Source organism: Robinsoniella sp. RHS (assembly GCF_001029355.1).
GTDB lineage: Bacteria > Bacillota > Clostridia > Lachnospirales > Lachnospiraceae > Robinsoniella > Robinsoniella peoriensis.
This window is the reverse complement of the sequence record NZ_JNGB01000030.1, coordinates 115343-156307: the sequence shown is the minus strand read 5'-3', so window position 1 is coordinate 156307 and position 40965 is coordinate 115343. Positions and strand designations below refer to the sequence as shown.

Below are 40965 nucleotides of genomic sequence, written 5' to 3'. Positions count from 1 at the left end.
GTTTACTGGAAGCCAAACTTGATGACCAGCATACACATGTGACGACAGAAAACTTAATTAATACCTTGAAAAATATGAATGTGACGAATATTCACGACGTCGAATATATGGCTCTCTATAATGGTAGCAAGGCACTAGATGCCCTAACCCAACTAACATCGCTAAACTTGGACAGGCTGCATTATAAACCAAAGGAACTGAATGGAACAATTAAAAAAATTTTAAAGTAACGTTTACATACAACAATTTCATAATCAGTATAAGCCGATAACCTCAGTATTTATAAGGTGTATCGGCTTTTCGTCTTCTTGCAAGTGTCGAAAACGGGATTATAACATTTATTCAGGGGGGTGGGAAGTACTAAATTAAAAGCAGCTACAACAAGCGATTCCCCGCTATGCCATAGCTGCCTTTTCATCTAAAACGTAATCTTGTGTGTAAATTCATTTAATCAGATGTAGGCTCTTGAGCGTGTTTTAAAATTCATTCCTGCCATCTGCACGCCCCACTTTGCGGCATATTTGCCCCGAATTCAGGTTGCGTAGCCCGCTACGCGCCCTTCATCCGGGACAAATCTACCACAAACTGTGACGCATGTCAGAAAGCAATTTTCAAACACGCTCTAGTACTAAGAAAGTACTTCCTCTAAAACACCCAGTCCATACTGGGCAAGCCTGTCATCTTCATCTCCGGTACCGCCGCTTACTCCAAGAGCACCTATCATGCGTCCACCTGATTTTAGCGGAACACCTCCGCCGAAGAATACCATTTTGTCTCCTTCGATATGATCCAGCCCCTGGAACGTCGCTCCTGGCTTGATTAATTCCCCCAGTTCCAATGTGGACATCTTAACTGCTGCAGCCGTATAGGCTTTTTTAATAGCCACATCAAAGCTTACCAGGAAAGCTCCATCCATTACATGTACCGCAATGGGATTGCCATCCGGACCGCAGACTGCTATTACAGCCTGCATTCCCTGGGATTTGGAGTACTCTTCTACTTTCTCAATCAGCTTTTTTGCTGCATCCAGAGATATTTTCTCCGGCTTGTTCATTCTTTTTAATACTTCCTGTATAATTGCTTCACTCGTCATATCCATCAGTTTTTCCTTATTAACCATAACTGTATTTTCCATAACCGGATCAGCTTTTGGTTCTTCCATTTTTATGGATTTTACACCTGCATCCGCTGGAGCAGACCTCACAGGCTGTTCCTGAGCGGCTATAGAAGGAGCCATAAGTTGTATCTGCGGACTGACAGGCTCTGTCATGACCGCATCTGTATAACGGGCTAATATAAACAAGTAGTCTGACAAACGGTTCAGGTATTGTTTTGCTACTTTGTCCGAGCCGTATTTAATGGTAACACCGGACAGATAGCGTTCGCATCTCCTGGTTACCGTTCTTGCTATGTCCACCTCCGCAGACACGGCATTCCCGCCAGGCAGCACCCAGCCCTGAGGCATGGTGAACTCACTTTCCATGCGTGCCATCTCTGTTTCCAGTCTTGTGACTTCAGCTTCTTTTAGTTTGTATTTCATATTGTGCGGGTCTGCGATACCTGCCATTACGGTAATAAGCGTATCCTGAACAGACGCAAGCATTTCTTTCACCTGAGACATGCATACTTTCGCCTTTACCAGTCCCAAATGGCTGGTAAGCTCATCTATGCTTCCTAACAAGTGAACACGCTCATCTGATTTTGGCACATTTTTTGTTTTTATCAGGTTGGTCATACCACCATCGCCATTTTTTGTCGAAATGCCCATACTTTCAAACCTCGCATCTATTATGCCCGATTCTTATGAATCTGGCAATTTAAAGTTATATCAACATGTCTCCGGCAGTCCTTAACACCTGAAAAGGAATCAGACTTTATCAACCACCGGATCAGTAAGCCTAACTGTTATCTTATGCCGGAATATGTACCTGCTGTGCAAAGGATGCCTTCACAATCTTACGTCCTTCTTCTAAGGAATGAATAGCTCCCATAGCTTTCAGCTGCATTACCACATTTCCGAGAACGGAACCTTCGATCGGACCTGCCACTACTTTCTTACCGGTTGCTTTCGCTGTCAGTTCACATAAAAGCTGATCCTGGATACCGCCGCCTACCATATTAATACATGGAATCGTCTCTCCTGTCAATACTTCCAGTCCTCTGATCGTTGCACCATATTCATTAGTAAGTCCATTGTAAATTGCCATAGCAATTTCTCCGAGCCCTTCCGGTGTTCCCTGTCCGTGTTCTTTACAATATGCGATAACTTCTTTCATCATGTTATATGGAGCCGTAAATTTTGGGTCATTAGGATCAATCATGAAATCCTGTCTCTTAGCTTCTCTGGAAGCTTTGATGATATCCGGGAAAGAAACGTCTCCCTCGAATTCACACCAGTTTTTACGCAGATTCTGCATAATCCATAAACCGTTGATGTTCTTCAGGTAACGGATTTTGCCTTCAACGCCGCCTTCATTTGTATAATTATATTCAAAAGATTCTTCCGTTAAAATAGGTTCATCAATTTCCATGCCAAAGAGTGACCATGTTCCGCAGCTTAAGAATGCCGCATTTTTCTCTTCAAATGGAGTTCCTGCTACTGCAGATGCCGTATCATGACTTCCAACTGCAATTACTTTTACCCCTGATAGACCTGTCTCTTCGATTACTTCCGGACATAAATCTCCGATAACTGTTCCCGGTTTTGTCAATTCTCCAAACAGCTCTTTTTTAAGACCCACTTTTTCAATCAACTCATAATCCCAGTCTCTGGTTTTGGCATCCAGAAGCTGTCCGGTACTTGCCATTGTATACTCATTGTACATTTTGCCTGTGAGGAAATATCCAAAAAGTTCCGGCATAAATAAGAGGCGAACTGCTTTATCATATATGTCCGGGCGCATTTGTTTATCTGCATAGATCTGGAACAGCGTATTAAAATTCATGAACTGGATTCCGGTTGTGGCATAAATATCCTTTAGGGGAACAATTTTGCCTACTTCTTCGATCACGCCAATCGTTCTGTCATCACGGTAGTTTACTGGATTGCCGATGAGATTTCCATCTTTATCGATTAAACCGTAATCAACACCCCAGGTATCAATTGCAAGGCTCTGGATCGGAATTTTCTTAGCTGCTGCTTTCTTCAATCCTGTTTTCAATTCATGATATAAACGGAAGGTATCCCAATAAAAATTCTTTCCTACACGAACCGGATCATTAGCGAAACGGTGTAATTCCTCTAATTCTATTTTCCCATCCTGATATTTGCTTAAAATCATTCTTCCGCTGGACGCTCCAAAGTCAAACGCCAGATTATAAATTACTTCTCCCATGTCTAGCACCTCTCATTTAAATTTTAGAATTTGTTTTTTATAATCATAGAAACCATATTATATAATTTCTAGTTTATTCATCCTCATTTGATAAAACTTTTACACCGCGCTCTGCCAGAGGCTTGCGCCATTCTTCCGGAATTTTGTCAGTAACAAGTATATCTCCGCTTTCCAGATTTAATACTTTTACAAAGAAGACTTCCCCCATCTTACTGCTGTCAGCCGCCAAAATCGTTGACTTTGCACTTTTGCGCATGGCGATTTTTACTTCTGCTTCCATTTCATGAGAGTCTGTGACTCCTTTTTCAATATCCACACCTTTACAGGAAATAACGGCTTTATCCACATAATAATGGGACAATACCTCCTGCGTTGCCTTACCAACCAGGGAAAGGGATGAGTCTCTAAGATTTCCACCGGTGGATATTACCTGGATTCCGTCATTTCCGGACAATTCAATGAGCACTTCCACAGAGTTGGTGATAACCGTGAGCTTTTTCATCCGTTTAAGCTCCTGCGCTATCATCAGGGAGGTGGAAGAGCTGTCCAGCATGATACAGTCCCCTTCTTCAATAAGCCCGGCTACTTTTTTCGCAATAACCTGCTTTTCTTTGCGGTTGGTCTTTTCCCTTATTTTCAGGGGCATGTCCATAGTGATATGCTTATTAAGCACAGCTCCGCCATATGTTTTCTTCACAAATCCTTCTTTTTCTAATTTTTCCAGATCTCTTCTGATTGTTTCTTCTGTAACATTGTATTTTTGACTGAGTTCCGCCACTAATACTCTTTGTTCTTTTTGTAAAATTGATAATATCTCATTCTTTCTCTCAATTGCCAGCATACGTGATCCCTCCAGATATTTCAATCAAATTTTCAAGCTGATTTTAAAGCTGCAGTCTTATTATACATCATATACCTTTTTAAAAGCTACTCTTTTAATTGCTCTGGCGCTATTTGCTCCCAGCGACCTGCACTGGGCAAAGCTCGGGCGGTTGACTTCAAATACGTTCTGCCCTTTATGCAGACCCCGCATCTGCATGGCTGCACGTGAACCGATGATCCCGATACCTGCTCCTAAAATAGACTCTGATGCCGCTTCGTATGCCAGTTCATCCAAATCCGCAGATTCCAGTTCCAATACTTCGTATAAAACGCCTTCTTCTTCAATACCTGCACAGATTTCCCGAAGCAGATCTCTGTCCGGCTGATTTCCACAAATTAGAATGGAAGGCTTTTTTGCAATCATTTGCTTCCTCCAAGATAGGAAAGCACCAGCCCTGTTGCAACCGCATTTCTGGGTCCCTCACAACGTCTGATATTTCCCCGTCCGCAGACAATCTTATAATTGGAAAGTTCCTCCATAAGCATCTGGGGAATCTCAAAGTCTTCTGCAGATCCGCCTACCAATACCACATTTGGAATATTTCTAAGATTATGATCAGGTGCCACCTGGGTCAGCGCTCTGACTGCATTGCGGACAAAAACCTTTTTTTTGGCCTCCCGCCTTACAGACGCAATTTTTTCCATTGGTATATCTTCCTCTATCTTTATGAGCTCTTCCGGATGGAGCAGTACCACATTTCCAAAATACCTCGGATCAATGGATTCATCAAAAAACTGCATTGCACCATTTTCCAGCCTCATATGAAACAGACTTTCCACTCTTGCAAGAGGATATCTTTTAATCTGTTCAGCTGTTGTTCTTGCGGACAGTCCAAGCTCGGTCTGAATCAGCATAGATACCAGTTCTCCCGCTCCAGCCTGATGGGTCGTTCTGACCATCCCCTTTTCATCTATCATAGCTGCATCTGTAGAACCGCCGCCAAGATCGAGAATTGCCAGAGGGAGCTGTGTTCCCGGGGTAGTACAGGCACCAAGCGTAGCCATCACAGCCTCCACTCCCGCCACCTTTGTATAAATCCCCAGTTCCTTTTTTAACTCATCTGCAATCTTTTCCATGGGCAGCTGCCTTGTTTTAACCATAGCCGCAATTCCCACTGCTTTTTCCATGCACATCTCTCCTGCGAGAGAGCCGGAAATCTGTACTGGAGCCAGGGTGTCAACAGCAAGTATATCTGTGATGCGAATATCCTGACCGGTCTCATCTGTCACTTTTTCCATGCCTTTTTTAATGCCGGAAAGCATATTTCCCACATTAGTTTCCTGTTGTCCGCTGATATCACGGATTTCTCCGGCTCCTGAAAGTGTATCCATAATTGCATCTGCACCCGCATCAATATTTACAGTTAGAGAATTTGTTCCTTCTATATAAATATCACCTGCAGGCAGAATATTTTCTTTTACGTTGCCGTGAGGTGTTTTGATCACTACGGCACTCCGCTTTCCAATCAGGCTTTTTGCAATGGGCGTCACCATTCTGGTTTCTTCGGGTCCAAGTTCAAGCAGTGTTGCGATTCCATAAGGATTAGACAGCATACTGATTCCCTGACCGGGCAGCGCAACTTCTATCGCGGCAAGCTTTCCTTCCGGTACACGCTCTATCTGACGCACTTCATCAATAATAGGAATTTCAATAGAAATTCTGTTTTCAACAAGAACCGCCTCGTCCGCCTGGAGTATCAAACCTTTGATTCCAATGCGCCCGCTGTATTTATTAATAATTCCTGCAACTTCATCATAGCCGAAACGGCTGGATGCTGTCAGTATATATGAGACATTGCTTTTTGCCGTTGCAATCTGTTCCAAAGGCAGTAAATATCCGACTGCCTGCCCCGCTCCGGCAGGTGTGGATGGATTGTGCCCGATCATAGAGGATTCTGTTATAATGGTTTCCGTTATGGTTTCCATTGCCGTATCCCCGATGACAGGTGCAGCCTCATTGATCCGGATCAGTTCTATCTCATTTACCTTCCGGTCAATACGGCCCATTGCCTCTAAAAGAGCTGCTTTTATCCCGTGAACATTTGCCACGGTGCCTTTGGTTCCCGTAGTCATGCGGGAAGCACTGGATAAAAAGCGCAGTTTGCCCTCTTCCGAAAAAGAGCCGATACATACTTCAGTTGTGGAATTGCCAATATCAACACCTGCAACTATTTTCACAGAAGAATCCCTCGTTTCTCGTACACCTCTGCAGCTTCCATAACCAGTTTTGCACAGTGTACCGCTCCATATTTCTCCAATAGTTCCTTCGCCATCTCTACCAGTTCCCGCTTCGTGGAACGGTTCGGGCGTAATTTATTATACATTTCCAGAATTACTTCATCCGGAACATCAACCAGTTCTCCGGCACGTTCAAAATTTAACGCCATAGGGTCATTGCCGGCTTCCTTGGAAACCTGTCCCTGCTTTTTTAACATTTCCTTAGAGATTTTAATGTCATCTGCTCTGATATTCCCTTTTCTCACTTGATCCAAAGTAATATCTGACAGCTTTTTTCCGGTTTTTGAAGTAATACTCTCCGCTTCATGTTGTCCTAATGGGTATCTCATCCTATGCTTCCTCCCATTCAATAATTGGTATTTCCTTGTCCACCTGTTCTGTCTCGCGAATATGCATAAGCGCTGCTTTCACCTGGAACTTCGCACGAACCATTGGATCATTAATGCTCTCAATGGGAGTCACTTTTTCTCCTTTTACATACCGTGCTGCATTTCTGCCTATTTTCCGGTAAGTTTCCAGTGTCATAAGCGGTGCCTGTGGAAATAATTCCAGATTTGACAAAGGATACAGATCCTTCTGGTGAATTACAGCCGTTCCTTTCGACTGCAGTCCGATTCCGATGCCGGAACCGCTGATCTTTGCTGCCTCCAGTCCCATAAAACAAACATCTGATGTTTTCAGTACTTTTACTACCCTTGGAACCATTCCTTCTTCTTCAATTCCGGCTTTCAGGTTCTTCAATACCTCATTCAGATCCAAGCCAACAATTGTTGCACCGATTTCTCTCTGAAAAGCAGGTCCCACACCGATTACTACTTCCTTGGGATTTGTTCCTTTTTTCGCCAGGGGAAAGCCTGAATAATCAGTTTTTACAACTGTGTGGTCTTTTGCTGCAGATGCGGCAGACGGATGATTGCCAAGCTGAGCGATAACCGCCTTTGCAATGCTTTGTATTAACTCTTCATTTAATTCCATTCTGCCACCTCCTAAAACTTATCCGGATCGATAATATGTGGAATCGCTTTAATTTCTTCCCAGCGTTTTCCATCCACACGGTATCCGGTACCAGGTCCCATATAATCATTCGGTGTATTTACACCGGACAGTACATTAAAGTTCTCGTCCAGAATCGCCGATGTCTGCATATAATCTCCAATTACCCGCTGTTTTAACATATTGAGTATACTCTGTGCCAGATCTTCAAATCCGCTGTCTGCAAGGGCTTTTACAATATCAACACCTGTAATTCCCCGTTTCATCATATCTTCTACAGACATAAGATCGGCTGCCACATCACGGGATAAAGTATCCTTGCTTCCATGTGCATATGCCACTGCTTCTACCTGCTCATCTGTGACCTCAGTGAGTCCCAGATATTTAAATACTGCCTGAACAGCTTTTCCTGCTTTCATTCTGACACGGATAACTTCTTCTTCCGTAACAGGACGAAGACCTCCGTCCACCTGCATATCACGCTGAATAACATTGTAATCATCAAAGTCTTCTGCATCAAAGTTAGAACCTGCAAATAAATTATCATAATTCGGTTCTGCCGCATAACCGGAGAAAATGAAATCCGTACCCGGCATAAACTGAAGCATGGTTCTTGCTGTTCTTCGCATATCTGAGTTGGAAAAACTCTGATCATTGGAAGAAGCACATTCCAGTCCTAAAAGTGCGGCTACCAGATTCTCACCCATAACCTCGCGGATTCCTGCCGGCACGCTGGCTGCTATACCGATACAGCTAACGGATCCATTCTGAATTCCCTGTGATCCTGCACCTTTTGTGACATAGAGACATCTGCACTCCAGATAAAGCATCGACTTTTTCTCGGTGCTTCCCATTAATACTTCGGAACCTGCCCCCGAAGTAAAACGGACTTTCAGTCCCCTGGATGCATAAGCAGAATTCAAAAATGCTTTGGAATAAGGAGTATCATCTCCGTCTACAAAGACTTTTTCCGTACCATATACGGACAAGGTCTCTGCATATGTAGTAAGTCCGCGGATACCAAGTTCTAACTCTGTAGCTTCTTCAACCGCACACTGGGTTAATACACCTTTTCTTCCTGCCTGGGAACCGATCAGAAGTGCGATTGCGTTAAACGGAGCATACCGCGCTATTCCAACCGTAGTCTCTTCTTCAGCAAATCCCCGGAGTGCACCTTCCGCCGCATCTGCTGCTATCTGTACCGGATCATCCTTCAGGTTTGTAATATGCGCCTGATTTCCCGGTGTCCTTCTGGCACGCATTTTCTGCATACCCATCATCATTTCTACCACATTCAGATAATTGATAACTTCCACCATTTTAGCCGGTGTAATCCCGGAAACAAGTTCCAATATTTCTTTTCTGGATACATGAATATCCACGATCATGCGGGCAATATCTAAAGACGGCACTGCCATAGAACGCTCTGCTCTTTCCACATTAATCGCATATTCTGCAATAAACTGGTCCAGGAAATCAAACTCCGCTTTTTTCTTTCCATCCAGTTCCGTAATGACACCATCTTCTACTTTAATAGAAGGTTTCGGGTCATATGGGCTTTTCATAGCAACAAAACCCATCTCCGGCCATTCATTGATAAATCCATCCATATTGACCGGGCGTTTGTCTAATGTTTCAATTCTTTTTGACCTCTTCATGCTTTCACCTTTTAACCGTTGTACCGGGTAATTGTCTGTAAAATACCTCTACTATAAGTTTCTAAAAATTATATAAGTATTATACTACAAAGTGATGTGGTTTTGCAAGTTTTCTTTTTGTTTTTTGTTGGTTTTATTTGTTTCCTGGGATTGTTTTTGAAAAACGGAATTAAGATTTATGTGGTTTATTGTAGGTATAAATATTTATATATACACCTTATATATATATAATTGCAAATTATAAGACTGTATAAATAATTAGACATCATAAATAGAATATGGTATACTAAATATCTGGAATAATCGTTACAGGGTGGTTACCCTCCAACTTCAGAAGAAGGGGGGTGATGTTATGAATACATATCAGGTATTAACATTATTGTTTATATTTGGAAGTTTTCTAATTTCTCTCCTTGCCTATATCGACAAGAAGAAATAAAAAAGCCTACCCTGTTCTCACCAACAAGGTAGGCATCGTCCATTAAGGACAAGTCCTTATCATGAGGATAACTACCTGACATGGGGCGGTTATTCCTTTTTGTATAAATATAATATCACCTGTGAGTCTATTTGTCAAATGCCGAACAACACTTTATAAGGTCCTTTTATTCCTCAATCTCCGGCATCCTTTTAATCCTGCCATCTGTAAAAATATCATACTCATCATAGCAATGCGTACTGAATTCACTGATGACTGCTCCTTTTTCCCCTGCCTGGAACCAGTGCCTGGTATTGGGATACAGGGTATATTGTTCCCCCTCTTTTAAGCAGATTTCATGAAACACGGTAAATCCTGGCTGATCCGGTAATATTTTTGCTTTTATATCCTCCGTGGCATCCCCTTCCACATATAGGTAGACCTCTCCTTTCCTGCATCGGAAGGTTTCTTCTTTGCCTTCATAATTCTCTCCTACCGATGGATGAAGATGCTCGGGACAGGTTTGATGAGGTAACAACACCATCTCCTTTGCACAGCAGCGGTCCGTATTTACATACACAACGCTTTCCAAACCAATTCTATAGATATCATTTAATCCGAAATCTGCCACTTCAATCTGCTCCTCCTCAACCGGGGTCAGAACAATATTGGCCTCCTTAAAATATTTTAATGCCTCTTCCTTCACTTCCTGATAAACTTTTCTATTCATATCTCTTTCCTTTCCTGCCAAAGCCCTGTTTTAATTTTTTTCTGCTGCCTGCCCATTTAAAGCCGGCGCTAACGAAGGGCAGGCTCATTGGCTGTTTTACGGTATGGCTACAAGTCCATCAGCCCAGTGGTGTGTTTGGGTGTGAACAGTAACCATTTTCTTACATACTCTGTAATTTTTACAAAATATAGGTTGACTGGCAATAGCGCTGTTTGCTATAATTAAATTAATAAATAGTTTTTATTTATATACCTGTTTACTGGTACAAAGATTTGTTGGTATCTATTTTGTAAATATATTTTACTATTTTTTGATAAATACCTTATACTAAAGGAGGGTAATATCTTGCGTAAAGGAGTTAACCACACAGATGTCAAAAATACAAACCGCGGCATTATACTGCAGCTGATCGCTTCCGGAAGAGACTATTCCAGGGCGGCTATTGCCTCTAAAATTCATTTATCTAAGATGACCGTGACAAACATTGTGAATGAACTGATTGAGGAACGCTATGTCTGTGAATCACAAATTGAAGAAAATACCAATATTGGAAGAAATCCGGTTCAGCTGGATATCGCACCGGATGCCCCTAAGGTAATTGGCATTTACCTTTCCAGGGATGCGGTTCACTGTATTCTTACTGAGATTACCGGCAAGATTTTATATCACCAGTTTACCTCTCTGTGTGAAGAGACAGCTAATTCTCTCACACAGAAAATCATAAAGCTTATTCAGGATGCAGCTTCCGTGACTACTGATACCATCCTTGGAATCGGTGTCTCCTCCATTGGACCTCTGGATGCTGAAAAAGGAGTCATTTTAAAGCCTACAAATTTCTTTCATATCTCTGACTATTCCATTAAAGCTATTCTGGAGGACTGCTTCCAGATGCCTGTATTTGTCAATAATGATATGAATGCTTCCGCACTTGCGGAAAAGCTGTTCGGTATGTGTATGGATACGAAGAACTTTGTCTACCTTGGAATCTCCAATGGCATCGGATCGGGCATCATATCGGATGGGAAGCTGTTTCAGAACAAAAGCGGCTTTGTGGGAGAAATCGGACACATGGGCATCTACTATGACGGCGCTCTGTGTTCCTGCGGAAGAAGAGGCTGCCTGGAGGCTTATATCAATATGCCGGTCATACTGGAGAAATTACGCCTTGCAAGCAATAACCCTGCTCTTACCTGCTCCGATTTTGTAACAGTGGCAAAACAGGAGTCATGCCATGCTATTTTCCAGGATATGGCTGAAAAACTTTCCTATGCAATTATCAATACTTGCAATATGATGGATCCTCAGATCATCATCCTTGGGCATGAAGGTTACTACCTGCCGGATTCTTATATAGAATACATCCAGCAGGAAGTAAATGCCAAGATACTTGCCGCAAGCCATAAGTACATTTCCATCAGAAAATCCAGCTTTGCCATGAAAACTCCCATTATTGGCAGTGCCTGCTGCCTGTTAAATGAATTTTTTGCCGGGAATTTCTTTACTTCCAATCATCCAAAGAGCAGCCGTTAAACTCGGCTGCTGCTTCTGCCATGGCCCTGACATTTTCAACAGGAGTATCGTAAAACATATAATCGCTGGCTGCCAGAATATGCTTTCTGCCCAACCTCTTTGCCGTTTCCAAAATTCTAAAACTTATTTCTTTAATCTCCCCGGGCGTCCCCAACAGTAGTTTATCCAGACCGATATTTCCTCTGGTACAGATCATATACATTCCTCTGAACAAAGCATACTGGCTTGCGCTATTCCTTAATTCGTAGTTTTAAAAACTGACTTTAATGGACCGGAATGCATATTTCGGCAGGGTTACCCTTACTTCGCATCCATCCATTTCCACTGCTGTGTCTGCACATTCGTTTTCGGTCAAAGAGATAAATCCAGCCGTTATGGGTTTTTCTAAAAATTTTAGGCTTACCGGTTCTTCTGCTTCACTGCAACTGTACAATCGGATGACTACCGCGTTGCTTCCGTCTTCCGCCGCCTTCACAGAAGAAACTTTTGCATTTCCCGTAACCTTCAGGAAACATTCCCTCTGTTTTGCTTTTCCCTCATGAACCGTACAGGACAGCGCATAAACAGGATGTGAAAATAGAATTGCTTCCCTTAAAAGCTTCTCTCTGCTGTAATCTTTTTCAAAACCGATTCCAATGTTGATGTAATGCTCTCCCAGATCCGGATATGGGTCAGGATCAAAAGAACCCCTTACCAAATCAATTAAGAGTGCCTGGTTCCCTCCCCGGTAGCCGTATTTACAATCAGACGTCAGCATCATTGCCGTATCTCCGATTTTCGGCAGCGGCGCTCCATAGTATACAGCAGGAACATCATGCCCCAGGCCTTTTCGAACAACAGAACCCGCCGGAATATCATAGAGGTAATCCTCCGCATCATAGCCAAAAGGCGTATAGAACTGAAGCTGCGGAATTTTCTTATTCTTCGCTCCCGTCTCCAGCCAATCCAGTTTGATCTTATAACGAAGCATCGTGTCATCGCCATTCAGGCTAATCTTTACTTTTAATTTGAATTTTCCATATTCCAATTCATAAGTCAGATATCGGTTCAGACCCGTTAGTTTCTTGTCAATCACTCTGACAAATGCCTGCTCATTGACATCTGTTATTCTGGAGTACCGTCCAACGATCCAGGCTGTCATCTCCTCCGTATCACTTTCTTCCACATAGCGGAAATAAGCTGAGGGATTCTCATCGTCAATCAATTCCTTACCGCCGTTTAAGCCTGCAAAGGACACCAATTTCATTGTTCTGGTATCGAATACTGCCCGAACCCTGTCGTTTTCCAGAATATATGCCCCATCCTCCATATCGTGGACTCTTGGATCCTGCCTTACCGGAAGCTTTTCTGACTGGGCCGGCGTATGCTTCACACAGTAAGATGCATAACCAAATGGTCCTACCTCAGCCATAAACAGCAGTTTGAGATAATGGTGCTGCCAGTAATGAAGCCCTTCTCCTTTTATTTCCCAGGGAACTTCCCTTCCCATCTCATCCACAACCGTAATCTCATCCACTGGGAATTCCGGATCCCAGACAGTAATTTCCACAAGCTCTTTTCTCAAGTACTGGGTAGTATTGAACAGCGTATAAACCCTGGTGTCTCCGCTTCCTCTGTGGGTACTGGAAAAACCAAAACGTCCGTCACCTTCATTTCCGTAACAATCCTCCGTCTGCCCGGTACCATAGCCCACACCTGCTCCTTCTGACATGGAGTCTTTTGTATCGTTTCCTCCAAATATACTGGTATCAATGCGCTCACTGATTGCCCGCATAGCCCGGTTTGCATTTGCCATGGAGATGGTCAGCGTCTCCTGGAAAAGTCCCATAGCATGTTCTCTGGTTTCTATAACCCCTGACCCTGGCAGGATGTCGTGGAACTGGTTAAACAGCACATTTTTCCATGCCCGATCCAAACGGTCCGTCAATCTTTGGTTGCCGGTTAACTGTGCGCCCATGGTACAGAGCGTTTCCGCATCATATAACTTATCTTCTCCGATACGGTTTGCCATCTTGATTCTGGCCTGGGTAGTATAGCATCCCGTCAGAACATAATTTAATTCTCCGGTAACTACTGGGAACCGGTCTCTGTCCTTTTCTACGGCATGAAAGAACTCATGCATGGTTCCAAAACGAATATCCGGCATCAACGGCCAGCTGCTCATATCCATAATCCGTTCAATATCTCTTCTTGTCGGTCCGCCGCCATGGTCTCCCACACCATATACTTTTAACATGGTACTGGTATGATTCTCCCTGGAAAATTCAGGAACATTAAGCATCATGTCATATTCAATGGGTCCCAGATACCAGGTTGGCTCCCGGTATACCAGTACTCTTTCCCCTGAAGGCGCTTCCCAGTTGTACAGCATATATTTATCAAAGCCTCTGCAATGGTAGTAATACTTAATTCCTCCCTGATTTAAAATTTCCGGCACACATGCGCTGTGACCGAAGGTATCTGGCTCAAAATCCAGTTCCATCGCCTCTTTTGGCAGCTCCAACAAACCTGACAAATAGTTTTTGGTATACAGAATATGCCTCGCCATACTCTCCGTACCTGTCATATTTTTGTCCGGTTCCACCCAGGTAGATGCCGTAACTTCCCATTTTCCTCTTTTAATCTGTTCTCTGATCTCCGGCAGCATGTCGGGACAATATTTTTCAATTGCCTCATAAGTAGATGCCTGAGACTGTGAAAATGTAAAATCTTCATATTCCCGCATCAGATTCAGCATGGTCTGAAAGGTATCTATTGTAACAGACACAGTTTCCTGATATCCCCACATCCAATTCATGTCAATATGGGCGTGTCCTGCACAGATCACACTTAATTTCTTGGCAGATTCTTTATAATGAAGCAGTTTATTTTCCGCAGCGGCTGCTTCCTGTTTTGTGATTGCCCCTTCTTCCTTCTCCTGCTGATAGAGATGGTCAATTACTTTTGCTGCATCTTCCGGGATTTCCCCATTTCGTAACTGTATCAGGTATCCCAGCTGGGCAAGAATACGTTCTTCCCAGTAATTTTTCCCTTTTTTCTCTTTCAGTTTCAGATACTTTTCCATTGTATTCACAAATACACCTTCTTTCTTTAACCTTTTGTTCCGCCCTGCATGCTGAATCCCTTGGACATATATCTCTGCGTCAACACGTATAAAATAATGGACGGAAGTGCATAGATAATGGAAAATGGATTCCCTTTAACTTACCTGCACCGTCAACCCAGGCTCCCATAATTGTTGCGATCGGCAAAGATGTACTTCGGCATTCATATACAAAATTATGCCGTTGTTTTTTGTAAAATTGTATAATATATTTTTTTAAACATGACTTTCATTAGCGATTATAACCACATTAAAGCATAATACAAATTAATTGTCAATGGTTTTTACTATTATAATATAAATATTTATATATTTAGAAAGAAATGCGATCATTTTCCATTTTCCATTCCAAAAATGATCAGAAATTGTTTTTCAGCTAATGATAGGCACGAAAAAAGGATAAGCCAAATTCTGGCCTATCCTTGTACTACAGCGAACAGTTTATAAATGGCTAAATGGCTTATGGCTCATGCCAGTTCTGCAGTAAGCCTTCTAAACGCCTGTCATGGTCCGCCCCTTTTCTTTACAAACACTATCTCCTGATACAAAGCGTCCCTTAATCAGCATTCATAATCCACACAAACTTTCCCGACCGTAATTGCTTTTATATACTCTTTTATCTTCACATGCTCCGGATGTCCCTGATACGCTATTTCCGACACCCTGTCCACAAACTCCGTATAGAGTGCAAAGTCAAATTCACCGCCATTATAATTAGCTCCCACTTCCGCTTTCAGAAGTCCCTTTATTTGCGGCTGCATATTTTGGAATTTCCGGTTCAGCTCTGTTACTATTTCTTCTGCATCCTGTTTTTTCTCTGGTTTTAACGCCCAGAATAAAATATGTTTTACCATAGTTCCACTTCCTCTCTTAGCATGTTTTTGATAATTGGTTTCTGTAAGATATGCGTCACGATTTCTTTTATGCTTTCTGTGAGCTTCCAAACAGACGCATTTTGCTTCCTACTTCAGCCTTTATGCCGTCTATGGTATAATTAATTAATTCCGGATAACTGATGGAAGTACAGGTGCAGCCCTTTAACTGCTGCATTACCGCTTTCACGATTCCTTCTATCAGTTCCTGGCTGTTTCCAAGATTTATCTTACGTGCTCCGCAGAGATTTTCATTAATAGTGTTGACTGCAGCTTTCGACATATCGGTAAAAATATTAACTTTACTGATTCCATTTGCCACACAGCTTCGGAAATCCTGATCCGTCAGCCCGGATCCTCCATGCAATACTAATGGAACGTCCACGGCATTTCGGATTTCCCGCAGCCGGTTTATATCCAGAACCGGTTTTATCTTATATTCTCCATGAGCTGTACCGATTGCCACAGCCAGAGCATCAATTCCCGTCCTGGCGGTAAAATCGGCTGCCTGCTCTACTTTGGTATACATTTCCTCATGCCCGTCATCACCGCCGCCTTCCGCACCGCCCACATGCCCCAGCTCTGCTTCCACTGATACGTTCAGCGCGTGGGCTACTTTCACAATTTCTTTTGTCTGACGGATATTCTCTTCATAGGTTAGTGTGGAGCCATCAAACATTACGGAGGTAAAGCCATAATGGATGGCCTTCATGATATATTCAAAGGTCATTCCGTGGTCAAAATGAATCGCAACCGGCACCACTGCTTCTCTTGCAAATTTCACCATAATCGGCGCGATGTCTTCGAGATTTGCGTAAGGAAGATGTGCTTCGGCAAAACCGATGATCACCGGGGAACGCTCTTCTTCTGCTATCCCTATAATTGCCCTTGCCATTTCAAGATTAATGGTATTAAACATTCCAACGCCATATCTCCGGTTCTTTGCATCTTTTAATATTTCTTTTAGTGTCACAATCGCCATATATACACCTTCTTATCTTTATTGAATTGGGGCATGAAACTAAATGCAGGCTCTGGCATCTGTAAATTCCAGTCCGTAAACCTCCGCTACTGCCCGGTATGTTAGCTTTCCTTTGTATATATTCAAGCCTTCCAAAAGACCCGCATCTTCTTTCAGTGCCGTCTCTGCACCCTTATCTGCAATATGGAGTCCGTAGTTTAATATGGCATTATTTAATGCATTGGTAGAAGTATTCGATACCGCTCCCGGCATATTCCCAACACAATAGCAGACCACACCTTCTGTCACATATACCGGATCATCGTGATAAGTCACGTGGCTCACTTCACTGCATCCGCCCTGGTCAATTGCCACATCCACAATCACCGCACCTTTTTTCATATTCTTTAAATACTCTCTTTTAATCAGCTTTGGTGCCGCCGCACCCGGGATTAATACCGCCCCGATCACAAGATCCGCATCTGCCAGGCATTCCTGTATATGCTGGGGTGTGGAAAAAACCGTATTAATTCTGCCCTGATAAATGTCCTCCAGGTATTCCAGCCGGTCCAGATTAATATCCAGAACCGTAACTTCTGCCCCCATTCCCGCAGCAATTTTAATTGCGCTGGTTCCTACAATTCCCGCTCCCAGGACTACCACTTTTGCCCGTTCCACACCCGGAACTCCCGCTAACAGGACACCTCTTCCGCCAAAGGGTTTTTCCAGATATTTCGCCCCCTCCTGAACGCTTAATCTTCCTGCTATCTGGCTCATGGGTTTTAAACAGGGCAATCCGCCATTTCTGCCTTTTATCGTCTCAAATGCAATTCCGATACATTTGCTCTCCAGCATGGCATCCGTCAGCGCTTTATCTGCTGCCAGGTGAAGATACGTATAGATAATCTGGTTCTCTCTGATCAGCCGGTATTCCGGTTCCAGCGGCTCTTTTACCTTTACAATCATGTCACAGGTGTCAAATACCTCCTTTGCCGTATCCTGTAGAATACATCCTGCCTGTTCATACATATCATCCTGGTAGCCAGATCCTTCCCCGGCGCCTTTCTGTATATAAACCGCATGTCCGTGATCAATAAATGCTTTTGCTGAATTTGGTGTAAGGCCTACGCGGTATTCATGTTTCTTAATTTCTGTAACGGTACCTACTTTCATTTACTTACCCCTTTCCGGCTATTCGCCGCACCCTTTTTTTGATCTCTCTTTATGATCTTACTTTATGATCTCTTACTATGATCTTCTAGCATGATCTTCTAGCATGATCTTCTATTATGATCTTCTATTATGATCTTCTATTATGATCTGCTATCATGATCTGCTATCATGAATCTTTTGCATTTCATGCCCGATTCCCAACCGTGCTATCCATTATAGATTATGGGAATCTGCAGGCAAAGGAGTAAGATCCAGTTCCACTGCCCGTTTTTCCTGATAAGACTTTAATGCCGCCGTATGCAGGGCATGGGAGATTCTGGTTTCCTCTGGTGTAAAGCAGCCGAATGCTGTCTCTTTTCCCTCTACTTCCAATATAAATGCCGCCCACATCTGTAAAATGGCATCGGTAAATCCAAATTCAAATATATCTCCGGTAATGGTAGGAATCAGTGGTTTTGTTCCGATATTGACCCTGCTCCACGCCTGATTCTTTCCTTCGGAAAACAGATAGTGAAAAGCGTTTGGGTCATCCGAATAAAATCGGACGGATGCATCCATTCCCGTCACCTCCAGATACCAGTTACTGGTAGCCCCGGGCTCCAGCCTCTTCGTCTCGATATACAAGGCAAACTCATTATCATCTTTATCGGCACACTGGCAGATCATCGTTCCGTTGTCATATGTATCACATGCTGCCATGCCGCCTTTTCCATCCGGACGTTCAGTTACGATATCACTTAGTACCGCATAAACATTTTTCGGAATCCACCCCAGCCGGAAAGGTACATGTTCCGCATGAATGCCCAAATCCCCGAGGCATCCATATTCCCCATTCATGCGAACGGTACGCTTCCAGTTAATGGGCTTATGAATATCCAGGTCGCTGGCATGGTTAAATCCTGCCTTCACTTCAATGATCCGTCCCAGTTTATCATTTTTAACCCAGCGTATTAATTCCTGGCAGGCCGGAAAATAGGGATATTCGCTGGCACACCGCACCACTACTTCCGGATTTTGTGCAATGGCCTCCAGAATTTTCTGATTGGCTTTTTGATCAATTCCAAAGGGTTTTTCCCCCAGCAGGTGCTTCTTGGCACGAATGATATCACAGTATACCTGTTCATGCAGCAGATGGGGAAGTGCACAGTATACCGCTTCTACATCTTCCCGTTTCAAAAGTTCTTTGTAATCCGTTGTTGTAAACTGAATGGTATCAAAGTTATCAGTAAACCATTTCTGAGATGCTTCATTGACATCACAGACTGCCACGATCTCCGGCCTTGCTGCCTGTACCGTCAGATGGCACCATCTTGCGGCTGCACTGGCAAATTCTTTTCCCATAAGCCCGCATCCTATAATTCCAAAACGTATTGTTTTTCCCATATCAGATTCCCCCTACTTTCCTTCTTCCATTTCATGCAGTGCAGCTTCCATATGCCAAATCAGGCAGTCAATCAGTTTGTGTGTCGCGATTAATGGCAGCTTCAATAACGCAGCCGGCGGGCAGAATGCCTTGTATACCTGAGCACTGATATCAAAATATCGTCCCGTCATCTTCTTCACAAAAGTAACCGTATCGTCCACATTTTTAAAGGTGATGGCACTTAACATCTGTTCCCCTTCCACATAGTCAATTACTTCCGGAAACTTATCTTTCAACGTTTTCACACGTGCTTCATAATACCTGCCTGTTTCGGAAACAGCACTGCCGTTTTGTTCCACAAATGCCATTGTAATCAGGTAAGACAACGATGCCAGTTCTTCCTGTCCGTTGGTAACCAGTGCACCGAACTGGTTTAGGTTGTCCATTTCGGCGGTGGTAATAATTCTGGAAGCCGGGTACTGCCCGCCCGGAAAGCCTTTTCCTACCACTGAGAAATCCGGATTCAGACCATATTGCCGGAATAAGAACATACCATCATACCACATACAGGATTGAATCTCGTCGCACATGATAGGCGTATCACCTTCATGGCAGATTTTATATACTGCTCTCAGATAATCTTCCTCCAACCGGATGCCCCCATAATTCATCAGAATAATTTCATGGGTAAAGCCAGCTGCTTTATATTTGCCCTGATTATACATTTCATATTTTTTCCGGAAATCCTCCAGGTCATTAATCGCAACCGGAACCACTTTATAGATATCATTTTCTTCATTCTTTTTATAAAATTCCGGCCACATATCCCGGAAAGTCTGGGCAATAACGGTTGTGCCATGGTAGTTTGCCATACGTCCGCCTTCATAGTCGCCCATCACAAAGAAAACAGGAATTCGTCCGCTGTATTTTGGTGCAGGGAATGTTTTGTCCAGTTTATAAAATCTGGCGAGCATCATCTTAATTCCCGCTTCACATGCAAGAGAACCGGTCTCCAGATTGATCACGCGGTTTAGTACATGGGGTTTATCACTTTTTAATATATCCTCCAGCTCCTGCTTCTGGTCTTTCCCCAGCCCATTGGCAATTCTCACTAATTCCTGTTCACACAATCTCGTTATGTAGCCTCTGGTATTATTGTGTGTTGCGTTGGAAATCCCAAGTGTTCTGGCATTATCGATCAGTTTATATCCCGGAAAGAAATGTCCCAGCGGCGTGTGGTAATGCTCACTCTTGGCAATGACATACAGCTTTCCATCCTGCCCTACCCGGTAGTATCCGAATCCGGAAATAGGACTTGCATCATGATTTGCCGCCTTGGCAAAAGCCTGTGTCGGTGCTCCTTCCATTTTACCCGTAAAAGGCACCGTCACAATTTGACCGATTCTGTCAATCATGGAATCCAGCTTTTCCACATAGGACTCCGGGAAAAATTCTACCTTTTCTGTCTTGGCAGACTCCGCCTTTTCTTCCTCTACCCCCAGCAGCGAAACTGCTGCAGCAGCAACCGCATTCACATATTCCTCCCCCAACAGATCCCCCAGAGACATAGCTAAATCATTTCTCATAATAAAATCCTCCTTTACATTATATGTGGTTTGTACATCCCTTTCTTCCACTTCATAATATAACGTTTCTTTCATTTTGTCAACTATTTTTGATTGTTTCTTTCATTTTATTGTTTTTTCGTTCAATTATTCGGGATATTCATTGACAGATCATTCTTTTTATACTATAACTAAAGATAAGAAATTCCAGAGCTAACAGGCAGTACGGAAACAGGTTCTAGCCTGACGTACTAGCCTGACGCTCTACTTGCTTCAGACAAAAATGAAAAGGAGGTTTCTTATGAGCAAACAGACACAACGAACTGAAACCATTTTAAATATACTGAAAATCAGGCAGCGCCTGACCACCATAGAAGCTATGGAACTTTTAGATGTATCCGAATCTACCGTGAGGAGGCTGTTTAGCGAACTGGAGCAGGAACAAAAAGTGATTCGCAGATATGGCGGAATACAGCTTGCCAATAAAACCCCCGGCGAATATTCTTTCGACCGCCTGATCGAAAGCCATCAGGAGGAAAAAGAGGCCATTGCCGTATGCGGACTCCGCTATATTCAGGATTCTGATATCCTTTTTTTCGATTCCGGCACCACCCTGTATTATCTGTGCCAGGCACTTGCCCAGAAGCTGGAAGCCGGAGAAATCAAGGATCTGACGGTTTTTACTAATTCCCTGGCTAACCTTCAGATTCTATCCCCGGTTTGCCGCGTGATTCTGATCGGAGGAGAATACCGCCAGAAACGCATGGACTTTGCTGGCTATGCCAGCAATAAATTTATCAGTCATTTTAATTTCACCAAATGCTTTATCGGCGCTGACGGCATTTCTCTGGAAGAGGGCCTGATGGCTACCGACTCCGATACGGCACTTATGGCAGAACTGGCAATCTCCCGCTCCGAACAGACAATTGTCATGACCGATGCCGGGAAGCTTGGAAAGCGTTCCTTTTTAAGCTATGCATCCTTAGACCAGGCTGACTGCATTATCACTGGAAGGACAGCGGATCCGGAATTTTTGGAGACGGTGCGACTGAAGGGTATTGATATCTGTACTGCCTGAAAAAAGCAGGTAAAAAGCAGGCAAGCTTTGGATTTCGATTATTTTAAAACTCCGGCTTGTCTGCTTTTTTTCATTTATAATACTGTTTCATTTCCTCTAAAAATGGAAGCTCCAATAATTCATTTAAAAATCCTTCCGCCTGATTTCTGGACTTTGTGAAAGGATCCATCATAATCAATTCTACCAGCAGCTCCCTGCTCCCTTTATCATAAGCCTCCAGCTCCATCTCTACGGACGCAATGCGGTCTCTTTTCATATGACTTTGTACCATTTTGGGAAGTGGCAGCGTGTGGATACCCTGAATCCCTCTCCCGGATACCAATGCCGGTATTTCCACTTCAAAATCTTCCGGCACTCCCTCCACATAGGTAAAGTCATTTGGTATATTCACAATGACCACCCGCTCAACATCGCACGCCAATGCTTCCATTAAGGGTATCATTGGCTCATCCGAAGGTACTTTGGAAAAAAATTCCATCATACGAATGGACTCGTCGCAGGCTGCCCTGTGTATGTCATCCACATGCTTTTGGGAAGTCTTAAAATATTCATCATAAAAAAGATCGGGATCTTCTTTCCAGGCCTCCTGTACTTCCCCGTCGGTATGATACCAGTATCCCCAACTGCCTCCGCCCGGAGTACAGGTATCCCCAATAGGCATGATTCCATATTTCTTATACAGATCAATCGCTTTCGGCCCAAAATCATCACTGTATCTGCAAGTTTTAAAATAATCCTCTGATTTTTCTTCAATCCACTGATCCAGAAGCGGATAGGCATCCCGGCCTTTATAGCAGAAGCTGTTCAGCCACACAAAATGGTTAATGCCCGGAACTTGAAAGGTAACATTTTCCCGTTCCAGCCCCAGCAGTTCGCAAAGCCGGTATACACCCCCGTAGCCATGGCACATACCTGCCAGTTTTATTCCTTTGTATTTCCGGGTCAGATAGGTCACTCCTCCCATCACCGGATTGGAAACCATAATGTACCATGAATCCGGACACACCTTCTGCATATCCTGATAAATATCTTCCATCAGCCTCAACTGATAAAAGTTTACCCAGAAGGACTCATCATGTACGATGTGAAAACTTCCTCCAAACCGGTAGCCCCATTTCTTAGCAAGCTTCCACCCCTCTTTCAGCCTTTCGTAACCTCCTGCCAGTGCTGTATTAACCACAAAGTCCGCATCCTTAAGGCACTCTAAACGATTCGTTGTTCTGGTAATCTTAAGTGCAGTGCCTGCTTCCGCTGCATACCGTACACACATCCGGTAAATGTCATCCAGCCTGCCCTCATTTATATCCATCAGGCAGATCCAACTGTCTGATAGATTTTTATTAAGGCACAAATCCTTAATCAAATTTATAGAAAAAATTCCGGAACCTGCGCCGATTAAACTGATTTTCACACTCATTTCTTATCCTCCTGAATTCATAGCCTGCTGCCCGCATAGGCCGGCTCATCTTTTTTATTTAATAGCACCTGCCGTCAGTCCTTTTGTCATATACTTCTGGAAGAGCAGATAAATGATCAGTGTGGGTATTACACTGATTAAAAGCCCCGTCATCTGAAAAGTGGGGTCAACCGAAGTCCGGTCAGCCATCAGGGATGACAGTGCAACCATAACTGTTCTTTTATCCATAGATTTTAACAAGATCATCGGAGTAAACAGATCATTCCAATAGCCGATGAAGTTTGTAATGACAGACATGGCAACCCCGGCAATTCCCATAGGGACAATTACATTCGCCACTAATCCAAAATAACCGGCACCGTCAATTTTAGCAGCTTCCATGACTTCCTTATCGATCCCCCGAAAGCAGGTAGTCATCAGCATAATCGTACTGGGAAGCCCCATCGCCAGATAGGATAATACAACTCCAGTATAGGTATCTACTAATTTAAACTTTGCAAATATAACATACATTGGAATCATGGTAACCTGTGCGGGAATAAACATGGTAGCGATAATAATTAAAAATATCACGTTTCTTCCCCGGAACCGGAGTTTGGTAAACGCATAGCTGGCAAATACGGAAAAGATGGTAATCAGAACAACGCTGGCACCCACGACGATAAAGGTATTCAGAAAATTCTTCATAATCTTGAATCTGGAAATCAGCGCCTCAAAATTATCCAGGTTTATTGACTTTGGCAGCGCAAAAGGGTCAGCCAGATACTCGGCTCCTGACTTCATGGCAGTCATTGTCATAAAAATCAGGGGATATAAAAAGGTAAGGGACATCAGGCAGAGTGCGGTAAATACCAATATTTTAGACCACTTTATTTTTTTCACTAAGCTCCCTCCTCCCTTTCTTTTTTCTGTGAAATTCCCTGTTGAACCGCCGTAAAGATCAAAATAATGATTAATAGGATGACGGACATTGCACAGGAATATCCCATTTGGCTTCCGCTTACAAAAGATTTCTGGTAAATCATATAATCAATTGTCATGGTCTCGGTTCCCGGACCTCCCCTGGTAAGGGAATAGATCAGCGGAAACAAGCTGGTAAAAGACCAGATTACCGATACCATAATGGAATATTCTATGGTTCTGCGCAGAAGCGGCAGGGTGACCAGGAATAATTTCTGCCAGTAGCCTGCACCATCCAGTCTCGCCGCTTCATAAATATCCGGTGAAACAGATGCCAGACCGCCCAGCACCAGCATTCCCTGCCATCCGATATTAATCCATACCAGGCAAAAAATAATGACACCCAACCCGCTGGAAGCCTGTCCCAGCCATTCGATTGCCAGTCCGTCCATCCCAACCGCCCGGAATAAGGTATTGATCGGTCCGTTAAATCCAAAAAAGATAGCAAACAAAAATCCAACAATCAAGGAAGATACTACCTGCGGGATATAGTAAATTGTACGGAATATCTTCCATCCCTTCACTTCTTCATATAGTAAAACAGCAACCACAACCCCGATAAAGATCTGGATTGGTATGTATATCAAAAGCACCAGATTGTTCCTGAAAAGCCCCCAAAATTCCCCGTGTCCCAAAATCTGGATATAATTTTTCAGTCCCACAAAATCAGATTTAAACATTCCGTCCCAATTTGTAAAACTTTTTATAACAGCTGCTGCCACGGGTATTCCCCTGACAGCAACTAAAATAATTAACACCGGCAATATGGAAAGCCATCCCTGAAGTGCTTCTCTATGACAGAATCTTCTTTTCTTCATGTCCCGGCTCCTCCCCGTTCACATGCCGGAGCCTCCGTTTACTGGAGCTCCTGCACTTTTTCATCCAGCTTCTGCGCCAGTTCATCCGGCGTCATTTTACCTGTAACCGCAAGCGTGCCCAGAGAGAAACATTCATTTGCAATGTCCGGCACCATACTGTTATCTGTCCAGTAGGAATAATTCTGGGCTATATCATAAAGTTTTTCCATCACACTGTCCCCTTCCCAGCCAAGCTCTTTTAACGTAATATCCTTTCTCAGCGGAAGCATCGGATAATTTTGCAGCAGCTTCAGATGGTTTTGTTTGTTGCTTAAGAAAGAACAGAATTTTACTGCCAATTCGGGATTGGGACAGTAATTTGCAACTGCCAGTACCTGTCCGGAGCCGCCAATTGCCGTATTGCTTTTCAGGACATTACCGTCATAATCCGGCAGTGTATAAAATCCAGCCTTATCATTTCCAAGGGATTCCCGCACTACCTGAAGGATACCGGTAGTCACACCCCCAAGCATCGCAGCATCTCCTTTCAGGAATCTGGATAAAGCATCCTGCGAACTGGCATAATCCTCGTTGACATATCCTTTCTGGAACATATCCTGGGTAACTCGGAAAGCATTTTTAAAGTTTTCGTCATCGGAGAATTTCTTTTCTCCCTTGCTCTCTGCCGCAATATCTTCATTACTGGTCTTTTGCACCCACCAGGTTGCCATATCCATGGTAAACAAGGAGTTTACCCCTGCCGAATCTGCAATTATCGGAAGGATTCCGGTATCTTTTACTTTCTGCAGCATTGTAAGAAATTCATCTACTGTTTTTGGCGGATTGCCTTCCAGATCCACACCTGCCTGTTTCATAATATCCGTATTATAGATAAATCCGCATATTTCCGATCCTGCTGCGGGATAGCCCAGTATCTTTCCGCCTTCTTTAAAATCTTCCGTAACCACATCCCACCCCATCAGATTTTCCTTATCTTCCGGTGGAATCATATCGGAAATATCCAGCACCACATCTTTTAAAGCAAAGATCGGCTGTCCCGACCACAGGTTAATGATATCCGGACCGCTTTTTGCCAATGCTGCGGCTTTATAAGACTGATGTGCCGCCCCCTGGTCTGGAAGCAGTGTAATCTCTACCCTGACACCCGGATTTTGCTTTTCGAACTCATTGCAAATCTCTGTAATCGGCCACTCTTCCTGAGGCTTTTTCTTATCTTCATCTGAAATATAAGTCGCCAGCCAGATACTCAAAACTGTTTCCTCTGTTTTTGCTTCTTTCTCCGTTTTCTCGGTTTCCCCGGTTTGCTCCGTTTTCTTTTCTTCCGTTTTTACCTGTTCTTCCTCCTGCCTCTTGCTTTCACTGACAGGTGCTGATGCATCCGTCTGTTTTGACGACTCCTGTGTACTCTGGCATCCCGCCATCGTCAGCCCCAGAGCCGCTGCCATTCCAAGTGCCATAAATCTGTTTCTTCTCTTCTTCATGAAAATCCCCCTTTACTGGTTTTAAGTTTCATCCGGCTTGTTCCTGTTGTACTATTATTGTAAGATTTTACTTGAAAAAAGACAATGAAACAGATTGATGCGTTCCTACAGGATCTTGACCTGCGGCATGGGATTTGCAGGGTTTTTTTTCTTTTTGTGCTGATTTATACCGCCATATTTTGTAATCAGAACAACATCTTGGAATTATCTGACACGTTCCTGCTTAGCAAACAATTACTTTACTGCTATACCCGCTTATTTATGGATCTTCTTCATATATGCGCCCGGTGTGATTCCGCAAAGCTTTTTGAAGGTTGTTATAAAATGTCCCTCGGAAGAGAAGCCCAGACATTCGCTGATCTGGGTAATCCTCATCCCTTCTTTAAGGTATTCTTTTGATAGCGAAATTTTATATTTCAGAATATATGCAATCAGATTTTCACCGGTCTTTTTCTTGAAAAGCTTACAAAGATAATCCGGATTGAGATATACCTGTTTTGCAATGCCACCCAGTGTCAGCTTCTCTCCTATATTGTTCTTTATGTACCGGATGACCTCCCCGATCAGGGTGTCTCCGCTGTTTGCACATACCGCCAGTTCATCAAAGCCTATGATCCATTCCTGCATACACCGGAACAACTCTTCACAGCTTGCGCACTCCATGATTTTGCAGAACATTTCTTTGAGCTTATTCTGTCTCTCCTGATTCGGTGCCGATAATGCAGTAAGCACCGCAATAGTCTGCTTCATGGCTTCCTTTAATTCTTTTTCCGGTATCACCGGATAATCCTGTAAAAGCATATAGAGATTTCTTACATCCTCTCCAAAGGTGTTCATATCGTCTATGAAACGGCAGCGTTCCATGGAGTTTTTGATTTTATCCTGAATTTCTCTGGTAATCAGAAGATCTTCAAAAAAGCAGAATCTGCACTGCGGCTTATAAAACCGCTGGCTGAGGGCTATATCCGCCTGTTCGTAATATTTCGGCAGGTCAAAATCATCCTTTACCACCCGGACAATTCCAAAAGAAAGATGCATGTCCAGATATTGGTACATGGTTAATTCCAGACGGTTACAGATATCTTTAAGCAGCTGCACCCCGTCCTCACGATAAGAAATCACTGCCCAAAGCTTGGTGCTGTCCGTTAAAAATACCTTGCCTCCCGCCATGGTTTCTATAATATTCTGGCAGATCGCTGCTACAGAATACTCCACCCCTTTGACGGCACTCAATATTTCAACCTTGGGAATCTCAATGCACACCAGAAAAACAGACGCATCGCAGGGATTCATAAAAGCACTTTCAAAGCGTTCCCGAACCGCCTGTTTATCCGTAATAAATCCACGGAGAACCAGATTGGCATATTCTCCCAGAACTGCATTGGCATTGACATAACGGTGTTCTTCCATATCCGTATCATCGCATACCCGTTCTGCTTTTATCTCTTCTATTACCCTGGTGACTTCTTCCATCATATTCTGAGGCTCAATTGCACTTTTTAAAATATACCCGCTGACCCCAAGCTTAATTGCCTCCTGCAGATATGACACCTCGTCCACGCAGCTTAGAATCAGAAATTTACAGTCAGGCTGTATCCGCTTCAATTCCCGGATAAAGATAAGTCCATCCATTTTCGGCATCATAATATCCGCAAGCACAATATCCGGTACAATTTCCTTTGCCAGCCCAAGGGCCTGTTCTCCGTCTTCTGCCTCCCCAACTACCTGTAAACCGTACTCTTCCCAGGGAATTATGGATCTCATCCCTATTCTGGTTAATATTTCATCATCCACAATCATTACTTTTAACATGCTCATGTTCATCCCCACCTTTGCTTATTGCCGGAAATACCATGGTTACTGCGCATCCTTTTCCGGGTTCACTGCGAATCTCTATAACGGCGCTTCCTCCATAATGCATCTGCATTCTCTGATTGATATTCCAAAGTGCAATATTTTCTTCCTCATGGGCTTTTTCCCAGTTCTCTTTTTCATCCAGAAGTGTATCTACCTGTGCCTGTTCCATTCCAACACCATCATCGGTTATTTCAAAGACATAGTTATCTTCCCATCTCCGCCCTTTGATCACAATCCGTCCGATTCCCCTTTTTGGCAGCACGCCGTGATTAATGGAATTTTCCACCACAGGCTGAAACAGCAGTTTTAAAATCATGCCCTCCATCATCTCTTTTTCCACATCAATCTCATAACTGAATTTGTTCTGGAACCGGATTTGCTGCAGATAAAGGTATTCTTCTACATATTTTAATTCTTCTTTTACTGTCACAAATATCCGGCTGTCCGAAAAATTGTAGTCCAGCATATTGGAGAAAGCAAGGATACTCCGGCTGATTCCTTCGGCTCCTTTTAGCTTCGCCATCCACCGGATACTGTTCAGGGTATTCCGGACAAAATGGGGTTTAATCTGTGCCTGCAGCATCTTCATTTCCATCTGGTGTTTATTCTGCTCCTGCTCTTTAATCTGACCGATGCTGTTTTTTAAATCCCCAGCCATTTCTGAAAATGCTTCCATCAGCCCCTCAATTTCATTTTTGTCACCTAAGGTCTGCACAGGCAGCTCTATATCCAGATTTCCCTTTCCAATCTCTTTCGTCATCTGGTTTAAAACCTTGAGCGGCTTAAAAATCTTCCTGCTGAAGAAAAACAGCAGAATCGTTATACAGATCACGCAAAGTAAGATCATAATATAATTCACCAGATTAATATACCTGAGATCACTGGTCAGATCATTCTGGGGAGAAATATTGACCATCTGCCATCCGGTATTGCACCCTTTAACTTTTACAGCATGGGTAAACAATATATACGTCTGGTTACGGTAGAGGAATGTCTGATATCCCTCTTTTCCCATATTGGAGAGCAGTTTCTCCCTTAGGTTCCCTGAAAGTTCTTCGTACCGCAGTTTACTTTCATCCCCCTGAATCAGACATTCTCCTTTTTCATCAATCAGAAAAACAGACCCGTTTTCTCCAAATAAACTTCTGGACAATAGCTTTGCAAAATAGGAAGCATCCATCCCCACAGCAATAACCCCCAGCTGTTTATCTGCTTTTAGAAGATTTGCACCACAGTAAAGCTGTGTGCCTGACTTCGATAAAATGTAATTATCATGAACATAAAATTTATTGGCAAATGTATAGGAGTGCCAAAGCCCTTTCACTGTCTCATCATTGCTAAATCCAACCCCCCGTGCATCTGACTGACCTTCCTTCAGTGCAAATGCTGATGTGAAGAATTCTCCGTTCTGGTTTACAATAATATAATGAAAAGGATATGCATTTTTTGTGGCATCCGAATTTTTCACGATTTCATAATATATCCCGGAATAACGCTGCTGAGTAGTTCCCCCCTGCTCCCCGGACACATAATTTAGAACTGCTGTATTATTTGCCGCACTTTTAACAATATCAAATTGAGCCTGCAGTGCATTGCTGACACTGTAGGAAAGGCTTTCCGCCGTCTGGTCTGATAATTTATAAATCTTACTCTCTAAAATATTCTCAAATACGGATTTATTCACCAGGTTTTGTATCAGTAACGGAAGCAGAAAAAACAACAGTAAAAAGAAAATAATTGAGTATTTCAAATGATACTTCAGATTTCTTATCTTTCGTAATCCCATAGCCTGCCCCTCTCCAGTGGACTTTTTATTATTCCCTAATTATAACACAATCCACTCTGAAGCAGGACTACTACTCCACAGTGGATTCTGGAAAATTATGTAAATTCTTTCGGATAATGCTGGCGTACCTGTTTATGGTAAAGCTGATAAACCTTTATATTTTTTACAGCGATCATACTTGCATAAGCTTCAAAGCCAATTCTTCCAAACCTTCTGGAATCGATGGGATCAGGATCCGTTACTTCGATAATCAACCGTCCGTCTATCCGTAAAAAGCAATGCCCCTTTACACTTCCCGCCTGGATATGATAGACCTTTCCGGGACAGAACTCGAACAGTGGTGTACCTACATTCAAAAGATAATCGGGTGATTTCTCTATTCCCACCTTCCCTTCCCACCAGCCCTGAACACCGGCTACATAAGCAATGCCTCTTTCCTTCTTCTTTTCATCCCAGCAGCCGTTCCACATTACATTAATATCGTGTGTTGACGGCTCCAGAACCTTTGCAAGAAAATCCACCATCACATCTCCATAAAAATCCTGTCTGGAGATTATCATCCCTGGATATTCATCCGGATTCTTCCCTGTGATCCAGCCATTTTTATAGTCCCACACGCCTGTTTTTATCTCAAAATCCCGCTCCAGAACTTCCCCTGATACTTTTTTATCATACAGTGGACAGTCCGGGTCATACCACACTTCTTTATGCAGCAGCCTCATATTTTCTCCTTTCCAAACACCCCTACTGTACAACTTCTATATCCAATAACCTGCAGACTGTTTTCACATCTTCCATCCAGTCACCATATACCATAATGATATGCTGTCCGGGCACCTTGTCCAGATACTCCTCCATGGGAATAGATGGTTCCAGCAGTACCGCCGGGAAGTCCGGTGTGGGTTCTTCCCATCCAAGTTCTGTCCATTTGGGTGCTGCTTTTGCTATTCCTTTTGAAAGAAACAGCTTAAACGCTCCACCTGTCTGATAAAACCGGGCAAAGGTAACTTCTCCGGTACGAACCTTTGATACATTGCTGATACCTGTATTGATTTCACCTAAGTTTGCAGCACGTATTTTTACTCCATTCTCGGTAAATTCTTCCGGTATAAAACCACATACCCCAACCAGTACTTCTTTTTCAAACACTTCGTAATGTTCCATAAATGCTGCCGCGTGTCCGGTAACTGCTGCCAGCAGAATACTGGTAACCAGGCCGTAGGCATCGCATTCGCAGATAACAGACAGGTCTTTTCCCGCCAGCAGGCTTTGTGCAAGGCAGGGATTCAGCCCCAGATGGTCTGTGGTTCCGTTCACACACTTAATGGAAATGGCATCTAATTCACTCCCGTCTGCTTTACTTTTCATGGCATAATAGAGTCGGGCTGCTTTTTCCAATACCTTATCTGATATCTGGTTTTCAAACTTTAGATGCTCCCGAATATCAGCCACGATCTCTGCCGCCTGCTCCCGGGTACATTGTTCCATCCGGTTCATAATCTCGTATCCGGAATAATCTTCAATATCGATCCCCAATTTTTTAAATAAAGCTGTCTTATCGTAAGCACAGGTATACAGCCCCATATCAGCATACCCGATTAAACCGATTCTGGACTCTCTGATCTTCTTAGCACAGGCTGCCAGGTGAATAAAATGGGCAGCTTCTTCTGCTGCAGGCACACTGTCCGGTTTCTGAAGAATCACTTTTACAGTAAACCCAAATTCTTTGGCGACTGGGAGAAAGCCGGTAATACCTGCTGCTGCTGCAGGTGAATGCAGTTTTCCGGTTTCATCGGTAGTTCCTCCAATTCCCCAGATTAAAAGTGGAATACGGGTATTGTTTTTTAATATGTGCATGACATAGGGTGTGATATGCCAGGAGACAAAATTTAAAATAAATAAATCCACCGGCATGCCTTCTATACTTTTTCTGCACATTCCTGCATCCTTTTCTGACATGACTTTATAACATCCCAGCAAATTACAGTCCATCCCTGCAACTGCTTCCTGCACCTTCTGAATCACATCTGCCAGATAATCCTGAGGATACATCGCTTCCCCCAGATGAAGCATAATTACATTAAGTTGTTTCGCATTTTTCACTGTTCTTACCTCCCATTGGTTCATTGATTAACTGCCTGCATAGCACAAATCTGCCTGACACACTGATTAATTTCTCATGTATCAACTTTCTGAATTCATTTTAGGGGAAAATCAGCTAAAAAACAATGTTACGCCTGGCTTCATTATTACAAAAAATTGACCAGTCACAAAAACCTATTCTCTGTTTTCCAGAAAAAGTTTCTTGAAACCGGTCAATATTTTAGAATTATGTCAATATGCTAAAATCTGGTTTACATTGTTCTCAAAATCGTATTCTATGGTTTTATAACTTTTCAAATACCGGGATCAGCGCCCGGTACAGTGCCTGGTAAAGCTGATATCCCTCCTGATAAATTTGTTCTTCCTGAAAATATCCGAGTTCATCCACATGAACAGCTTTTTCAACCGCTGCTTCCACCGAAGGGCAGATTCCTACTGCCACCGCACCCAGAATTGCCGCACCCAGAGATGTGGTTTCCTTATTGTTCATCACGCGAATAGGCTTTTGGCAGATGCCTGATTTTATTTCACACCAGAGCGGACTGGCTGCTCCGCCGCCCATAGAACGGATTTCCTGAACTTTTAGTCCCGCTTTCTCTAATGTTTCTATGATTTCTTTCAGCATATAGCCAATACCTTCCAGCACAGCCCTGGCAAAATCAGCCTTTGTAGTCGCCAGTGTCATCCCAAAAAATACGCCTTTCGCCAAATCACTGGGACAAGGTGCCGGCTTCCCCGCAAAATGGGCAAGCAGTATTAGTCCGTTACTTCCGGCAGGAGACTTTTTAGCCAGTTCATCAATCAAGTCATAAGCGGACTGTCCGTTTAAAAGGGCTTCCCTTTTCACTTCTTCAGCCAGCGTATCCCGAAACCATTTCAATACAATTCCCGCCGTATTGCAAAACGGCATATACAGATAGCCCTGTCCGTAATCTTTATAAATGGTAATCCGCTGGGGATTTGCAAAGTCCGGTGATGCCGTGGCTGCCCCCACTACCAGCGCTGTTCCTGTCGTTTCTGTCACCATACCTTCTCTGATATTTCCGGCACCAACCGCAGAAGCAACCTGATCCATGGCACCTGTCGTAACCCGGGTATGTATGGAAAGACCTGTTTTAGCCGCCGCCGCAGATGTAACATTTCCTACAATTTTCCCGCACGCACTGATTTGGGGTAACTTATCTTCATCCAGTCCTGCAGCTTTTAGCATCTCTGCCCAGTAACATTCCTCCCGGATGTCAAACCATCCCGTGGAGGATAAAAGCGCCATTTCCGTAACCGCCCGTCCGGTGAGCCGGTAGATAAAATAATCCTCCAGTAGTAAGAATTTTTCTGCCTTTTCATATATTTCAGGCTTATGTTCTTTTAGCCACATCAGCTTAGCTGCCGGCGCCGCACCGGTAAATTCACCGGCTCCCGTATGGCGGTAAATCTTTTCTTCTCCAAGGACATCCTTCAGATACCGGGCTTCCTCCTTTGCCCTGGAATCAATCCAGACAATCGCGGGATACAGCGCCTGACCGTTGGCATCAATGGGTATCAGGGTTTCTCCCTGGGTTGTAAAGGTAACTGCTGCTATCTGCTCCATGTCTATACCGGAGCTTTCCATCCTCTTTATGCTCAAACAGAAAGCCTCCCAGTATACATGAACAGGAAGTTCCACAATCCCAGCTTCAGGCGTGAGCAGATCATATTCACCGGAGTCAAAAAATACCACATCAAACAATTCATTATAAAGGGTACACTTCATAGCGGTTGTTCCTACATCAAAAGTCAATATATATTTCATGTTCCGACCTCCTCTGTTTATTCTATTCTGATCTTAAACCTCTTTACTGTTTCTGTCAATACAAAATGATTGTTTCTTTCATTTAGGGATTGTTTCAATCATACAAAAAGCGTCTTCCGGAGTCACCCGAAAAACGCTTTCAACTGTTTCAAATACAATCCGCCGCGCGGCACCTGTTTTACCCAATCAGACAGAACTCCCAGCCCATCACTTCCGCCATCATCCGCAGCGCCGTCTCACCTGCATAATAGACAATTGCACCATGATGCCCGCCGCCGGCCTTACTGTATCTGGATAAAAATTCGGAAACCGGAACATCCGGGCGAAACCATCCCCGCACTGTCTTTTCAAAATCAGGTGAAGTTTCCGTCATTTCTACCATATTTCCGGTGGCCATAATCAGCACAAACCTTCCTTCAGACAGTGGATTTAAATTGACAAAAGCCGCCCTGCCTTCTTTCATGCAGCCATAAAGTGCCGCCGGATTCCCAGCCGACGTATAGGGAAAATCCAGTTCTGTAAGCAAAGGCTTTCCAGCACCGATCCGCAGATTATATTCTCCCATATGGCTTAAAAATACCGTATTTCCTTTCCAGTCAGGGCAAAACATTTCCGCAAATGTAGTCTCTTCAAATCCCTTCATCAGTGCCGCCGTAAAGGAAGCCGTCAGGATATCCCCTTCTCCTGCATAACCGATTCCCGCCTCCATTGCCTTACAGGTCTCCATAAATGGCATCCTGGGCAGGGCAGGATTTTCATCTGTTGCCATAAAGTTTACGGTAAATGCATCCAGATTGTTTTTCCCGATCCATTTTCTCATAGCCAGATTTACTCTGGCTGATTCGGCATATACATCAAAAGTAAGATCTCTGCAGACAAACCGCTCACAGTCCATTTCCCATTCCGCTTTTATATCCGCTTCTGTTATACTCTCAAGCAGATCCACACTTTCGTTAAAATCATAATCAATGATTGTAATACCGGTCTTTTCCTGAAGCACTTCATCCGGAAGGCAAAAATCTCCCATTCCTGTAAATGGTTCCCCAACTCTTCCCACCCGGCACTGCTTCATCCGGGCAGCCATCATTGCTCCTTTTGCCGCTTCGGATACGTTTTTGATTACGTCGGATTCCAGATAGTGCCCCGCAAATACTTCATATGCCACATTATTTCTTCTTAACAGGCTGCACATATCCTGCACTCCATGAATACCGTGGTTCTGCATAATCCTGCCTGCTCCTGTGATACCGTCAAAGGAATAATCCGGTGTGGTATCCAATACCAGAATGGGAAGAGAAGTATTTTTTAGTACCTGCTCCGATTCCAGAGATGGGGAATATGCCAGATGCAGTGTAATCACCACATCTGCCCCCTGTTCTTCAAATTCTGCAATGGCTGACTGAAATTCCTCCTCCTGCCTGCAGATATCATGGCGGAACAGTTCCAGTCCTGCCTGCTCCAATTTCTGTGCAATCTGCTCCTGGAACCACTCCACATCCTTTCTGAGCCAGGCTTGTGTGTCATCGTAAAGTTTTACGTACAGACACAATAACCCTGCTTTTGGTCGTCTCATATTGTTATCCTCCTGCGTGTTTCTTTTCCATAGTTGTTTACAGACACGCTTCTGCCCGTTTATTTATCATAAGTATATTTTTCTTTAAATTGCTCTACGTTATCTTTGGTGATAATAATGGAACCGGAATCCACAACAGGCGGAAGGGGATTAATTCCCGCATCCAGATAATTCTGCGTAACTTTCAGATTTCCATTTACATAGTCATGAAGCCATTTAACGGCAATATAGCCTTCCACATATGAATTCTGAGCGAAGGATGCCGCAACTTCTCCGCTTTCAATCAATTCCAGTGTCGCGCTGTCCCTGTCTCTGCCTACAATCTTAATGCCGTCAATTCCGGCTTCCCTGACTGCAGTAGCAGCTCCTACTGCAGAAGGAGCCTGCATACCGATAATTCCCACTACATCCGGATTAGCCTGAAGTGCCGCACCAACCGCCGTTGCCGCTGTAGTCTCGTCTGCCTTATCATCTACTTCTGCAGCGATTTCAATATTCGGATGATTCTTCTCTAATTCATCCCTGCAACCTTCCATATTCGAAATTGCAGAGGGCTGTCCGCCGCTGATGAAGTTTGAAATGATTATCTTTCCTTTGTCACCGATTTCTTTTGCCATCTGCTTTGCCATTTCCACTCCGGTATTATATGGGTCACATCCCAGGAAAGAGAGGCGGTTAGATTCAATATCTGTATTCACGCAGATCACGGGAACCCCTGCTGCAATGGCATTGTCAATGGCTGCCCCGGTCTCCTGGAACTGTCCGTGAACCACGATTCCGGTCACTTTTTTCGCTACTGCCTGATCGATTGCTTCCGCCACTTTATCCGGTGCCAGATCCTGTGGTCCTGCATAGTACCATTTGGCGCCCAGACTGTGTGCCGCATCATTAACACCGGCTTTTAATGCATCAAAAAATTCCAGCTGGTTTACGGACATGATAACCGCATACTCTTCATCTGCGCCTGATGCCGCCTGAACTCCTGCTCCTTCTTCTGCTTTTGTCTCTGCCTTACCGTCTGTCTTCTCGCTGTCCCCACAGCCTGCCATTGATAATGCCAGTACTCCTGCCAATAAGATCCCCATCACTTTTTTGTACTGTTTCATACGTAAAATCCTCCTTTTTCCCTTTTATATAGTTTTTATTAAGCGGTAATTCCGGACGCCAGGCGCATCATGCCATTCTCCGTCACTTCTTTACCGCAGAGTTCCCCGGTTATCCTTCCATCATGAAATACCAGTACCCGGTCGCAGGCCGCCATAATTTCCGGCATCTCCGACGAGATCATGATAATTGCCTTTCCTTCTCCAACAAGACGCCGAAGCAGCATATGTATTTCGGCCTTCGCACCTACATCAATCCCCCTGGTAGGTTCATCAATTAAAATGATGTCTGGATTTGCCGTCATCCACATAGACAAAAGCACCTTCTGCTGGTTCCCTCCTGAAAGATTCCCCACCTTCTGTTTCACATCCGATAATTTAATCTGCATCTTCTGCTGGTATTCTTTTGCATTCTTTGTGATATGTTTATAATCCACAAGTCCTTTTTTCACAAACTTTCTTCCGTTTGCCGCACTCATATTGTCTTCGCTGCTCAATTCCAGAAACAGCCCTAACGTCTTACGCTCTTTTGTAATGTAAGCGATTCCGTTTTTCTTGGCATCAATTGGGCTGGTGATCTTAACCTGCTTCCCGCCTATTTGGATGGTTCCTCCGGTTTTCTTTCTCCAACCGAAGATCGTCTCCACCACCTCGGTACGTCCAGACCCTTCCAACCCTGCAAATCCCAGAATTTCTCCCCTTCTAAGGGCAAACGTCACATTTTTTACCTTTGATCCGCTGCATAGATTTTCAGCACGCAGAATTTCATTCTGTATCTTTGAAGTTCCCACCCCATAATCGTAAGCCACATCTCTGCCAACCATATACCGCACCAGATCATCCTTGGTCAGTCCGGGACTGTTTGGAAATGTTGCCACATGTTCACCATCTTTTAAAACCGATATTTCATCTGCCAGATGCAGCACCTCATCCAGTTTATGGGAAATATAAACAATGGAAACATCTTTCGCCTTTACCTGGTCAATCAGCTTATACAGCAGTTCTACTTCCATATCCGTCAATGCAGATGTGGGTTCATCCAAAATCATAAGTTTTACATTCATAGACAAAAGCTTTGCAATCTCCACCATCTGCTGCGCCCCCAGGCTGATGTGGTCCATACTGTCCGTTGGCCTGATATGCCCCAGGCCGAAGCGCTCCAGCAGTTTCTCCGCTTCTTTGTACATTGTCTTGTAATCAATACATCTTCCTCTCTTTGGAAAGCGTCCGATAAAAAGATTACTCGCCACATCCAGATGTGAAAAATTATTAAGTTCCTGATATACAATACCAATGCCTGCTTTTAAAGCATCCCCGGGATATGAGGGATTCAGCTCCTGTCCATCCATGACCATCAGCCCTTTATCTCTCTTATAGGCACCGGACATAATTTTCATCAGCGTAGATTTTCCCGCCCCATTTTCTCCAATAATACAGTGCACACTGTTTTTCTTAATGGACAGGCTCACATCATTCAGCGCTTTAACTCCGGGGAAAAATTTACATATATTTTGTAATTCGATTAAATTTTCCAAACTGCTTCCTCCTCCTTAAGCGCCGCCAGCCATCTGTTCTGCTTTTTCAGGCTGACGGCATTACGGTCTGTCAAACCCGTTTTTTCCCCATCACGCTGCTGCCTTTAATTTGCGCTGCTTATTCAGCTGGTCAATCGCAACTGCAATAATCAAAATAGCACCCTGGATCACCTTTGTATAACTTGCATTAATATCCAGCAATACCAGTGCGTTGCTGACAACCTGCATAATGGTTACGCCAAGAACCACTCCTATCAGGCTGCCCTCGCCGCCGTCCATGGAGACACCGCCAATCAGCAGTGCCACCACATTTCTGAATTCCAGACCGGTTCCGGAGTTCTGGGATACGCTTCCAAGCCTGGCTGCCAGCGTCATACCTGCAAATGCAGCGACTGCTCCTGTCAGGGCATAGCTGATATAAATGAATTTTTTGGTATGAATCCCCGCCAGCAGCGCGGAGTTTTTATTACTGCCGATAAAGTAAGCTTCATGGAAAAAATTAACGTACTTTAATACAAAAATACCTGCCACAATGATAATTACCATATAGATGATAGTAAACGGAACGCCCCCTGCTTCCATCCTGCCAAAGCTTTTAAATGCTGCCGGAAGATTGGAAACGGTATTCCCCCCTGCCAGCACCAGTGCAATTCCCTGATATGCCATCCAGGTTCCAAGAGTTGCAATCAGAGGCGTAATCTTGAACTGATTAATAATCACTGCATTGATTACTCCCAATACTGCTCCGGCCAGAAGCCCCACCAGAATACCGAGCCAGGCAGGAGCCCCCGCTCCCATAGCCATACAGCCGATGTAGCTGGAAAGACACAGCGTTGACCCTACGGAAAAATCAATATTACCGGCAATAAGAGAGATAGCCATTGGAATGGCAATCATCATGTCCACACTCATTCCCTGGATCAGGACTCTGATGTTGGCACTGGTTGCAAAAGTACTGGTACTGATCATCAGGAAAACCACCATAATTGCAAGTATAATTGCAATGGAAAGCTCTCTCATCTCCAGTATCTTCCACAGCGTATTTTTCCTGACTCCCGAAGCAGTATGCGCTTTTCCTTCTACTGCCTCTGATTTTACACTTCCTTCTTTCGTTTCTGTAACACCCATGTTTTCATATCCTCCTTTTTTGAAAATCATACCTTACCCCAATATTAGATATTGTTTTATCCTGTAAAAATCACTTCCCTCCTTTTCGAAACGCATCCAACGCATTTTTGTAGAAAATCTGTTCTTTTCGAATATGGTCATTTCCTATGGCATCCAGCATATTCTTAAGCTGTACATAAGCGATAAAAGTGAATCCCGCTTCTGCCTCTGCTCCTTTTTCATGCCTGTTCCATCCAAAATTTTCTCTGCAATAATTGGTGGGTGTATCCGTATGCCACTCCCGCATCCCATGCCAGGTCATAATTGGAAAATCCGTTCCGAATAAGATCTGCCTGCTGTCCAGCTGCTCCATAGCCATCTGATGAACCCCTGGATTTACCACCGCCGCCGTATCAAAATAAAACCCTTTTAAATCTTCCCCCAGCGCCGTGATTCCCTGGTTAAATATTTCCGTTGTAAAGCTCCGTCCGAAATGTGCAAGAATGATATGTATATCCGGGAATTTCTGTCTGATTTCACGCAGTTCCCGTATGTTGTCAGGAGCCGGCAGTCTTCCTTTTCTGGGAAGATGCAGCATTAAAGCCTTCTTATGCCTGTCCAGAACAGAAAGCTGACTCTCCGGCATAAAATCATATATGCTGATATCAGCCCCTTTTATGGCAGACGCCAGATAAGGATACGGCTTAAATCCCAAAAATGGATTATTCACAAGTATTTCTTCACAGTACTGTGCCGTCCACTCCGGCCTCACACTCATCAGGGCATCAATCTTTCCTGTTTTCGCCAGTCCTGATAAATATACATTATTGGCAGGTATATCCACTTCTGCCAGGGGAAATGGGAAAGCCGTCAATAAAATATCTTTACCCGGAAACATGGTCTGATAATAATGCTGAGCCGCTTCATATTCCATCTGAAGCCCGCATTCCAAAGCCCAATCCATTGAAATCCGCTCCTTGCTTACACCTTTTACATGTTCTTCCAGATTCATATGTACATGCACATCTGTTATTTTTTCAGGCAGCCTTTCTTCTAAATATTCGTTATAAAATTCAATATCCAGCTCTGTCTTATGAAACCATTTATTGATCATATTGCCACTCCCTTCTTCCCGGTACTATGATAGATTTCCCTGACTATGATCCAGTTTTTTTTGTAAGCTTCGTATTTCTTACGGTAAAATGTCTTTAACTTCACGGATACATCAGGCATACGCTCGTATGTAACCATGGTTCTTACCGCCATAGGATAATCTTTATATATTCCGTATTCTACAGCGGCAATCATTGCCGCTCCTACGCAAGCCGCATCCGTCTGGGTAACCCGGATTACCTCACAATCCAGCACTGCCTGCAGCATAAGCATCCAAACTCTGCTGTTTAAAGCACCGCCCATTACTCTCAGACTGTTAATCTGTGCCCCATTTTCCCGGTAATCCTCTAAGAGCATCGCCGTATGAAAGACAATTCCTTCCATCACAGCCACTGCCACATCCAATTTGTCGTGTTTTAATTCC

At 43.7% G+C, this 40965-nt stretch carries 36 protein-coding genes and 1 pseudogene (1 of these 37 running past the window's edge); 5 read left to right on the top strand and 32 right to left on the bottom strand.

The window, feature by feature from the left end; all coding sequences use genetic code 11:
- Positions 1 to 230 (top strand): annotated as a pseudogene (locus RHS_RS15085) (transposase); the annotation flags it as partial.
- A gap of 221 nt (positions 231 to 451) precedes the next feature.
- Here the strand turns inward: RHS_RS15085 and RHS_RS31100 are convergent.
- The gene (locus RHS_RS31100; RefSeq protein WP_395022505.1) at positions 452 to 532 is read right to left on the bottom strand and encodes a DUF6783 domain-containing protein; all 81 of its coding nucleotides are present in this window, start codon (positions 530 to 532) and stop codon (positions 452 to 454) included.
- Between RHS_RS31100 and RHS_RS31095 the strand changes: the two genes are divergently transcribed.
- Positions 497 to 649 carry a DUF6783 domain-containing protein gene (locus tag RHS_RS31095; protein WP_395022503.1) on the top strand — a complete coding sequence of 51 codons (153 nt, stop codon included), beginning with the start codon at positions 497 to 499 and terminating at the stop codon, positions 647 to 649. The genes RHS_RS31100 and RHS_RS31095 overlap by 36 nt on opposite strands.
- On the opposite strand, the gene RHS_RS15080 is transcribed toward RHS_RS31095, so the two are convergent.
- From RHS_RS15080 to RHS_RS15045, 8 genes are all read right to left on the bottom strand, one after another.
- Entirely contained in the window at positions 629 to 1768 is a 1140-nt protein-coding gene (locus RHS_RS15080; RefSeq protein WP_047833626.1) for a cob(I)yrinic acid a,c-diamide adenosyltransferase, read from the bottom strand. The genes RHS_RS31095 and RHS_RS15080 overlap by 21 nt on opposite strands.
- 142 nt (positions 1769 to 1910) lie before the next feature.
- A complete protein-coding gene (locus RHS_RS15075; protein ID WP_047833625.1) occupies positions 1911 to 3335 on the bottom strand; it encodes a rhamnulokinase family protein in 1425 nt (474 codons plus the stop codon).
- 73 nt (positions 3336 to 3408) lie between these two features.
- Positions 3409 to 4176: a DeoR/GlpR family DNA-binding transcription regulator gene (locus RHS_RS15070; protein WP_027293759.1), complete on the bottom strand. Its 768-nt coding sequence runs from the start codon at positions 4174 to 4176 to the stop codon at positions 3409 to 3411.
- 60 nt (positions 4177 to 4236) lie between these two features.
- Positions 4237 to 4581, bottom strand: a complete 345-nt coding sequence (locus tag RHS_RS15065) for a glycerol dehydratase reactivase beta/small subunit family protein (protein ID WP_027293758.1) — start codon at positions 4579 to 4581, stop codon at positions 4237 to 4239.
- Positions 4578 to 6395 (bottom strand): diol dehydratase reactivase subunit alpha, encoded by a 1818-nt coding sequence (locus RHS_RS15060; RefSeq protein WP_027293757.1) that lies wholly within the window; start codon positions 6393 to 6395, stop codon positions 4578 to 4580. Before RHS_RS15060 ends, RHS_RS15065 begins: the two co-directional genes overlap by 4 nt.
- On the bottom strand, positions 6392 to 6784 hold the full coding sequence (locus RHS_RS15055; RefSeq protein ID WP_047833624.1) for a diol dehydratase small subunit: 393 nt from the start codon (positions 6782 to 6784) through the stop codon (positions 6392 to 6394). The genes RHS_RS15060 and RHS_RS15055 overlap by 4 nt, the downstream gene beginning before the upstream one ends.
- Before the next feature lies 1 nt (position 6785).
- Positions 6786 to 7430: a propanediol/glycerol family dehydratase medium subunit gene (locus RHS_RS15050; RefSeq protein ID WP_027293755.1), complete on the bottom strand. Its 645-nt coding sequence runs from the start codon at positions 7428 to 7430 to the stop codon at positions 6786 to 6788.
- 11 nt (positions 7431 to 7441) lie between these two features.
- Positions 7442 to 9106 carry a propanediol/glycerol family dehydratase large subunit gene (locus RHS_RS15045; RefSeq protein ID WP_027293754.1) on the bottom strand — a complete coding sequence of 555 codons (1665 nt, stop codon included), beginning with the start codon at positions 9104 to 9106 and terminating at the stop codon, positions 7442 to 7444.
- A gap of 352 nt (positions 9107 to 9458) precedes the next feature.
- Here RHS_RS15045 and RHS_RS31090 point away from each other — a divergent pair, with 352 nt between their 5' ends.
- Positions 9459 to 9545 (top strand): putative holin-like toxin, encoded by an 87-nt coding sequence (locus RHS_RS31090; RefSeq protein WP_242858446.1) that lies wholly within the window; start codon positions 9459 to 9461, stop codon positions 9543 to 9545.
- Between the two features lie 166 nt (positions 9546 to 9711).
- On the opposite strand, the gene RHS_RS15040 is transcribed toward RHS_RS31090, so the two are convergent.
- Positions 9712 to 10254: a D-lyxose/D-mannose family sugar isomerase gene (locus RHS_RS15040; protein WP_047833623.1), complete on the bottom strand. Its 543-nt coding sequence runs from the start codon at positions 10252 to 10254 to the stop codon at positions 9712 to 9714.
- A gap of 345 nt (positions 10255 to 10599) precedes the next feature.
- Between RHS_RS15040 and RHS_RS15035 the strand changes: the two genes are divergently transcribed.
- Positions 10600 to 11784, top strand: a complete 1185-nt coding sequence (locus RHS_RS15035; RefSeq protein WP_395022495.1) for an ROK family protein — start codon at positions 10600 to 10602, stop codon at positions 11782 to 11784.
- Here RHS_RS15035 and RHS_RS15030 read toward each other — a convergent pair.
- The 7 genes from RHS_RS15030 to RHS_RS15000 all read right to left on the bottom strand — a co-directional run bounded on the left by RHS_RS15030 (position 11753) and on the right by RHS_RS15000 (position 20842).
- A complete protein-coding gene (locus RHS_RS15030; protein ID WP_047833622.1) occupies positions 11753 to 11980 on the bottom strand; it encodes a uroporphyrinogen decarboxylase family protein in 228 nt (75 codons plus the stop codon). The two genes, RHS_RS15035 and RHS_RS15030, sit on opposite strands and share 32 nt — an antisense overlap.
- A 54-nt stretch (positions 11981 to 12034) precedes the next feature.
- The gene (locus tag RHS_RS15025; RefSeq protein WP_395022501.1) at positions 12035 to 14848 is read right to left on the bottom strand and encodes a glycoside hydrolase family 38 C-terminal domain-containing protein; all 2814 of its coding nucleotides are present in this window, start codon (positions 14846 to 14848) and stop codon (positions 12035 to 12037) included.
- Between the two features lie 599 nt (positions 14849 to 15447).
- Positions 15448 to 15741 (bottom strand): Dabb family protein, encoded by a 294-nt coding sequence (locus RHS_RS15020; RefSeq protein WP_047833620.1) that lies wholly within the window; start codon positions 15739 to 15741, stop codon positions 15448 to 15450.
- A gap of 67 nt (positions 15742 to 15808) precedes the next feature.
- Entirely contained in the window at positions 15809 to 16741 is a 933-nt protein-coding gene (locus RHS_RS15015) for a class II fructose-bisphosphate aldolase (protein WP_027293749.1), read from the bottom strand.
- A gap of 39 nt (positions 16742 to 16780) precedes the next feature.
- Positions 16781 to 17893, bottom strand: coding sequence for an alanine dehydrogenase (ald, locus tag RHS_RS15010; protein WP_047833619.1), 1113 nt, complete (start codon positions 17891 to 17893; stop codon positions 16781 to 16783).
- Positions 17894 to 18106: 213 nt separating this feature from the next.
- Positions 18107 to 19276, bottom strand: a complete 1170-nt coding sequence (locus RHS_RS15005; protein WP_044292936.1) for a Gfo/Idh/MocA family protein — start codon at positions 19274 to 19276, stop codon at positions 18107 to 18109.
- A 12-nt stretch (positions 19277 to 19288) separates the two neighbouring features.
- Positions 19289 to 20842, bottom strand: a complete 1554-nt coding sequence (locus tag RHS_RS15000) for an aminotransferase class III-fold pyridoxal phosphate-dependent enzyme (RefSeq protein WP_047833618.1) — start codon at positions 20840 to 20842, stop codon at positions 19289 to 19291.
- 280 nt (positions 20843 to 21122) lie between these two features.
- Here RHS_RS15000 and RHS_RS14995 point away from each other — a divergent pair, with 280 nt between their 5' ends.
- Positions 21123 to 21899 (top strand): DeoR/GlpR family DNA-binding transcription regulator, encoded by a 777-nt coding sequence (locus RHS_RS14995; RefSeq protein WP_047833617.1) that lies wholly within the window; start codon positions 21123 to 21125, stop codon positions 21897 to 21899.
- A gap of 70 nt (positions 21900 to 21969) precedes the next feature.
- Here the strand turns inward: RHS_RS14995 and RHS_RS14990 are convergent, their stop codons facing one another.
- From RHS_RS14990 to RHS_RS14920, 15 genes are all read right to left on the bottom strand, one after another.
- Entirely contained in the window at positions 21970 to 23316 is a 1347-nt protein-coding gene (locus tag RHS_RS14990; RefSeq protein WP_047833616.1) for a hypothetical protein, read from the bottom strand.
- 54 nt (positions 23317 to 23370) lie between these two features.
- The gene (locus tag RHS_RS14985; RefSeq protein WP_047833615.1) at positions 23371 to 24198 is read right to left on the bottom strand and encodes a carbohydrate ABC transporter permease; all 828 of its coding nucleotides are present in this window, start codon (positions 24196 to 24198) and stop codon (positions 23371 to 23373) included.
- Positions 24198 to 25094 (bottom strand): carbohydrate ABC transporter permease, encoded by an 897-nt coding sequence (locus tag RHS_RS14980; protein ID WP_052377767.1) that lies wholly within the window; start codon positions 25092 to 25094, stop codon positions 24198 to 24200. The genes RHS_RS14985 and RHS_RS14980 overlap by 1 nt, the downstream gene beginning before the upstream one ends.
- A 38-nt stretch (positions 25095 to 25132) precedes the next feature.
- A complete protein-coding gene (locus RHS_RS14975) occupies positions 25133 to 26575 on the bottom strand; it encodes an ABC transporter substrate-binding protein (protein ID WP_047833614.1) in 1443 nt (480 codons plus the stop codon).
- A 255-nt stretch (positions 26576 to 26830) separates the two neighbouring features.
- Positions 26831 to 28393 carry a response regulator gene (locus RHS_RS14970; RefSeq protein WP_027293742.1) on the bottom strand — a complete coding sequence of 521 codons (1563 nt, stop codon included), beginning with the start codon at positions 28391 to 28393 and terminating at the stop codon, positions 26831 to 26833.
- Complete coding sequence (locus RHS_RS14965) at positions 28362 to 30218, bottom strand: sensor histidine kinase (RefSeq protein WP_044292942.1); 1857 nt, start codon at positions 30216 to 30218, stop codon at positions 28362 to 28364. Before RHS_RS14965 ends, RHS_RS14970 begins: the two co-directional genes overlap by 32 nt.
- Before the next feature lie 95 nt (positions 30219 to 30313).
- Positions 30314 to 30940, bottom strand: coding sequence for a hypothetical protein (locus tag RHS_RS14960; RefSeq protein WP_047833613.1), 627 nt, complete (start codon positions 30938 to 30940; stop codon positions 30314 to 30316).
- Positions 30941 to 30962: 22 nt separating this feature from the next.
- On the bottom strand, positions 30963 to 32321 hold the full coding sequence (locus RHS_RS14955; protein ID WP_047833612.1) for a hypothetical protein: 1359 nt from the start codon (positions 32319 to 32321) through the stop codon (positions 30963 to 30965).
- A 283-nt stretch (positions 32322 to 32604) separates the two neighbouring features.
- Positions 32605 to 34110, bottom strand: a complete 1506-nt coding sequence (locus RHS_RS14950) for an FGGY-family carbohydrate kinase (protein WP_047833611.1) — start codon at positions 34108 to 34110, stop codon at positions 32605 to 32607.
- A gap of 178 nt (positions 34111 to 34288) precedes the next feature.
- A complete protein-coding gene (locus tag RHS_RS14945) occupies positions 34289 to 35683 on the bottom strand; it encodes a hypothetical protein (protein WP_047833610.1) in 1395 nt (464 codons plus the stop codon).
- A gap of 59 nt (positions 35684 to 35742) precedes the next feature.
- A complete protein-coding gene (locus tag RHS_RS14940) occupies positions 35743 to 36789 on the bottom strand; it encodes a substrate-binding domain-containing protein (RefSeq protein ID WP_047833609.1) in 1047 nt (348 codons plus the stop codon).
- A gap of 38 nt (positions 36790 to 36827) precedes the next feature.
- Complete coding sequence (locus RHS_RS14935; RefSeq protein ID WP_027293736.1) at positions 36828 to 38321, bottom strand: sugar ABC transporter ATP-binding protein; 1494 nt, start codon at positions 38319 to 38321, stop codon at positions 36828 to 36830.
- A gap of 90 nt (positions 38322 to 38411) precedes the next feature.
- Positions 38412 to 39449 (bottom strand): hypothetical protein, encoded by a 1038-nt coding sequence (locus RHS_RS14930; protein WP_047833608.1) that lies wholly within the window; start codon positions 39447 to 39449, stop codon positions 38412 to 38414.
- Positions 39450 to 39519: 70 nt separating this feature from the next.
- Entirely contained in the window at positions 39520 to 40542 is a 1023-nt protein-coding gene (locus RHS_RS14925) for a hypothetical protein (RefSeq protein ID WP_047833607.1), read from the bottom strand.
- Positions 40539 to 40965, bottom strand: the final stretch of a protein-coding gene (locus RHS_RS14920; protein WP_047833606.1) for an FGGY-family carbohydrate kinase. Its footprint extends 1064 nt past the window's final position; only the last 427 of its 1491 coding nucleotides appear in the window; the start codon falls outside the window, past its right edge; its stop codon occupies positions 40539 to 40541. The genes RHS_RS14925 and RHS_RS14920 overlap by 4 nt, the downstream gene beginning before the upstream one ends.

Coding starts and splice junctions, on each gene's coding strand:
- RHS_RS15080 (WP_047833626.1), bottom strand. CDS start 1,768: ATGGGCATTTCGACAAAAAATGGCGATGGTGGTATGACCAACCTGATA.
- RHS_RS15075 (WP_047833625.1), bottom strand. CDS start 3,335: ATGGGAGAAGTAATTTATAATCTGGCGTTTGACTTTGGAGCGTCCAGC.
- RHS_RS15070 (WP_027293759.1), bottom strand. CDS start 4,176: ATGCTGGCAATTGAGAGAAAGAATGAGATATTATCAATTTTACAAAAA.
- RHS_RS15065 (WP_027293758.1), bottom strand. CDS start 4,581: ATGATTGCAAAAAAGCCTTCCATTCTAATTTGTGGAAATCAGCCGGAC.
- RHS_RS15055 (WP_047833624.1), bottom strand. CDS start 6,784: ATGAGATACCCATTAGGACAACATGAAGCGGAGAGTATTACTTCAAAA.
- RHS_RS15050 (WP_027293755.1), bottom strand. CDS start 7,430: ATGGAATTAAATGAAGAGTTAATACAAAGCATTGCAAAGGCGGTTATC.
- RHS_RS15045 (WP_027293754.1), bottom strand. CDS start 9,106: ATGAAGAGGTCAAAAAGAATTGAAACATTAGACAAACGCCCGGTCAAT.
- RHS_RS31090 (WP_242858446.1), top strand. CDS start 9,459: ATGAATACATATCAGGTATTAACATTATTGTTTATATTTGGAAGTTTT.
- RHS_RS15040 (WP_047833623.1), bottom strand. CDS start 10,254: ATGAATAGAAAAGTTTATCAGGAAGTGAAGGAAGAGGCATTAAAATAT.
- RHS_RS15030 (WP_047833622.1), bottom strand. CDS start 11,980: ATGATCTGTACCAGAGGAAATATCGGTCTGGATAAACTACTGTTGGGG.
- RHS_RS15025 (WP_395022501.1), bottom strand. CDS start 14,848: ATGGAAAAGTATCTGAAACTGAAAGAGAAAAAAGGGAAAAATTACTGG.
- RHS_RS15020 (WP_047833620.1), bottom strand. CDS start 15,741: ATGGTAAAACATATTTTATTCTGGGCGTTAAAACCAGAGAAAAAACAG.
- RHS_RS15015 (WP_027293749.1), bottom strand. CDS start 16,741: ATGGCGATTGTGACACTAAAAGAAATATTAAAAGATGCAAAGAACCGG.
- ald (WP_047833619.1), bottom strand. CDS start 17,893: ATGAAAGTAGGTACCGTTACAGAAATTAAGAAACATGAATACCGCGTA.
- RHS_RS15005 (WP_044292936.1), bottom strand. CDS start 19,276: ATGGGAAAAACAATACGTTTTGGAATTATAGGATGCGGGCTTATGGGA.
- RHS_RS15000 (WP_047833618.1), bottom strand. CDS start 20,842: ATGAGAAATGATTTAGCTATGTCTCTGGGGGATCTGTTGGGGGAGGAA.
- RHS_RS14995 (WP_047833617.1), top strand. CDS start 21,123: ATGAGCAAACAGACACAACGAACTGAAACCATTTTAAATATACTGAAA.
- RHS_RS14990 (WP_047833616.1), bottom strand. CDS start 23,316: ATGAGTGTGAAAATCAGTTTAATCGGCGCAGGTTCCGGAATTTTTTCT.
- RHS_RS14980 (WP_052377767.1), bottom strand. CDS start 25,094: ATGAAGAAAAGAAGATTCTGTCATAGAGAAGCACTTCAGGGATGGCTT.
- RHS_RS14975 (WP_047833614.1), bottom strand. CDS start 26,575: ATGAAGAAGAGAAGAAACAGATTTATGGCACTTGGAATGGCAGCGGCT.
- RHS_RS14970 (WP_027293742.1), bottom strand. CDS start 28,393: ATGAGCATGTTAAAAGTAATGATTGTGGATGATGAAATATTAACCAGA.
- RHS_RS14965 (WP_044292942.1), bottom strand. CDS start 30,218: ATGGGATTACGAAAGATAAGAAATCTGAAGTATCATTTGAAATACTCA.
- RHS_RS14960 (WP_047833613.1), bottom strand. CDS start 30,940: ATGAGGCTGCTGCATAAAGAAGTGTGGTATGACCCGGACTGTCCACTG.
- RHS_RS14950 (WP_047833611.1), bottom strand. CDS start 34,110: ATGAAATATATATTGACTTTTGATGTAGGAACAACCGCTATGAAGTGT.
- RHS_RS14945 (WP_047833610.1), bottom strand. CDS start 35,683: ATGAGACGACCAAAAGCAGGGTTATTGTGTCTGTACGTAAAACTTTAC.
- RHS_RS14940 (WP_047833609.1), bottom strand. CDS start 36,789: ATGAAACAGTACAAAAAAGTGATGGGGATCTTATTGGCAGGAGTACTG.
- RHS_RS14930 (WP_047833608.1), bottom strand. CDS start 39,449: ATGGGTGTTACAGAAACGAAAGAAGGAAGTGTAAAATCAGAGGCAGTA.
- RHS_RS14925 (WP_047833607.1), bottom strand. CDS start 40,542: ATGATCAATAAATGGTTTCATAAGACAGAGCTGGATATTGAATTTTAT.